Annotated in this window: 56 protein-coding genes, 1 pseudogene and 1 riboswitch (2 of these 58 only partly in view); of the genes and pseudogenes, 42 read left to right on the top strand and 15 right to left on the bottom strand. The window is 42.3% G+C overall.

Annotated elements, in window-relative coordinates:
- From IGI72_RS09695 to dat, 18 genes and pseudogenes are all read left to right on the top strand, one after another.
- Positions 1 to 289, top strand: the end of a protein-coding gene (locus IGI72_RS09695; protein ID WP_005226233.1) for an ABC transporter permease. It extends 662 nt beyond the left edge of the window; only the last 289 of its 951 coding nucleotides appear in the window; the start codon falls outside the window, past its left edge; its stop codon occupies positions 287 to 289.
- Positions 286 to 1,230, top strand: coding sequence for an iron chelate uptake ABC transporter family permease subunit (locus IGI72_RS09690; RefSeq protein ID WP_005236195.1), 945 nt, complete (start codon positions 286 to 288; stop codon positions 1,228 to 1,230). Before IGI72_RS09695 ends, IGI72_RS09690 begins: the two co-directional genes overlap by 4 nt.
- The gene (locus tag IGI72_RS09685; protein WP_060793102.1) at positions 1,227 to 1,985 is read left to right on the top strand and encodes an iron ABC transporter ATP-binding protein; all 759 of its coding nucleotides are present in this window, start codon (positions 1,227 to 1,229) and stop codon (positions 1,983 to 1,985) included. Before IGI72_RS09690 ends, IGI72_RS09685 begins: the two co-directional genes overlap by 4 nt.
- Positions 1,986 to 2,009: 24 nt before the next feature.
- Positions 2,010 to 2,981 carry a siderophore ABC transporter substrate-binding protein gene (locus IGI72_RS09680; protein WP_438753970.1) on the top strand — a complete coding sequence of 324 codons (972 nt, stop codon included), beginning with the start codon at positions 2,010 to 2,012 and terminating at the stop codon, positions 2,979 to 2,981.
- Positions 2,982 to 3,170: 189 nt separating this feature from the next.
- Positions 3,171 to 3,503, top strand: a complete 333-nt coding sequence (locus tag IGI72_RS09675; protein WP_005226229.1) for a PadR family transcriptional regulator — start codon at positions 3,171 to 3,173, stop codon at positions 3,501 to 3,503.
- Positions 3,500 to 4,459 (top strand): permease prefix domain 1-containing protein, encoded by a 960-nt coding sequence (locus tag IGI72_RS09670; protein WP_074536724.1) that lies wholly within the window; start codon positions 3,500 to 3,502, stop codon positions 4,457 to 4,459. Before IGI72_RS09675 ends, IGI72_RS09670 begins: the two co-directional genes overlap by 4 nt.
- A 152-nt stretch (positions 4,460 to 4,611) precedes the next feature.
- Positions 4,612 to 4,815 (top strand): hypothetical protein, encoded by a 204-nt coding sequence (locus IGI72_RS09665; RefSeq protein ID WP_010748444.1) that lies wholly within the window; start codon positions 4,612 to 4,614, stop codon positions 4,813 to 4,815.
- A 306-nt stretch (positions 4,816 to 5,121) separates the two neighbouring features.
- Positions 5,122 to 5,685 carry an alkyl hydroperoxide reductase subunit C gene (gene ahpC, locus IGI72_RS09660; RefSeq protein WP_005226227.1) on the top strand — a complete coding sequence of 188 codons (564 nt, stop codon included), beginning with the start codon at positions 5,122 to 5,124 and terminating at the stop codon, positions 5,683 to 5,685.
- Positions 5,686 to 5,694: 9 nt separating this feature from the next.
- On the top strand, positions 5,695 to 7,224 hold the full coding sequence (gene ahpF, locus IGI72_RS09655) for an alkyl hydroperoxide reductase subunit F (protein WP_154694501.1): 1,530 nt from the start codon (positions 5,695 to 5,697) through the stop codon (positions 7,222 to 7,224).
- Positions 7,225 to 7,573: 349 nt separating this feature from the next.
- Entirely contained in the window at positions 7,574 to 9,469 is a 1,896-nt protein-coding gene (locus tag IGI72_RS09650; RefSeq protein WP_438753968.1) for an endonuclease MutS2, read from the top strand.
- 287 nt (positions 9,470 to 9,756) lie between these two features.
- A riboswitch (M-box (ykoK) riboswitch) is annotated at positions 9,757 to 9,932 on the top strand.
- A 126-nt stretch (positions 9,933 to 10,058) separates the two neighbouring features.
- Entirely contained in the window at positions 10,059 to 11,213 is a 1,155-nt protein-coding gene (locus IGI72_RS09645; protein ID WP_034868647.1) for an FtsW/RodA/SpoVE family cell cycle protein, read from the top strand.
- The gene (locus tag IGI72_RS09640; RefSeq protein ID WP_005226223.1) at positions 11,191 to 12,384 is read left to right on the top strand and encodes an FtsW/RodA/SpoVE family cell cycle protein; all 1,194 of its coding nucleotides are present in this window, start codon (positions 11,191 to 11,193) and stop codon (positions 12,382 to 12,384) included. The genes IGI72_RS09645 and IGI72_RS09640 overlap by 23 nt, the downstream gene beginning before the upstream one ends.
- Positions 12,381 to 13,034, top strand: coding sequence for a phosphatase PAP2 family protein (locus IGI72_RS09635; protein ID WP_438753966.1), 654 nt, complete (start codon positions 12,381 to 12,383; stop codon positions 13,032 to 13,034). Before IGI72_RS09640 ends, IGI72_RS09635 begins: the two co-directional genes overlap by 4 nt.
- A gap of 1 nt (position 13,035) precedes the next feature.
- Positions 13,036 to 13,959, top strand: coding sequence for an LCP family glycopolymer transferase (locus IGI72_RS09630; protein ID WP_010748438.1), 924 nt, complete (start codon positions 13,036 to 13,038; stop codon positions 13,957 to 13,959).
- A 211-nt stretch (positions 13,960 to 14,170) separates the two neighbouring features.
- Entirely contained in the window at positions 14,171 to 14,587 is a 417-nt protein-coding gene (locus IGI72_RS09625; protein ID WP_438753964.1) for a GNAT family N-acetyltransferase, read from the top strand.
- Between the two features lie 76 nt (positions 14,588 to 14,663).
- Positions 14,664 to 15,092, top strand: coding sequence for a hypothetical protein (locus tag IGI72_RS09620; RefSeq protein WP_438753962.1), 429 nt, complete (start codon positions 14,664 to 14,666; stop codon positions 15,090 to 15,092).
- A 162-nt stretch (positions 15,093 to 15,254) separates the two neighbouring features.
- Positions 15,255 to 16,355, top strand: a complete 1,101-nt coding sequence (locus IGI72_RS09615) for an AI-2E family transporter (RefSeq protein WP_010748435.1) — start codon at positions 15,255 to 15,257, stop codon at positions 16,353 to 16,355.
- 121 nt (positions 16,356 to 16,476) lie between these two features.
- Positions 16,477 to 17,334 (top strand): annotated as a pseudogene (gene dat / locus IGI72_RS09610) (D-amino-acid transaminase).
- A 96-nt stretch (positions 17,335 to 17,430) separates the two neighbouring features.
- On the opposite strand, the gene IGI72_RS09605 reads toward dat, so the two are convergent.
- Both IGI72_RS09605 and IGI72_RS09600 read right to left on the bottom strand, forming a co-directional pair.
- A complete protein-coding gene (locus IGI72_RS09605) occupies positions 17,431 to 17,604 on the bottom strand; it encodes a hypothetical protein (RefSeq protein ID WP_005226215.1) in 174 nt (57 codons plus the stop codon).
- Positions 17,604 to 18,269, bottom strand: a complete 666-nt coding sequence (locus IGI72_RS09600; RefSeq protein ID WP_438753960.1) for an NAD(P)H-dependent oxidoreductase — start codon at positions 18,267 to 18,269, stop codon at positions 17,604 to 17,606. The genes IGI72_RS09605 and IGI72_RS09600 overlap by 1 nt, the downstream gene beginning before the upstream one ends.
- Before the next feature lie 165 nt (positions 18,270 to 18,434).
- On the opposite strand from IGI72_RS09600, the gene IGI72_RS09595 reads away from it, so the two are divergent.
- The 4 genes from IGI72_RS09595 (at position 18,435) to IGI72_RS09580 (ending at position 22,431) form a co-directional block, all read left to right on the top strand.
- Positions 18,435 to 18,617, top strand: a complete 183-nt coding sequence (locus IGI72_RS09595; protein WP_060791980.1) for a hypothetical protein — start codon at positions 18,435 to 18,437, stop codon at positions 18,615 to 18,617.
- 171 nt (positions 18,618 to 18,788) lie between these two features.
- On the top strand, positions 18,789 to 19,574 hold the full coding sequence (locus IGI72_RS09590; RefSeq protein WP_087627553.1) for a MurR/RpiR family transcriptional regulator: 786 nt from the start codon (positions 18,789 to 18,791) through the stop codon (positions 19,572 to 19,574).
- Positions 19,575 to 19,677: 103 nt separating this feature from the next.
- On the top strand, positions 19,678 to 21,240 hold the full coding sequence (malX, locus tag IGI72_RS09585; RefSeq protein ID WP_438753958.1) for a maltose/glucose-specific PTS transporter subunit IIBC: 1,563 nt from the start codon (positions 19,678 to 19,680) through the stop codon (positions 21,238 to 21,240).
- A 30-nt stretch (positions 21,241 to 21,270) separates the two neighbouring features.
- On the top strand, positions 21,271 to 22,431 hold the full coding sequence (locus IGI72_RS09580; RefSeq protein ID WP_167827417.1) for a MalY/PatB family protein: 1,161 nt from the start codon (positions 21,271 to 21,273) through the stop codon (positions 22,429 to 22,431).
- Between the two features lie 60 nt (positions 22,432 to 22,491).
- Here IGI72_RS09580 and IGI72_RS09575 read toward each other — a convergent pair whose 3' ends face one another.
- Both IGI72_RS09575 and IGI72_RS09570 read right to left on the bottom strand, forming a co-directional pair.
- A complete protein-coding gene (locus tag IGI72_RS09575; protein ID WP_010748430.1) occupies positions 22,492 to 22,662 on the bottom strand; it encodes a hypothetical protein in 171 nt (56 codons plus the stop codon).
- Positions 22,663 to 22,847: 185 nt separating this feature from the next.
- Complete coding sequence (locus IGI72_RS09570) at positions 22,848 to 24,248, bottom strand: C69 family dipeptidase (RefSeq protein WP_438753956.1); 1,401 nt, start codon at positions 24,246 to 24,248, stop codon at positions 22,848 to 22,850.
- Between the two features lie 165 nt (positions 24,249 to 24,413).
- On the opposite strand from IGI72_RS09570, the gene IGI72_RS09565 reads away from it, so the two are divergent.
- The 3 genes from IGI72_RS09565 (at position 24,414) to IGI72_RS09555 (ending at position 25,903) form a co-directional block, all read left to right on the top strand.
- Positions 24,414 to 24,833, top strand: a complete 420-nt coding sequence (locus IGI72_RS09565; protein ID WP_005226209.1) for a DUF4430 domain-containing protein — start codon at positions 24,414 to 24,416, stop codon at positions 24,831 to 24,833.
- Positions 24,817 to 25,362: an ECF transporter S component gene (locus tag IGI72_RS09560; RefSeq protein ID WP_284591756.1), complete on the top strand. Its 546-nt coding sequence runs from the start codon at positions 24,817 to 24,819 to the stop codon at positions 25,360 to 25,362. The genes IGI72_RS09565 and IGI72_RS09560 overlap by 17 nt, the downstream gene beginning before the upstream one ends.
- A 169-nt stretch (positions 25,363 to 25,531) precedes the next feature.
- Positions 25,532 to 25,903 carry a hypothetical protein gene (locus IGI72_RS09555; RefSeq protein ID WP_005226207.1) on the top strand — a complete coding sequence of 124 codons (372 nt, stop codon included), beginning with the start codon at positions 25,532 to 25,534 and terminating at the stop codon, positions 25,901 to 25,903.
- Between the two features lie 89 nt (positions 25,904 to 25,992).
- Here IGI72_RS09555 and IGI72_RS09550 read toward each other — a convergent pair whose 3' ends face one another.
- Positions 25,993 to 26,265: a hypothetical protein gene (locus tag IGI72_RS09550; RefSeq protein ID WP_005226206.1), complete on the bottom strand. Its 273-nt coding sequence runs from the start codon at positions 26,263 to 26,265 to the stop codon at positions 25,993 to 25,995.
- Positions 26,266 to 26,400: 135 nt separating this feature from the next.
- Between IGI72_RS09550 and IGI72_RS09545 the strand changes: the two genes are divergently transcribed.
- Entirely contained in the window at positions 26,401 to 26,598 is a 198-nt protein-coding gene (locus IGI72_RS09545) for a hypothetical protein (protein ID WP_015509783.1), read from the top strand.
- A 36-nt stretch (positions 26,599 to 26,634) separates the two neighbouring features.
- Here IGI72_RS09545 and IGI72_RS09540 read toward each other — a convergent pair whose 3' ends face one another.
- The 3 genes from IGI72_RS09540 to rsxC are packed head-to-tail and all read right to left on the bottom strand — an operon-like array spanning position 26,635 to position 29,632.
- Positions 26,635 to 27,207, bottom strand: coding sequence for a hypothetical protein (locus tag IGI72_RS09540; protein ID WP_016609257.1), 573 nt, complete (start codon positions 27,205 to 27,207; stop codon positions 26,635 to 26,637).
- A 24-nt stretch (positions 27,208 to 27,231) separates the two neighbouring features.
- Positions 27,232 to 28,302 (bottom strand): RnfABCDGE type electron transport complex subunit D, encoded by a 1,071-nt coding sequence (locus IGI72_RS09535; protein WP_015509781.1) that lies wholly within the window; start codon positions 28,300 to 28,302, stop codon positions 27,232 to 27,234.
- Complete coding sequence (rsxC, locus tag IGI72_RS09530; protein WP_005226202.1) at positions 28,295 to 29,632, bottom strand: electron transport complex subunit RsxC; 1,338 nt, start codon at positions 29,630 to 29,632, stop codon at positions 28,295 to 28,297. The genes IGI72_RS09535 and rsxC overlap by 8 nt, the downstream gene beginning before the upstream one ends.
- A gap of 185 nt (positions 29,633 to 29,817) precedes the next feature.
- On the opposite strand from rsxC, the gene IGI72_RS09525 reads away from it, so the two are divergent.
- Entirely contained in the window at positions 29,818 to 31,752 is a 1,935-nt protein-coding gene (locus IGI72_RS09525) for a heavy metal translocating P-type ATPase (RefSeq protein ID WP_438753953.1), read from the top strand.
- 32 nt (positions 31,753 to 31,784) lie between these two features.
- Here IGI72_RS09525 and IGI72_RS09520 read toward each other — a convergent pair whose 3' ends face one another.
- Together IGI72_RS09520 and IGI72_RS09515 are read right to left on the bottom strand one after the other, a co-directional pair.
- On the bottom strand, positions 31,785 to 32,228 hold the full coding sequence (locus IGI72_RS09520; RefSeq protein ID WP_005226200.1) for a hypothetical protein: 444 nt from the start codon (positions 32,226 to 32,228) through the stop codon (positions 31,785 to 31,787).
- Between the two features lie 120 nt (positions 32,229 to 32,348).
- Positions 32,349 to 32,876: an HdeD family acid-resistance protein gene (locus tag IGI72_RS09515; protein ID WP_005226199.1), complete on the bottom strand. Its 528-nt coding sequence runs from the start codon at positions 32,874 to 32,876 to the stop codon at positions 32,349 to 32,351.
- 137 nt (positions 32,877 to 33,013) lie between these two features.
- Between IGI72_RS09515 and IGI72_RS09510 the strand changes: the two genes are divergently transcribed.
- Positions 33,014 to 33,508 (top strand): hypothetical protein, encoded by a 495-nt coding sequence (locus tag IGI72_RS09510; RefSeq protein ID WP_005226198.1) that lies wholly within the window; start codon positions 33,014 to 33,016, stop codon positions 33,506 to 33,508.
- A 63-nt stretch (positions 33,509 to 33,571) separates the two neighbouring features.
- On the opposite strand, the gene IGI72_RS09505 is transcribed toward IGI72_RS09510, so the two are convergent.
- Both IGI72_RS09505 and IGI72_RS09500 read right to left on the bottom strand, forming a co-directional pair.
- Entirely contained in the window at positions 33,572 to 34,168 is a 597-nt protein-coding gene (locus IGI72_RS09505; protein WP_438753951.1) for a nitroreductase family protein, read from the bottom strand.
- 112 nt (positions 34,169 to 34,280) lie between these two features.
- Positions 34,281 to 35,732 (bottom strand): NAD-dependent succinate-semialdehyde dehydrogenase, encoded by a 1,452-nt coding sequence (locus IGI72_RS09500; protein WP_438753949.1) that lies wholly within the window; start codon positions 35,730 to 35,732, stop codon positions 34,281 to 34,283.
- A gap of 214 nt (positions 35,733 to 35,946) precedes the next feature.
- Here IGI72_RS09500 and lepB point away from each other — a divergent pair, with 214 nt between their 5' ends.
- The 6 genes from lepB (at position 35,947) to pheT (ending at position 48,110) form a co-directional block, all read left to right on the top strand.
- Complete coding sequence (gene lepB, locus IGI72_RS09495; RefSeq protein ID WP_005226195.1) at positions 35,947 to 36,495, top strand: signal peptidase I; 549 nt, start codon at positions 35,947 to 35,949, stop codon at positions 36,493 to 36,495.
- A 120-nt stretch (positions 36,496 to 36,615) separates the two neighbouring features.
- Positions 36,616 to 40,233, top strand: coding sequence for a PD-(D/E)XK nuclease family protein (locus IGI72_RS09490; RefSeq protein ID WP_438753947.1), 3,618 nt, complete (start codon positions 36,616 to 36,618; stop codon positions 40,231 to 40,233).
- Positions 40,226 to 43,903, top strand: a complete 3,678-nt coding sequence (gene addA / locus IGI72_RS09485) for a helicase-exonuclease AddAB subunit AddA (RefSeq protein WP_438753945.1) — start codon at positions 40,226 to 40,228, stop codon at positions 43,901 to 43,903. The genes IGI72_RS09490 and addA overlap by 8 nt, the downstream gene beginning before the upstream one ends.
- A gap of 67 nt (positions 43,904 to 43,970) precedes the next feature.
- A complete protein-coding gene (locus tag IGI72_RS09480) occupies positions 43,971 to 44,291 on the top strand; it encodes a winged helix-turn-helix transcriptional regulator (protein WP_005226192.1) in 321 nt (106 codons plus the stop codon).
- 351 nt (positions 44,292 to 44,642) lie between these two features.
- On the top strand, positions 44,643 to 45,689 hold the full coding sequence (gene pheS, locus IGI72_RS09475) for a phenylalanine--tRNA ligase subunit alpha (RefSeq protein WP_005226191.1): 1,047 nt from the start codon (positions 44,643 to 44,645) through the stop codon (positions 45,687 to 45,689).
- Entirely contained in the window at positions 45,690 to 48,110 is a 2,421-nt protein-coding gene (pheT, locus tag IGI72_RS09470) for a phenylalanine--tRNA ligase subunit beta (protein ID WP_438753943.1), read from the top strand.
- 402 nt (positions 48,111 to 48,512) lie between these two features.
- Here the strand turns inward: pheT and trpS are convergent, their stop codons facing one another.
- On the bottom strand, positions 48,513 to 49,520 hold the full coding sequence (trpS, locus tag IGI72_RS09465; protein WP_123834505.1) for a tryptophan--tRNA ligase: 1,008 nt from the start codon (positions 49,518 to 49,520) through the stop codon (positions 48,513 to 48,515).
- 268 nt (positions 49,521 to 49,788) lie between these two features.
- Here trpS and IGI72_RS09460 point away from each other — a divergent pair, with 268 nt between their 5' ends.
- The 8 genes from IGI72_RS09460 (at position 49,789) to cbpB (ending at position 56,210) form a co-directional block, all read left to right on the top strand.
- Positions 49,789 to 50,526, top strand: coding sequence for an amino acid ABC transporter ATP-binding protein (locus tag IGI72_RS09460; RefSeq protein ID WP_005226188.1), 738 nt, complete (start codon positions 49,789 to 49,791; stop codon positions 50,524 to 50,526).
- A gap of 18 nt (positions 50,527 to 50,544) precedes the next feature.
- Entirely contained in the window at positions 50,545 to 51,354 is an 810-nt protein-coding gene (locus IGI72_RS09455) for a transporter substrate-binding domain-containing protein (protein ID WP_005226187.1), read from the top strand.
- Between the two features lie 11 nt (positions 51,355 to 51,365).
- Positions 51,366 to 52,013, top strand: a complete 648-nt coding sequence (locus tag IGI72_RS09450; RefSeq protein ID WP_005226186.1) for an amino acid ABC transporter permease — start codon at positions 51,366 to 51,368, stop codon at positions 52,011 to 52,013.
- A 17-nt stretch (positions 52,014 to 52,030) separates the two neighbouring features.
- Positions 52,031 to 52,687: an amino acid ABC transporter permease gene (locus IGI72_RS09445; RefSeq protein ID WP_005226185.1), complete on the top strand. Its 657-nt coding sequence runs from the start codon at positions 52,031 to 52,033 to the stop codon at positions 52,685 to 52,687.
- Positions 52,688 to 52,919: 232 nt separating this feature from the next.
- Complete coding sequence (gene racE, locus IGI72_RS09440; RefSeq protein WP_010748417.1) at positions 52,920 to 53,735, top strand: glutamate racemase; 816 nt, start codon at positions 52,920 to 52,922, stop codon at positions 53,733 to 53,735.
- Positions 53,736 to 55,088, top strand: coding sequence for a ribonuclease PH (gene rph / locus IGI72_RS09435; protein ID WP_005226183.1), 1,353 nt, complete (start codon positions 53,736 to 53,738; stop codon positions 55,086 to 55,088).
- Entirely contained in the window at positions 55,085 to 55,597 is a 513-nt protein-coding gene (locus IGI72_RS09430) for a metallophosphoesterase (RefSeq protein WP_005226182.1), read from the top strand. The genes rph and IGI72_RS09430 overlap by 4 nt, the downstream gene beginning before the upstream one ends.
- A 109-nt stretch (positions 55,598 to 55,706) precedes the next feature.
- Complete coding sequence (gene cbpB, locus IGI72_RS09425; protein WP_005226181.1) at positions 55,707 to 56,210, top strand: cyclic-di-AMP-binding protein CbpB; 504 nt, start codon at positions 55,707 to 55,709, stop codon at positions 56,208 to 56,210.
- A 35-nt stretch (positions 56,211 to 56,245) separates the two neighbouring features.
- Here the strand turns inward: cbpB and IGI72_RS09420 are convergent, their stop codons facing one another.
- Together IGI72_RS09420 and fabI are read right to left on the bottom strand one after the other, a co-directional pair.
- A complete protein-coding gene (locus IGI72_RS09420; RefSeq protein ID WP_438753940.1) occupies positions 56,246 to 57,163 on the bottom strand; it encodes a mechanosensitive ion channel family protein in 918 nt (305 codons plus the stop codon).
- 147 nt (positions 57,164 to 57,310) lie between these two features.
- Positions 57,311 to 57,671 carry the final stretch of an enoyl-ACP reductase FabI gene (gene fabI, locus IGI72_RS09415; RefSeq protein WP_005226179.1) on the bottom strand. It continues 395 nt past the right edge of the window, so the window shows 361 of its 756 coding nt (coding positions 396-756); the start codon falls outside the window, past its right edge — the gene reads right to left on this strand; its stop codon occupies positions 57,311 to 57,313.

The following is a 57,671-nucleotide window of genomic DNA, read 5'->3' as shown; positions in this document are numbered from 1 at the left end:
CTTTGCTGTGTTCGCTCTGGTGGCGTTTGCCAGTAGTGTCGTTTTATTGACCGTTGGACAAATCCCTTTTCTAGGGATCGTTATCCCAAATATGATCGGCATGGTCTTTGGGGATCATTTGAAGAATAATCTACTGCTGATCAGCTTTGCTGGAAGTGCATTTTTACTTTTATGTGATGTATTGGCACGCATCGTGATTGCTCCGTATGAGATGCCCGTAAGTGTGGTTGCCGGTGTACTAGGTGGTTGCTGCTTCTTGATTTTGCTGCTGGGGAGGAAGTTTCAATGAAGAAAAAACTCTTTCTTTTGTTCTTTCTGATCCTTTGTGCCGCTACTGCCTATCTGACCTATAACACCTATGGTAATTGGTCATTTGCTTTTGCATTGCGGGGCCGTCGGATCTTCGCCTTTGCTCTGGTGGCGATCGCAATTTCCTTTAGTACGATCACCTTACAGACTGTTACGAGCAATCGCTATTTAACACCAGGAATCTTAGGCTTGGATCAACTATATGTCCTGGTTCAGACCCTGTGTTTCTTTTTTATCGGCGGGATCCAGATGCTAAGCCAAGAAACAGCAGCGATGTTCTTATTCTCTGTCAGTCTGACTGCCATTCTAGGAAGTTTATTGATCGGTTTTTTCTATCAAAAAGCCGTCAACGGATTGTTTTTGTTGTTGATGGCTGGAATGGTATGCGGCACGATGTTCAGTAGTCTGAGCACGTTTTTGCAAGTCTTGATGGACCCGAATGAATATGATTTACTGCAAGGACGCTTATTCGCTAGCTTTGGCAATATCAATACGCAACATCTCTTGATTGCTGCTGTGATCATTTTGATCGGTAGTAGCTGCCTGATTCTGTTGATTCCAGAATTGAATCTATTACATTTAGGAAGCGGGCAAGCCAAAAGTCTAGGCGTTCCTGTTCAATGGCTTCATAGAGGTATTTTATTTTTGATTGCGCTTCTGACAGGTACCGCTACGGCACTCGTAGGTCCAGCTGTTTTTCTCGGCTTTGTAGTGGCAACGATCACCTATCAGCTTTTTCCCACCTATCGCCATGGGTGGTTGTTTGCTGGTGGCAGCCTGATTGGTTTTCTCCTGTTAGTAGGGGGGCAGTTCTTAGTGGAACAAGTGTTTCAATGGCAAACGACCATTGGTACAGTGATTCAATTATTAGGTGGCGTCTTCTTTATAAGCAAATTGCTGCTGGAAAGGAAAAAATCATGATCGAAACAAAAAACGTATCCAAAAATTATGCGAAAACACAGGTGTTGACCGAGTGTTCTTTAGCATTACCTGAGCAGAAAATGATTGCCTTTATCGGGCCTAATGGTGCGGGAAAAAGCACCTTACTCTCCTTGGTCAGTCGGATGCTGGATCAGAGAACTGGTGATATTTATTTGGATGGAACTGAGATTCGCCAATGGAAATCCAAAGAGCTAGCCAAAAAAATGGCTTTTTTGCAGCAAAGCAATCGCTATGCAGTCAATCTGACTGTAAGAGAACTGGTGGCATTTGGTCGCTATCCGTATAACCGCGGGCGACAATCGGCAGCGGATGATAGGATCATTGATGATTCTTTGGCTAAGCTATCCCTTACCGAATACGCCAATCAATCGATTCATGAGCTTTCTGGTGGTCAGCTACAACGAGTTTACTTGGCGATGATCTTGGCTCAAGATACAGATTATTTGCTGTTGGACGAACCGTTAAACAATCTAGATTTGAAGCACGCCAACCAGCTGATGAAGCTATTGACCACCTTGGTGGAAGACTATCAGAAAACCGTTGTGATCGTTTTGCACGACATTAATTTTGCCGCTCGCTACGCCGATCACATCGTTGCCATGAAAGACGGTCAGATTTTTAAAGCGGCCGACACTGAGGCTGTGATCCAGGAGCAAGTGTTGGCATCATTATATGAGATTCCAATCAAACTGGTACAAGTGGATGGTCGGCAATTTTGCTATACCTTCCAATAAAATGTATTTCTAAGGAGGAAAAAAATGAAAAAAATTGTAGTAAGCTTTATGAGTATTTTCGTATTAGCGGGGTTGACCGCATGCGGATCAAATAATACTGGTACAATCGAATCGACAGGGACACAGCAAAGCCAAACTGCTCAGAGTGAACAGACACCGACAGAGGTTGAAATCACTGATAGCAATGGAACTGTTACTGTTCCTTATGCACCAGAAAAAGTGGTGGTTTTTGACAATAGTGCCTTAGACACGATGGATGCGCTTGGCCTTGGGGATCGAATCGTTGCTGCTGCGACCAGCAATTTACCAGATTATTTATCAGCGTATGCAGATGTTGAATCAGCAGGGGGAATCAAAGAGCCTGATTTAGAAAAAATCAATCAACTGCAGCCAGACCTAATCATTATTTCTGGGCGACAACGTGATTTCCAAGAGGAATTGTCTGCAATCGCGCCAACCGTTTTCTTAAGCGTTGACAATAGTGATACTTGGGCATCGATCGAAGCCAACATTACGACCATTGGTCAAATTTTTGGTAAGGAAGAGGAAGCGCAAGAACAACTAGCATCGTTACAAGGTCAGATCGATACCTTGAAGGAGCAAGCGCAAAATGCTGACGAGAAAGCCTTGGTTGTTATGGTAAATGAAGGCAATCTTTCTGGTTTTGGGCCAGGTTCTCGTTACAGTATCTTGTATGATACGTTTGGTTTCCCTGCAGTAGATGAGGAATTAGAGGCGTCGACACATGGACAAAGTATTTCTTATGAGTACTTGCTTGAGAAAAATCCTGATATCATTTTCGTGATCGACCGGACAAAAGCGATCGGCGGCAATGAAAGTGAAAGTGAATTTGTTGCAAATGAAATCGTCCAAGAAACAAATGCTGGGCAAAACGATCAAGTCATTGAATTGGATGCTGCGGTTTGGTATTTAGCAGGTTCAGGCTTGGAGTCGATCCAACTAATGATGGACGATGTCAAACCAGCCGTTGAATAAATAGGTGAGAAAAGCAATCAAGTAATTAGGACACGCGTATCAGTTTACTGAGAATGCGTGTCCCTTTTTATTTTCCTATTTTCTAAGACCTACGACTGATTTTTGATAACTTTCCCTGCTTTACTTTACCTGTCGTAGTAATTGTTTTATAATTAGTACGACAGATGAAGTAATTTAGGAGGCGATTGCGTGATCTCGAGTGACGGAATTCGCGGCTATAACGACGCAATCATTTTATCCATTCTTTCCAATGAAGATTCTTATGGATATGAAATATCCAAGCGTATTCGCGAAGGAACAGATGCTTTATATGTGATCAAAGAAACGACGTTGTATTCCGCTTTTACTCGGTTAGAAAAACAAGGATTGATCCGCTCATATCCTGGAGAAGTGACGCATGGCAAAAAGCGGACGTATTACCAGATAACTGCAGACGGAAGAGCAAGCCTTACGGAGAAACTATTGGAGTGGCAGCAGACAAAGATCGTCGTTGACCAGTTCTTACAAGGAGGAGACAAATGAAAACCATTCATGACTATCTAGACAGCTTATTTTTATCAGTACCCATCACACCGGAAACCAAAAAGGCGAAAGAAGACCTCTTAGCGATTATGGAAGACCACTACTTAGAACTGATTCACCAAGGGAAAAGCGAGCATGAAGCCATCGGTGCAGTAATCAGTGAGTTTGGTTCCGTAGATGAGCTGTTGCAAGAGTTAAATGTTTCAAAAGAAGAAGCGCCGATTGATGATTGGTCCGATGCCATCACAGAAGACGATGCGTTTGATTATTGGGGAACTGTGCGACACTTTGCTTTCTCGTTATCTATAGGAATCGGTTTTTGTATCGCATCCCTAGCAGCCTTGATGCTCTTTGTTAGTATATATGCTGAGACCTTTGGAATAATGGTGATGTTTCTTTTTATCGCCATCGGGGTCGGTTTTATTATCTCTAGCAGTTTGCACTTTTCCGGTGCTCGTAAACAGTTGGATGATCGTCCAATAAAAAGGGATGCCAAACGAGAAGCCGCTCAGCAACTCGCAAATTATGAAAAAAGTTTTCGTATTGGTCTTGTTTTAGGAATTGGTGCCTGTATTTTATCAATTGCGCCTGTACTTTTAAGTGAAGTGTTTTATTATTCTGTTGAATTTGGGATTTCCTTGTTTTTCTTGACGGTTGCAGCAGGTGTGTTCTTTATTATTTATGTAAGTATTATCCGTACAGGCTTTGCGAAGCTGGCAACTGAGACGTATTTTATTCGCGACGAAGACCATCCGGGGGATCGAGCAACACGTCATAAATATGGCGAATCCGCTGGTAGAGTTACCTTTTTTCGAACAGTCTACTGGCCAGTGATTTTGGTCGTTTACATGCTTTGGTCCTTCATGTTTCATGCATGGGCTTACTCTTGGGTCATTTTTGTTATTGGTGGTGTCTTAGAGGACTACTTTATCGGACATACGAAAGCTAAAAAATAAGAGACACTTCAATCGAGAGTGCTTTCTTTACTTTTAAAAAAAGGAAGATTATAATACGCCTTGTAACTGAACCAATCAGAAAAAAACAGCGAGAAATATGGTTCTCTCAATGCTTTTAAAAAGTTCAGAATACAAGAAAAGAGGCAATGAATATGTTAGAAATTCATTATCTGAAAAATGGCAGCAAAGAAATAGCAACAGTCGAATCTCCGGAGCGCTTTCTCGCAAGTCAATACTTGGAAGTTCCACCTTTTCAAGACCATTACCCAGTCGAAGAAGTTTTTTTAGACGGTAAGCGGATTACATTGAGGGATCGAACGATCAGTGGATTGTTCAACTATTTAAATACTAAATAAAAAATTGCCTTTTTCTATGGCTCACTTTACTTGGTGAGGAATCATAGGAAGAGGCAATCTTTTTTATTTAATTGAGAATGAGAGGTGTAATTGAGAATCTAACAAGTAGGGAATTAAAATGGAAACGATTAGTCAAACTTACAACTATACTCTATTTGTATTGGATAGGAAATAAATATGCTCATTTCTGAGGAGGATAACATTTTTTTTGACTATTTCTGAATAAACTATTGCTTTTTATAGTTAGATATACTAATAATTAATAGAGATTATTCTCAAATAATTATTCTAATTGGAGGAAATGATATGTCATTAATTGGAAAAGAGATTGGTTCATTCGAAGCGAAAGCTTACCACAATGGAAAATTTATCGATGTTTCATCAGAAGATTTTAAAGGAAAATGGAACGTTGTTTGTTTTTACCCTGCAGATTTCTCATTTGTTTGTCCGACAGAGCTTGAAGATTTGCAAGATCAATATGCATCATTAAAAGAATTAGGCGCAGAAGTTTATTCTGTATCAACAGATACTCATTACACTCATAAAGCATGGCATGATCATTCTGATGCCATCAATAAAATCGAATATATCATGATTGCAGATCCTTCTCATGTGATCTCAGAGATCTTTGATGTACTAGATGAAGCTTCTGGGTTGTCTCAACGTGGAACATTCATCATCGATCCAGATGGCGTAGTCCAAACAGTTGAGATCAATGCGGACGGTATCGGTCGTGATGCTAGTGGCTTGATCGATAAAATCCGTGCTGCACAATATGTCCGTACTCATCCAGGTGAAGTATGTCCTGCAAAATGGAAAGAAGGCGAAGAAACTTTAACGCCAAGCTTAGACCTTGTAGGCAAGATTTAGGAGGCTCTCATGGCATTAGATAAGGCAATCAAAGACCAACTGACGCAGTATCTCGCGATGCTAGAATCAGAGGTTGTTTTTGCGGCAACTTTAGGTGAGGATGATTCTTCCACAAAAGTACGTGAATTCTTAGAAGAAATCGCAGAAATGTCGCCAAAAATCACTATCCAAGCTGTAGCAAGTGAACGGACACCAAGCTTTTCGATCAATCGTCCCGGTGAAGAAAGCGGCATCGCTTTTGCTGGTTTACCGTTAGGACATGAGTTCACTTCGTTTATTTTAGCGTTGCTTCAAGTAAGCGGTCGTCCGCCGAAAATTGACGAAGCACTTCAAAAGCGCATCAAAGCGATCGATAAGCCATTACATTTTGAAACCTATGTCAGTTTGACTTGCCATAACTGTCCTGATGTTGTTCAAGCGTTAAATATCATGGCAGTGCTAAATCCTTCCATCAGTCACACCATGATCGAAGGTGGGATGTTCAAAGAAGAAATTGACAAGAAAAAAATTATGGCTGTGCCAACCGTCTTTTTAGACGGTGAAGAATTTGCAAGCGGCCGTCAAACGATCGAACAGTTGTTGGAAAAAGCAGCTGGTCCGACGAGTAAAGATGACTTTGCTGAAAAAGAGCTTTTCGATGTGTTAGTTGTCGGTGGCGGACCTGCAGGCGGAAGCGCAGCGATTTATGCAGCGCGTAAAGGCATCAATACTGGGATGGTCGTCGAAACAATGGGTGGACAAGTAATGGAAACCCTGGGGATCGAAAACATGATCGGTACTCCTTATACCGAAGGACCAAAATTAATGCGTCAGGTAGAAGAGCACATCAACGAATACAATGTAGACGTGATGAAAGGGCAGCGTGCGAAAGATATTCGTCGCAATGATGTCATCGAAGTTGAATTAGAAAATGGTGCAGTATTAAAAACCAAAACGGCCATTTTAGCAACTGGCGCTCGCTGGCGTAACATCAATGTTCCAGGAGAAAAAGAATTCAAAAATAAAGGTGTTGCCTATTGTCCACATTGTGACGGCCCGTTATTTGCTGGGAAAGAGGTTGCTGTCATTGGCGGCGGAAACTCTGGGATCGAAGCAGCGATCGATTTAGCTGGCATGGCAAAACACGTCTATGTTCTTGAATTTTTACCGGAACTAAAAGCGGACCTTGTGCTACAAAACCGTTTGAACACGTTAGAAAATGTGACTGTTATTACGAATGCGGCAACGAAGGAAATTGCTGGATCCGATCATGTCGAACAATTGACCTACGTTGATCGTGAAACGAGTGGTGAATTCACATTAGCTGTTGAGGGTGTCTTCATCTTGATTGGCTTGATGCCGAATACCGAATGGTTAAAAGATCGCATCGTTTTAAACGAACGCAATGAGATCGTCGTAGACAAACACGGCGCAACCAATATTGAAGGGGTCTTTGCAGCAGGGGATTGTACCGATAGTGTATACAAACAGATCATCACTTCAATGGGTTCAGGTGCGACTGCGGCATTAGGTGCCTTTGATCACCTGATTCGCTCGTAAGCGCCTTGCATCATTTAAAATCAAAAAACGTCTCAGGGGCTTCTAGGAGCTGCTGAGCGTTTTTTCTTTTTGTAAGGGCAGTTTGGGTCCAGTTGACAGAAGGACAGCTTCTATAATACAATGAAAAAAAACTCGTTCAAAAAAGAAAGAGGTATATTGATGAGTGTCGTAGGTATCTAATCAGCCAATTAAAACAAATAAGCAAAAACAGACTGTTTATTTGTTGTGCCTGTAGATACCGATAAAAATCGTTATTGATGAATCAGGTGATGGGAGACTATCGCTTTTTTTGTACACTTTTTTGGACGGGGATCTGATCGGAATCCTCAGGCACAAGAAAGGATAACTCATGAAGATACCTCAAGCAACTGAATTTGAACAAATTAAAGAACAAGTAAGTAAAAAAATAATCAGCGATTACGGCAAAGCGCGCTTTGCGAATGAAAAACCAGCAGCGACGATCCACTCTGCCCAAAAACGAGTGACAGAGACCACTGAAGCGATGGCACTATTAGCTGCTGGTCGTCAAGTGCCTTTTATGGGGCTGCAGCATGTCTTACACCATACGGAGAAAATTGAAAAAGGGTTTGTTTTAGAACCACAGGAGCTTATCGAATATGGAGACTTTTTACGGTCTTTTCGAATCATCCGTCAATTGTTCGAAAAGAATCAATCGATTGCCCCAAGATTACATCAATATGCACAAGGGTTAGAAGACTTTTCTGAAATCGCCGAAATGATTTTCCAAAAGATTCGCAATGGTCAGGTTGATAGTAATGCCAGCCGAGAATTGCGGAAAATTCGCGGTACGATCGAAAAATATGAAGCTGATCTGAAAAAAGTTTTTGCAAAGTTTTTTAAGGAAAGTCGCTATTTACAAGAAAATCGTGTCATCAAAAAGAACGACCGATATACGTTACCTGTGCGTGCTGAATTTCAACAGCAATTTAACGGAACGATCATCGAACGTTCCAATAAACGAGCGACTGTCTTTATTGAACCGGAGGCAGCTGCCCGTTTAAATGATCGATTGATCTTGGCGCAAGCAGAAGAAACAGCCGCTCAATACCAAGTGTTGTCAGAGTTGACAGGGGCGATCGCCGAACAAATGAACGCCGTGTTTGCCTGTCTTGACATTTTAGTTGTGCTGGATATTATTTTTGCTCGGGGAAAATATTGTCGAGAAATCAATGGGCAGGCGATAACTATGACTGAGGAAGAAGTTTTGCTTTTTGATCAAGTCCGTCATCCTTTGCTGGGGAGTGATGCGGTTCCTCTTTCTTTAAAACTTGGCGAAGAAAACCGCTGCATGGTCATCACGGGTCCCAATGCTGGAGGCAAGACCGTCGTCTTAAAAACCGTTGGACTTGTTTGCGCCATGGCTCATTATGGCTTATTTCCAGCACACAATGGCAAAAGCACTGTTCCGTTTTTAAAAAGTCTTTGGATGGATATTGGCGATCAACAAAGTCTGGAAAATTCTTTAAGTACCTTCTCTGGACACATGTCGAACATTGCTCAGATTATGAAGAATGCTACCCGACACAGTATTGTTTTATTGGATGAAATCGGCAGCGGCACTGAGCCCAATGAAGGGGCTGCTTTGGCGATCGCCATCATGGAATCCATCTATCGCTCAGGAGCTTTAATGATCGCAACAACGCATTATGGTGAAATCAAGCAGTTTGCCGTCGATCATCAAGATTTCGAAACAGCGGCAATGGCTTTTGATGCCAAAACCTTGACACCAAAATATCGTTTGCTGACGAATGCAGTCGGTGATAGTAATGCGTTTTGGATTGCCGAAAAGATGGCGATCCCCGCTGACGTAGTCCAAACAGCAAAGGAATATTTAAAGCATAAAACCTATTCTTTTGAGAAGCAGCTTTTTGAAAAGGGGAAGAAACAACCCCCTCAACAAGAAGCCAAGATAGATCTTATTTTTCAAAAAGGAGACTTGGTCTTTTCAACAGAACATAACCAGCGCGGACTTTTTTATGAGTATTTGGAACAAGGACAAGCGAAAATTTCAATTGAGAAACACTTTTTTGTTGTTGCCGCACGTCGCTTGCAACTCCTCACAAAGCGAGAGGTGCTCTATCCCGCAGGTTATGATCTTGATCAGCTATTCGTTGAGTTTGCGCAGCGCAAGTTTACTCGAGATATTGAACGAGGATCTAAAAAAGCGCAGAAGCAGTTACGAAAAGCAGCGCAAGAACGGCAAACCAATCGACCCGTGGATTGATAGATTAAGAAAACTTTCAATCGATAGACCAAAATCAAGCAAGCAGTCCTTTTTCAGCACCTAGAAAAAGGACTGCTTTTTTTAAATGTTCGTTTTTTTAATAACGTCCTTTATCGATGCCGTCCCTTTGTTTGGATGATTATTTTGGTTGTTTTTTCTTTATAGAGCAGAAAATATTCGAAATATCTAAATTCTTTAAGAAAAGTTAAAGAAAAATAAAAATAACAGAGAATTGGTTGTATCTTTATTCGAGGAAGGGTACCATTCATATTGGATTGAAAAATAACATATAACCTTGTTAGGTGAGGCTCCTATACAAACACAAGCTATTGCGCAGAAACGTCGAAAGACGCCAATGTGTAAAACAGGAATTGTCGGATTAAGGCTTTTCATAAAATAGCTAAGAGAGCAAATGACTTTCTTTACGTTGTATAGTGCTAAAACTCGGACGATGAGATTGCTGCTAAAGTCTGACGTCCTAAGAGAAGTGAGACTTTTTTGCTTTTCTTTCTGATGGATGACGAAGCTCATAGAGCAAAATAACTGGTACCGTCTGAACACCTACTCCAAGGCAAGAGGAGTGGAAGCAATGATAGAAAAAAAGAAGATCGATTGGCTGCTGATCATAGCTTATTTGCTATTGAGCCTTATCGGTCTTTTAATGATTTATAGTGCAAGTTCATACCGTTTATTAACGAGAGATCAACCACCAGCGTCGCTATTTATCCGTCAGTTGGTCTTTTTGTTACTTAGCTGGGTTCTTTTATTCATTATTCAGCGGACGCGAAGAGAGATTTTGCTTAGCAAATACTTAGCGATCGGTCTGCTAGCATTTGGGATCTTTACCTTGCTCTTAGCTCGTTTGCCCTTTTTCGGTGTCTCTGTTAATGGGGCACAACGCTGGGTCTCGATCGCAGGGATTCAATTTCAACCATCAGAGATTGTGAATGTAGGGATGGTCTTGTACCTTGCTCATTACTTTCAAACTGCAAAAACCACCTTGCAGGAAATGAAACGTCCGCTTTTCGTTTTGTTTTTGTGCTGTGTGTTGATCCTGTTTCAACCGAAAATAGCCGGTGTGATGATTTTGCTTTTTTTAGCATTTGTCATGATAACTACGGTACAAGTCCCCGTGAAGCTGACGGCTCTTTTATTTGGTGGCTTAGTGATCAGTCTATTCTTGGCTGCCCTGTTGATCATGTTTTTAGGCGACAATGATTTATTGCCTCATATTTTTATGCACGTATATAACCGAATTCGCCTAGTAGGTGATCCATTCTCCGACCCTTACAATCAGGGGTTCCAAATGATCCATTCTTACTATGCTTTATTTAATGGAGGGCTTACTGGTCTCGGTTTAGGAAACAGTATTACGAAAAAAGGCTTTTTACCAGTTGCGGAAACCGATTTTATTTTTTCCGTTTTAGTAGAAGAGCTTGGCTTGCTTTTCGGGATTTTTGTTATTGGCTTATTATTCGTAATCATCTTACGTTTATTTATTCGTTCCGCAGCTATTGAAAACCCTCAGATTGGGTTGATATTGCTAGGAACAAGTACATTACTTTTGTTGCAAACAAGTATCAATATAGCCAGTATTTTAGGGTTGATGCCGATGACAGGGGTACCGTTACCATTTATCAGCTATGGTGGCTCCAGTTACTTTATTCTTTCATTTGCCTTTAGTATGTGCCTGAAATTAGAGCGAGAGGAGGGCAAACGAAATGAAGTTCCTCAAACGACATGATGCAAACTATGCCTTGCTGCTACCCGTTTTTCTGCTTTTTTTGCTAAGCATTTGGGTCCAGCATCAAGCTTCTGTAATGGATGGCAATGATCCTTCTGGAATCGTTTTTCGACAGATCGTTTTTTGTGTTCTATCCGCCATCGCGCTCTTCGTTACGAGTTTGATCCCAACCAATTTGCTCTTACGCTTTTCGGGTCTTTTGTATGTATTGGCGCTAGGTTTGATGGCTTCTCTTCATTGGTTCTACGATCAAACGATGTTTGAGCAGACGCATACCAAACGCTGGATCAGAATCGGCGACTTTACCATTCAGCCCTCAGAGTTTATGAAAGTGGCCTTTATGCTTTTTATGGTCTATCTCACCTTAGTGTATGAAAAACGAAAAGCCGAACGGACCATTAAATCTGATTTGATCTACGTCACTAAGATCTTGCTTTATAGTATACCGACATTTCTATTGATGTTTATGCAACGGGACTTTGGTACGAGTTTAGTGTTTATTGTGATGTTAGGGGCTTTATTTATTATCTCGGGTGTTCATTGGAAAATTTTGACCGTAGTGATCGGTTTGATCGCAGCCCTCGGCGCTATTTTATTGCTGCTCGTGTTTACGGAATGGGGCAATCGTGTCTTGTTTCGACTTCATTTCTCGCAGTATCAATTAGACCGAGTGCGAGCTTGGGCAGATCCCCTAGCGTACCAAGACTCTATCGCGTTCCAACAAGTTCGCAGTATGTGGGCGATTGGCTCAGGAGGCTTATTGGGAGCGCCTGACACCCATACGACAGTGTACGTGCCGGTTCGTGAATCAGATATGATTTTTACAGTTATTGGTGAAACCTATGGCTTTTTAGGAAGTACTTTAGTGATCTTCTTGTATTTTTATCTCATCTATCAAATCATCTTCGCAGCGTTAAAAACGAATAACAAGGCGTCGGTCTATATCGCCATCACGTACGTTTTTGGCTTAGTCTTTCAGATCTTTGAAAATATCGGCGCGGCGATTGGGTTGCTGCCATTAACGGGAATTCCTCTGCCATTCTTAAGCCAAGGAGGAACCTCGTTGATTGCGATCAGTATTGCGATGGGAATTATTTTTGGGTTAGAAAAATTTCCGACTAAAGCGAAGAAACGATCGTACGCATTAAAAGAAAGTAGGGGATTAACATGAGCAAGACAGCAAAACAAGGGGTGATAGGTGGACTGCTTTGTAGCTGTTTCGCATGGTTGTTTTTCCTTGTAGCATTAGAGCCGCAGTGGTTCCAAACGCTGGATACCCTGTTTTCCCACGTGCCTCAATGGCGGACGGCTACAGTAGAAGCGATTTTTGTTCCGCTTGCTAGCACGGCAACGATCGTCCCGATAGCAGCTATTCATTTTCTATTGGCAGCAATTTTGTTTTTTCGGAAGAAACGGATCGAGAGTTTTTGGTTGATGGGAAATATGATCATAATCAGTGGTGTTGGCCAACTGATCAAGAAATTCGTTGATCGCCCAAGACCGGAGTTTGCTGACAGTATGGAACGGGCGTCCGCCAGTTTTCCAAGTGGGCATACGCTATTAGCGACCACGCTAATTATTTCTCTCCTCTTTTTCTTCGCACAAACAGCGCCTGGCCAAAGAGGCAAACGTCTTATTAGCCAAAAACTAGCTATGTTGTTGGGATTGGTTTATTTACTGCTTATTATGATGAGCCGCTTGCTATTTGGGGTTCACTATCCTAGTGACTTGTTAGCGAGTATCTTGTTGGCAAGTGGAATCAGTTTTATCACATCTGCTTTTGTATTTTCGTTCAAAAAAAGTGTGCGTAGGGGGAAGTAAAATGAGTACAGCGAAAAAACTGATAATTGTCTTCTTAGTACTGTTGATGGGCATCGTATCCGCCGGAACCGCCTATGCTATTAGGGTGTATTTTCAAGTAGAGGATGTCGTGGAGTCTATCCATCGACCGATCGAAGGGCGAGAAGAGGCGGAGGTTATCGAAAACGCCGAGCCCTTAAGTCTTCTCTTGTTAGGGATCGCCAATGACTCTCGTCGCAAAACGGATTACCGGGCAAACACGATCATGGTAGCGACGTTGAATCCTGCTACACGCAAAACGACCCTCACAAGTATTCCTCGAGATGCTTATGTGGAGATCGTTGGGCAAGGCTATCAGGATAAGATCAATCATGCCCATTCATTCGGTGGCGCAAAAATGATGATCGAAACTGTCGAACAATACTTGGATATACCGATTCATCATTATTTCTCCTTAAACATGGATGGGATGGCAGATCTTGTCGATGCGATTGGTGGAATCACGGTTGAAAATGAGTTTGCTTTTACGGCAGAAAAAATCGATTATCCAGAGGGAACGCTCGAATTAGATGGCTGGGAGGCACTTCAATATACTCGTATGCGCAAAGATGACCCCGAAGGTGACTATGGACGCCAACGTCGTCAGCGAGAAGTGACAGAGATTTTGGCGAATGAATTAGTTTCTCTATCAAGCGTGATGCGGATTCAGGATCTGTTAACGATTATTGGGGAAAATGGTGAAACAGATTTAACGTTTTCTCAGATGAGTCAACTATTCACCCAATATCAATCGGCACTCGTTACTGTCGAATCTTACCAAATGGCGGGTACTGGGTTCACTGGCGATGGCTTTAGAGGTGAATACGGTATCTCTTATCAAGAAGTGTCGCCTGAAGAACAACAAGCGACGAGTCAGCGTTTAAAAAGCGAATTAATGCTTGATTAAGTAATCCTTAGGTTTAATTAGTAACAACACCACTTCCTCTTTGTTCCTCTAGTAAATCGTGATTAGAGTTGACAGCTGCTTTTCCTCAGGATACTCTTTAGTCAAGCAAAGCAATTCGGCTTGAAGGGTAGCAAGAGCCTGTTCGGAAAAGGACTGTTAACTCTTTATTTGTTGCTGCATCGTTTGGTTAAAAGTAACGAGGAGGAAAAGAATGACTATCATCTTTAAAGATCAATTACCAGAGGATTCAAATCAGATTCTCGCTTTATATGAATGTGTTGGCTGGGTCGCCTATACGAAAGAGCCAGAGCGACTATTAAACGGCCTAGCTCAGTCACAGGTGATCACTGCCTATGTTGAAGAGCAGCTAGTCGGACTTATTCGATGTATAACCGATGGACAAACCATTCTTTATATTCAGGATCTATTAGTAGCGCCAGCGTTCCAACGTCAAAAAATTGGCCAGCGGTTGCTCAAAAAAATGCTGACGAGATATCCATCGATTCGACAAAAGGTTTTGATCACGGACAACACAGAGAAAACGCGCCGATTTTATGAGTCTTGCGGCTTTTCCTCTGTAGAAACACAGCAAATTGCAGCATTTATTTATTTACCTAAAAACGAGTAAATAGCCAGAAACCCGATCGCTAGTTGAAAATGGTCAATTTATTAACGGTTTTATGTTTGATGAAGGAGTGGGAGAAATGAAGCTGCGATTTGTGTTATTTGTGTTAAGTTTAGTGATTGGTGTTGGCGCATGTGGAGGAAGCATGCTGGCGTTTATGAGTATTGAGCCATTAAGGAAAGGACAGTCATTTGCTGGGTTGGAATCGTCCATGCTCCAAGGAACGCCATTTACAACATTTTTGATTCCCGGAGTGTTTTTGCTAATTGTGTTAGGACTGGGCAATTTATTGGCAGCTATCCGATTGTGGCGCAACCAAGGGTATCATGGCGAATTGCTTTTAGGCATCTGTTTAGTTATCTGGATCATTGTTCAAGTGATTTTATTAAGGGGCGGGAATGTTTTGCATCTGATTTTCTTAGTGTTAGGTTTACTCCAGCTCGGTGTGGCAGCTTACTGTATCAAACACTTGCAACTCTCGGTTCCTTTTTCTGCTCATCAAAATTGATTTTGCAGAAGGGTTTTATTGGTAAAATAATTAAATTACTCAAAAGTTTCCTATGAAAAACGTGGAATTTTGAAAAAATATTCGCAAAAGGATCATTCGCTTAAAAAATTATGATAAACTGAAAGAAGTGAACGTATTTTCTAGAATCAGGAGGATCAATTATTGGAGTTTCTTAAAAAATCAAAAATTTTTGCAGGTCTGGTGATCGTCTGCCTTTTAGGGATCGCCGTCTGGATCTATTCAAATATACTGTTTGTTTTTCGACCATTAGAAGCAATCTTTTCTAGTGTCTTTTTACCAGTACTGATATCCATTTTTATTTTTTATATCTTTTTGCCTTTCTTTAATTGGGTAAAAAGAAGGACGAAAAAGAAAAGCATTGCGCTGTATGCGACACTGTTGTTGATCGTTTTTGCAGCCTATTTGATCATTCAGGTGATTGGACCCGCATTAGCCTATGAGATGGGACGCTTTATCAATCAAATACCCGTTATCATCAATTTGGTGATCGATAACATCGATCATTCCTATTTGGAGGAACTTTTCGGTCCTTTCATTGATTCGATCGATATTTCGCAAGCGAGCAATTTCGCTTTGCAGTTTATTACCGGGGCAACGAATAGTCTGACGAGTTTGATCTCCATCGTTTCTCACTCAGCGATCGTTTTGTTTACGATCCCACTGCTCTTAGTCTATATGTTTAAAGACGGTGAGAAAGTGCCAGACTTTTTAGCAAACAAAACACCGAAAAAGTACCAAGGTTTGATGCGTCAGTTATGCAGTGATTTCCACCAAGCAGCGTCTGCTTATATTGGCGGGAAATTGCTTGTATGTTCGTACGTTGCCGTTTCCAGTTATTTGATTTTTTCTTTGCTAGGTTTGCAGAATGCGTTGCTTTTAGGCCTGATTTGCGGTGTCTTGGATATCATCCCATACTTCGGACCATTTATCGGAGCGGCACCCGCATTTCTATTTGCTTTAAGTTTAGATATCCGGACTGCCATTTTATTGGTAGTGGGCATCACGATCATTCAATTGGGTGAATCGTATCTAGTTTCACCTCTAGTAATGAATAAAGTGTTGCATATCCATCCGATTATTGCGGTGTTCTTATTATTGATCGCAGGCAACTTGCTGGGATTTGTTGGTATGATCGTTGCACTTCCAGTGTATTCGATCATAATGGCGATGTCTGGCACGCTACTCCGTTTTTTCCAGGAACGCAAACTAGAACGTTCTGTGATCGATAAGGAGTCATTGTAACAATAAAACTTGCTGTTGAAGAAATCTTCATCAGCAAGTTTTTTGTTTTAGATGACACATAGCACGGTACAAAGACTCATGCTATACTGATTGAAACGAAAACGACGATAGGAGTGAGGAAATGAAGGTTTTGTGGAATGATCAGATCGTTGATCGAGAGGTAGTGAGAATTGATATCGAAGACCGTGGCTATCAGTATGGTGATGGGATCTATGAAGTTATCCGAATATATAATGGCCACTGTTTTATGTTAGCGGAGCATATGGCTCGATTGGAAAGCAGTGCACAAAAAATTAAGCTAACGTTACCCTATTCGATTCCCTAATTGACTGAAAATCTAAAGTTACTCATTAAGACTGAAGGAATCACAGAAGGAGAAATCTATCTTCAGATCACCCGAGGAATCGCTTCTCCGAGAAATCACGCGTTTCCACCAGCTGGATCGGTCAAAGGGGTGGTGACGGCAAATGTGATCCCCTTTGAACGACCAGATGAAATGCAGCAAGCTGGGCTTTCGGCAACCGTTCTTCCTGATGAACGCTGGTTGCATTGTGATATCAAATCATTGAGTTTGTTAGGGAATCTTTTGGCGCTGGATCAAGCGATCGAAGCTGGCTTCGATGATGCGATACTGCAACGAGATGGCTTTTTTACAGAAGCATCTGCATCCAATCTCTGGTTTGTCATTGATGGGATCGTCTATACTCATCCGGATGGGCGTTTGGTGTTACCGGGAATCACGAAATTGAAGGTCCTTCAGTTGTGTCGCCAATTAGAAATTCCCTATCGAGAAGAACCCGTCCCGATTGAGGCACTACGCAACACGCAAGAGTGTTTCTTGACCAACTCAGCTTGGGAAATCGTTCCGATCGTTGCCATTGATGGGAAACCCGTTGGCACTGGCGTATTGGGTTCAATCACGAAACAATTGCAAACAGCGTATATCGCTGCCACAAAGAATAAAAGCGATTCATTGTGATTATGCAATAGAAACCACCTGAAAAAGCTTTGGCAACACCCAGTATTTTTAAGGCTGGGTGGGACCAAAGCTTTTTCTTGCGTTGAAAATTATTCCTTACCATTCACTGGGGTTCCACAACTTCCCGTCAAGTTCTCCTTGTTTCAATTCGATGCGGGTTTCTTGCTGCTGCAACAACTGTCCCAGCTCTTGCAAAAATGCTTTTTCATGGTAATCAGTGGTTTCTTGAATGGATTGTTCTATCAGCGGGGTTAGCCAATCATGACCCATCAAAGCACCTCCAATTCAGCTAAAGCATCTTCTAATTCGGTCAATGTTTCATGGTTTTCCTGCAATAGGGATAGCAAAGGAGCAAGCTGCGGTTTTTCAGAAACCAAATGTGCCAGTTTCTCAGCAAACCATTGTTGCTTTTGATCAAACGTAAAGGGAGCGGGCATCGATAATAATTGCTGATAGGCAATGACAAAGGCACGCTTTTCTTTTTCCGTTTTATACATCAGTTGGTCAAGGACAACGATGGGTAACACGGTCATTTGGTGTTTTTTTGCCATCAGTACGAGTGGATGCAAAATTTCGTTAAAGGTCGTATTTTCTCGACCACCTAACTGAAATTCTTTGGCAGCAACACCAGTAGAAACGGCGAAACTGATTTCTTTCCCCATCAAAGCAGGCGCGCAATTTTCCCAAACCGTATCGATCCAAGCTTTCATTTTTGCTGGAACACTGTACCAATATAAGGGGAATTGTAAAACCAAACGGTCACAGTTTTGCAGCAGCGCCTGTTCATCGGCAAGGGAAAAGTCAGAAAAATCATCAAGAAAGTGTATGGTGACATTAGAAAGTTTGGCACTTTCACTGAAAAAACGTTGGGAAAGAGAGTTGTGGAAATCTGGGTGGCTAGCCACCACTAAGGTTTTTATCATGAGATTGATCATCCTTTCCTACTACATTTACCATATTTTACCAGAAAGGGAAACTAGTCTGCTTTGCTTTTCGTAGTGTTGGTCCTCTTTTAGTTTGATTTAAGGTACCTCGTCTATATTCATTGTTAAGGAAGTGTCAGTAACAACTTACACGTGAAGGAAATGGGGGAATAGAGGATGGAACCAAACGATCCCTTGATCAAAGGTCTAGCAAATGTAGTAATGTTCGCCGCCAATACAATGGAATATGTCGAAAATAAACTTGTCAGTTGCCGACAACGAATATCTGGAAAGCAACCCTCAAAAGAAAGTGACTATGGCAATGGGCAAGAGTTTACAGAATTGACTGCGCAAAAATGATAGATAGAGAGAAAATAGAAGAAGTGGCTCACCTTTTACCTGGTGAGTCACTTTTTTGCTGTCAAGTTCTTCATCATCAGTTGGTACTTTTCTTGATGGAAGGTATAATGAGTAAATGAAGCATAGTGGAGAGGAGAAGAATAAAGAAACAGTAGAGAGGAGAAGCAGGTGATGAACCATTTATACAAACGAATCCAATACAAAATCCCTGAGCTAAACCGAGTAGAACGAACCGTCCTTAACTATTGTTTGAGAGCGCCTGAGAAAGTTTCGGAAATGACGGCCGATGAGTTAGCTTCTCAAACCTATACTAGTCAAGCAACGATCAGTCGAATGGCGAAAAAGCTTGGCTTTACGGGTTTTCAAGAATTCAAATTTTCATTGAAAAGTTATCAAAGCCTTGAAAGAAACGAGTCTGCTACCCAAGCCTCTCTTGGCTTATCCCCACTGATCAAGCAAATGATTGACCAGCTGACGACATCCTTATCAATGATTGAAGAAGCTGACTTTCAGCGTGCCGTGGAAATGCTGCAGCAAGCACAACGAATCGAATTTTTCGCTTTAGGGCAAAGTGCGCCGGTCGCATTATCTGCAAGTCGAAAATTGCGCTTTTTAGGTAAAACAGTGGGTGCATCAACGGATTGGGATGAATTGACAACCATCGCGAACCAACTATCAAAAAATGATTTAGCTCTTTTTATTAGTCATAGTGGAGAAACGATCGGGATGCTAAATTATGCTACTCGTTTGAAACAAAGAGGCGTGCCGATTTTAGCCTGTATTGGTCAACCAAAAAGCACGTTAGAAAAGCTTGCCACCTTCTCTTTTCCTGTTGAAATGACAGCGATTTATCATCATGAAGTCGATTTGAGCCCGCGGATCTCCTTAGCGGCGTTACTGGATATTTTAATTATTCAATACGCCAATCAAATCGAAGCAGGACTTGATCCTGAATGACCATTCCATTTTGTGAATGGTCATTCTTCTTTGGGGAACTGTATTGTAAGCCTTCTTGATATCGTTTACATTTTAAGAGATAAAAGTGTTAGGAGGAAATGATATGCAAAAAGGAAAGAAAGCAAGCTGGATGGAAATTTTTCAAGGACTTGGGAAAACATTTATGTTGCCAGTCGCTTTACTCGCATTCATGGGTTTATTTTTAGGGATTGGTAGTTCATTTTCATCTTCTTCAACGATCGACGTTTTCCCATTTTTAGGTGCCCCTTGGCTCCAAGTGGTTTTTCGTTTCATGTCAACGATCGGTGGGTTTGCCTTTAGTTACTTACCCGTCATGTTTGCGATGGCGATTCCTTTAGGTCTAGCAAGAAAAGAGAAGGGAGTTGCGGCATTCTCAGGCTTTGTGGGCTATGTCGTGATGCATTTATCCATCAATTTTTATTTACAAGAAACGAATCAATTAGCTGCTGCAGATCAACTACGAGAAGCAGGGCAAGAGATCGTTTTTGGCATTCAAACATTATCAATGGGTGTTCTAGGAGGTATTATCGCAGGATTGATCGTTTATAAATTGCATATGCGCTTCTACCATTTTCAATTGCCAGATAGTTTTGCATTCTTTTCAGGAGCACGTTTTGTTCCAATCATCACCTCGCTTACTTTAGCTATGGTCGGGGTGATCATTCCGATGATTTGGCCGTTGTTTGCTATGATCATCACAGGAATCGGACATTTGATCCAACAAGCTGGTCCTTTCGGTCCGTTCTTATTTGGTTCAGGTGAGCGCTTGTTACTGCCATTTGGATTACACCATATTTTGGTTTCCATGATTCGCTTTACCGAAGCCGGGGGAAGTCAGCTGATCGATGGTCAGCAAGTCTTTGGGGCGTTGAATATTTTTTATGCGGAATTACAAAACGGCTTGAGCATCTCACCAAGTGCAACTGCGTTCTTGTCTCAAGGGAAGATGCCAACCTTCATGTTTGGCTTACCGGCAGTAGCATTAGCTATGTACCACACGGCAAAACCTGAGAATCGTTCAAAAATAAAAGGTTTATTGATTTCAGGCGTCATTGCAACTTTTGTGACAGGAATTACTGAACCAATCGAATTTTTATTCTTATTCATCAGCCCTTTATTATGGATTTTTCATGTCATCATGACAGGTGCTGGATTTATGGTAATGAGTCTATTAGGTGTCACGATTGGAAATACCGATGGGGGCGTGCTTGATTTTCTTATCTTTGGCGTGATGCAAGGCGCATATACAAAATGGTGGCTCGTTCTGATTGTAGGAGCTTGCTGGTTTGCCCTTTATTACTTTGTTTTTAAAACAGTAATCCTTCGCAAGAACTTGAAGACACCTGGTAGAGAAGAGAATAGTGATCAAACGAATGAGTTGGAAGAGGAAATGACCTATTCTGGAAAGAGTGGCTACGATGCCCATGGTATTTTGGCAGCTTTAGGGGGAGCAAGCAATATTGATTCTTTAGACAATTGCATTACACGGCTACGCCTCGTTCTAAACGATGGTACATTGGTTGATGATGAACGGCTGAAAAAACTAGGTGCGCTTGGGGTCGTTCACTTAGATGATACTAACGTGCAAGTAATCATTGGAACGAAAGTAACAACAGTCAGAAATCAACTTGATGCGATTCTTTAGCAAAATTGTCAAGTAGTAGGAGTGAAGAAAATGTTTTTTGATGAACCAATCAATCGTAAAGGAACCCAGTGTACTCAGTGGGATTATGTTGAAGACCGTTTTGGTGAAAAAAACTTGTTGCCATTTACGATTTCCGATACGGATTTCAAGGTGCCAGCTGCAGTTGAAGCGGCACTTATCAAGCGGATGCAGCACCCGGTTTTTGGGTATACACGTTGGAATCATAATGAATTCAAGCAAGCGGTCTGCAAATGGTATTCTGAACGTTTTAACAGCATGATCAAAAGCGATTGGCTGGTCTACAGTCCTTCCGTTATGTATAGCGTTAAACAGCTCGTCACCCTACTCAGTGAACCAGGAGATGGGATCATTGTTCAGACGCCAGCGTATGATGCGTTTTATAAAATGATCAAAGAGAACAAAAGAAAAATCGTACCTAATACACTCATCTATGATGCTAAGTCGTATCGCATTGATTTCGAAGAGCTAACAAGATTGATGGCACAGCCTGAAAATAAAGTTCTTCTCCTCTGTAGTCCTCATAACCCAACTGGGAGAGTCTGGCAAAAGGATGAGTTGCAACGAATCATCGAATTGGCGAAAACCCATGATGTATTTATCATCTCTGATGAGATCCATATGGACATTGTAAGAAAAGGACAAAGGCATCAACCGATCATTGATTTGTTGCAAGAAAATGTAGCCCTTGTTACTTCGGGAAGTAAAACATTTAATTTCCCAGGGTTGATTTATTCTTATGGAATCATTCCTGATCCCAAGTTGCGTGAGCGCTTCTTAACTCAGTTAAAAGAAGCCGATGGGTTGAGCTCCACCAGTATTTTTGGCATGACCGCAACGATTGCTGCCTACGATAATGAAAGTAAGTGGGTGGATCAGCTCAATGACTATCTTGATGGTAATATTGCTTATGTGATCGCTTATTTACAGGAACATCACCCAGAACTCGTGGTCACGAAAAGCGAAGCCACGTATCTTATGTGGATTGATTGTACAGCACTGGGTTTAACGATGGCGGAATTGCAGCAACGAATGATTCGAAAGGGGAAAGTCGCGATTATGTCAGGAGAGATCTATGGGAAAGAGGGGAGAAATTTTTTGCGCCTAAACATTGGCTGTTCGCGAGAAAAACTCATTGATGGCTTGAAGCGATTCACATTGAGTTTAACATAAAAAAAGAACCCACTGAGCGATCAGAAAGATCCTGTATTCTTTCTGATCGCCAGTGGTTTTTTAGTCTTTCGTCGTGCGGGGAGTCATTGCAGTAGTAACGGGGATTGGTTCAACGACATGGAAATAACCTTCTTTGTCTTGAATGATCAGCATATCTTGCTGACTCTTGCTCTTGATGATCTCACCTTTAACAATTTCGTTGGTGACAGTCCGATAAATGCTTGTAGTCATGTTCATTCCTCCCAACGGTTTTTACCAATTGATCTTCAATAGGGGGACTAGTACAAATCAAGTGCTTGATTTGTACCAGCAAGGAAAAAGAAAACGAATTGGTATCTTTAGTATAGGAGAGCAATGTTTAGATTGCTGCAATTCCATGTAAAGTTTTTGTTAATCCTTTTATTTTCAGCGATTGACTAATCGGCTAAAGAAAAACGCAAGGCCATTTTATTACTGCCAGACTCCACCATTTTTCCTAGTAACGTTGTTGCATTTTTTAAATACAGTTCGGCCATCTCAGCGTTGGCTTCTTCAAGCAGACGAGTAGGCTGCTTGTCAACGGAAGCTTTACGATCAGTTTCTTGTTGGATGCGGCGACAAGCCGCCATCGTTTCCATTTCAAAACGGTTGGCAAGATCACTATAGCGATCGTAGTCGCTGTCCCCAATCAACGCCAAGGTGCGTCCTAACCAATAGCTATTTGATGGATCGTAGGTCTTTGTCGTATCGCAATAGCCAAGTGGAGTCTTAGTGATAGCTGCATAAAAGGGCACAACGCCATTGAAGGTATTGGGGCCAAAGGCAAGCCAATGAATGCCAGCGATTGCTGCGGGCACGTGGTTGCGGATCTGTAAAATATGGACTTGCTGGTTGCGATTGAGAGCAATCGATCGGAATTGTGTTTTTTGTGTCTCGCTCCCTGTACCGTAAGGGTCAAAAGGCGTATTTTGGAAGTGGGAGCTCAATGCCCATTTTACATCTTCCACGGATAGCTTTTGTTTTGGGTAGCATACAAACGGGAGCTCTTGATCGATCGGTTCAGCGGCTGTTCCGCTAAAGTGTTTTTGAATGTACCATGCCCGCGGGTTATTGTAACGGGTATCTTTTTCTGAGGAGCTGCCAAAAATATGGCGTAGATTAATGCCTTCAAAATCAGGATTTAATTGATAGTCTTCAATCAACTGTTCGAGATCCTGCGAACACAACGTCATTTCTGAGGCGAAATCGAAGTGATCAATGTTTAAGCGATTTGGTGCCACGACATAGGCATCATCTGGTATGCGAACAGCTGCCCAGTGATGTCCACCGATGGTTTCCATATACCAGATTTCCTTGGCATCAGAAAAAGCGATCCCGTTGGCTTCATAGGTCCCATAGGTTTCTAAGAGTTCCCCTAAGCGTAAAACACCTTCTTTAGCGGAATGGATGTAAGGCAGTACGATGCTGACGAAATCAGCTTCCCCGATACCATCTTCCACATATGGATCAATAGCCAAAACGCGCGAATTGGTTGTGATCGTTTCTGTTGCAGTCATGGCGATATTTTCTTCATTGATTCCTGAAGCTGCCCAAACTCCTTGCGATTCATCTGCTTCAGGGGTTGAAGTATAGCGTAATGATTTTGCTGGCAAACTGATTCGACAGTCGCTTAAAACGGCGTAAAATTCATTTCCTTGCCGTTCTGGAGTGATGACGACGAATTTTTGCGGTTCCGAACCGCTTCCAGAATCTTCATTGCGGGCAATCATGGTCGAGCCGTCGATCGATGCTTTTTTTCCTACTAGTAAAGTGGTACAGGACGCTTTTTTTCTATCCATCTTTCCAACACTCCTTCATTTCTTCTTACGAATGATTGAAGCTAGTATACCCATAGTCTCATGGTTTTACAATGCTTTCTATAGAGAGGAACAAAAAAATTTCGCCTTTTTTATTAATTTTTAGTAGAATAAGGTGTTGTAAAAAAAATCAAAGGAGCCATTATTATGAAGAAAACAGTTGTTTTTAGTTATATTTTTTTACTAAGTCTGGTTTTTGCCGGCTGTGCCAAACCATCGATGGATGCGGGAAACTCCTCCAGTGAATCTTCGTCAGTCCAACAAAACGCCGAAGAGCGCACTGCCCAAATCAGCTTCAATAATAAAAGTGAAGAGCAAGACCAGGAGATCGAAACCAAAACGGTCACTTTTAAAGAAGGGGTTTCTTTGATGACTATCATGAAAGAGAACTTTGACTTGGAAGAAAATCAAGGGATGATCACCAGCATTGACGGTTTAGCGCAAGATGAAAAAGCTGGCTATTATTGGACATATACGATCAATGATGAAATGATTACAACTGGGGCAGATGATACCTTTTTAGGAAACAACGATAAAGTGGTTTTCACCTATGAAAAATTCGAATAAACCACTTGCATTTGCTGGAAAAGAAATTGCTTATTTAGGGCTGCTTGTGGCAGCGGCCGTCGTCGGCAGGTCACTTTTTCAACCCTTACCCAATGTTCAACCAATGACGGTGATCTTTTTATTAGTAACCATCCATTTAGGTCTTAGTCGTGGATTGATCGTTTGTCTGCTCTCGATGCTGATTACCAATTTTTACATGGGAATGGGAATATGGACGATTGCTCAATTAGTTAGCTATGCAATCATTATTTTGGGGATGTATCTGTTGTCAAAAAGCAAGCTGTTTATGAAACGGTTGCTTTTACAAGTCAGCTACAGTGTTTTTGCAGGGTTTGCTTATGGCTTTGTGATATCTTGGATCAGTGTCAAAATTTATGGGTTTCCTAGCTTTTGGGCTTATTATTTTCAAGGATTGAGCTTTGATGCCCTCCACGCAATAGGCAATGGCATTTTTTATCTGTTACTAGCACCGATCTTTCTGCGGCTTTTCCAACACTACTATCCAAAGAACAACAGCGAAGGGCACTAAGCGCTTCGCTTTTTTTGTTGAGTTAGCTAGTGTCGGGCAAAACGTCCATGACTAGAGGAAAAAGTCTTTGACGATCAAATGAGGTGAAAGGGGTTATGTGAGGAAACAAGCAGGCATATTGTTGTGCAAAAGCGGTTTCTGCAGGTATCCTTAAGGTATCTAAGGAAGGATGTGGCTTTTGATGAAATGGATCGTGAAAAAAGATGATTTAGAAAGCTACCGTGCGAAGTTCCATGGAAAACTGGCTGGTTATGCCGAGGAAGCCAAAATGATTGCCCTGCCAACACCAAAGTATTTTATCGTGGTGGTTGACGAAGAAAAAATCCACTTGATTCAGTTAGATCTGCAATTTCATGAAAAAGGGATGCAGACAATTATGATCCACGAGATCACAAAATTACAACTAGGCGGTGTGGTAAATAAAAAAGTCCAGATTCAGACACCTTCGACCACTGTCAAACTAATGATCAAACCGTTGGCGATCGGTATCAAAGAGGAGCAAAAAGCCTTGATCGATCGGTTTACTAGAATGTCGCGATAAACATCGGAGGAACACGCGGGAAAAATCAGCTGGATTTTTTCAAAAAAAAAGCAAGGGCAGTTGCCTGCACTTGCTTTTCGTGAGTCCTGTTATTCTGGCGTACCGACGATTTTAATAAACTCATCGATATTCTTGATTTTCATATGCTTGATCACTAACTGTTCCCGCTTGTTCCATTTTCCTTCGACTTCTAATTGGTATTTATTTAAAGGAAGGCGTAAGACATAACTGGCTAAGTAGCGATCCTTAATAATGCAATTCACGATTTTATGGTCTTCTAAAAGTTGGATACCTGTTAGCATCATTGGCGTTTCTTGAAAAACACGGCTATTGACTAACAATCCAGTGTGGGTTTCGTTCATGGGATCTTCCTTTCTGATAAACCTGGGATAAATCATCTTTCTGTCTGTTATGTTACCTGATTTGCATCAGAAAGGCAATTCCTATAATAAATCCTCGTTATTATGTGCCACGTAAAAAGAAAGGAGGCAAAAGGAATGGTTGGGTATAACCGTTTCTCAAAAGAGTTTCAAAAGGCTTCGAAAGAACTCCGTGAAGGGAAGAAGTCCAAAAATGCCAATAAAGGGCTGCGAACACGACAAAAAATCGCTGCTGAAAAAGAACAAAAAGCACAAAATGCTTTTTCGACTGGTTTTTTGATCGGTTCCTTCAGAGAAATATTCCGCAAGAAATAAGCAAGTTCCGCTGCCAAAGCGGGACTTGCTTTTTGTTTAGAATAAATAATTGAAGAAGACACCGTTGAGAAAGGAAAAGCTCAGATAAAATAGAAAAAGTGTCACGATGTCCAGGGGTAGGCCTTTCAGAATTGGCGGAATTGCGGCAATTTGATTTCGTGTATGAACCCCTGACAAAGCACAGGAAAAGAGAAAATACATGCCTACAGCAACAAATAAATTGGCTGAATAATCGGTATAGGGAAATTGGGTCACAGTGGCGATCGTCAGCAAGATGACACTGACTAGGGTCGCCTTTTTTAGATCATTCGTCAAGAAACGTTTTTTTGCTGGAACGATCAGTAAGCATAAACTGGCAGTAATCAAGGCGATGATGGCAGCACTTACCAAATTGGTGACCACTTGATTGCCATAGACAAAGCGATTTTGAAGCAAAAGATAAAAACTTAAACCGCTCAACAAGTATGCGACTGCAATGATCCCTGACAGGAAAACCACCCGTGTCGTCACGTTCGGTTTTTTTTCTTTGACGGTCGGCGCCAAATTTTGACAGGCGTAATTTGTGAGTAGAATGACTAGGAAGACCACTAGTCGATTGGCGATCATCATATGAGAACGCTCCTTTCTTGCGTTTTAGCTCATGATTTTAAGGTTGAACGGGGTCTTTTTTCCTTCCCCTAAAATGCGAAGGCGTAAGAAGCGATCGATGAGTGGAGTAAAACAATTCATGATCAAGATGGCATAGCTCATGCCTTCGTTTGTGAAACCAAAGAAACGGAAGAGGACAACGAGAAGCCCCACGCCTAAGGCAAAAAGATTTTCTCCTGCTTTTGTTCCTGGAGTCGAAGAATAATCAGTCGCCATATAGATCGCACCCAACATGGCACCACCGCTGATGATATGCCCAATCACCGTTTGCCAACTGCCAGTAAAAAGTCCTTCTGGACCAAGGATAAAAGCAAAGAGCCCGATCGTTGCAAAAATAATCAGTGGGATACGAGGGGAGATGATTTTCTTGTAAACGAGAAAAATTCCACCCAGAAGTAAAAGCAAGGCACTGGTTTCACCGATTCGTCCCCCAGTAAATCCTAAAAAAGCATCCAACAGATCAGAACCGCTTAAGGTGTCCCCGGCCTTCATGACAGCTAATGGCGTAGCACCGGAAACGACATCGTTCGCCGTAGCTTGCGAAACCACATCAGGAGCGATGCTGCCAAAAGGTGGATCTGGCCAACTGATCAAAAACATCTGGTTATAAAACAAGCCAATCAACAAGGCGCGACCGCCAAGGGCTGGATTTAAAAAGTTATAGCCGATACCGCCAAAAAATTCTTTGACGATGATCACGGCAAACGCCACCCCGATCACTGGGAAATACCAAGGTGCGGTCGGTGGAAGATTCATCGTTAAAAGCAATGCCGTCACAACGATGCTTAGATCGAAACGAAATGGCCGTTTGATGAGGTAGGACCAAATTCCGTCGGCGGCAAACGCCGTGGCTAGCGCAATGAAAAACAACCCATATACCTTGAGCCCGAAAAGGTAGCCAGAGAATAAAACTGCTGGTAGTAAGGCTAGTACTACACAGCCCATGATTTTGACTGTTTCGTCATTGCTGCGAATATGGGGGCTTGGTGGTGTTTCTTGGTTTTTTCGTTGCTGAAAGAGGCGCTCGCTATCGGAATCCTTGTAGTAATCAGGCACTTTCCTTCGCCTCCTTCTGCAGCTGTGCAACCTTGCCTTTTGCGGCAGTGATGTTGGCAGCTAAGGAACGTTTGGCTGGACAGACAAAGGTGCAAGCACCACAATTGATACACGCTTCTGCCAGCAATTCTTCACATTTTTGATAATCGCCTGCTCGATAGAATTGATCGATCTCCATCGGCATCAGGCGCATCGGACAAGCTTCGACACATTTATTGCAGCGAATGCAGGGGTTTTCGGCATATAGCCAATCGGTTTCTTCATTAAAAACAACGATCCCGTTGCTGCCTTTGGTGACCGGAACCTTTAATGTTTTGACGGATTTCCCCATCATGGGGCCGCCAAGGATCAGCTTGCTGGGCGCACCTTGAAAGCCGCCAGCAAAATCGATCAACTCTCCTGCGAGTGTTCCTAAAGGATTTTTGACGATGCGTGGATGTTGAACATCACCAGTCACGGTTGTATAGCGTTCAATCAGCGGTTTGTCATAACAGACCGCTTCAGCGATGGCAAAGCTGGTGGCAACATTGATCAATACGATCCCAATATCGGCAGTCAAGCCGCCTAAAGGTACCTCCTGATCGGTCAATAACTCTACTAACTGCTTTTCACCACCGGTTGGATAAACAGTTGGGACAGTAACGACTTCTATCGTGTCATCCTCTGCACTTGCGGCTTGCATCGCTGAAATGGCTAGCGGTTTATCATCCTCGATGCCAATGATGATTTTTGGATCAGCTAACAATTTTTGGGCAATTTTTGCCCCTTGGATGATTTTTTTGGCTTCTTTTTGCATTAAGAAGGCATCACTGCGCAAAAAGGGCTCACATTCAGATCCGTTTAAGATCAAGGTATGGATTTTTTTATTTTCATCAATACTGAATTTGACATGGGTGGGAAACGTTGCACCGCCTTTGCCGGCGATACCGCCTTGACGGATTTTTTTGAGGATCGTTTCGTTAGCAGCAGATTGCCAGTTGAATGGGGTAGACAAAAAATCATTATCGAAGGCATAATCGTTTTCAATGATGATGGTTTTTCCTTCTTCATTGTTTTGATTTGGCCAATCGACAATATCGACGATTTTGCCCGAAACAGATGCATGGACTTTCGCAGATACAAAGGCATCTGCTTCAGCGATCACTTGCCCTTGCTTGACGTACTCACCAACGGAAACCGTCGGTTCGACAGGGGCACCAATATGTTGTGCCAAAGGGATAAAGACCATCGTGGGTGAAAAGGTAAGGATTTCATCTTGTTCGATCATTAATTTTTCTTTTAACATTTGTAACGGGGGACTTAGTGAAATTCCACCAGTAAATGTTCTCATAGCCAACACTCCTTTTTTCTCCTAACTTTATTCTAGCATGCCATCCGCATTCTCAAAACCATAAACGCTTACATTTCACAAGAAAAACTTATTTCGGTTGACATATGATTGTTTGTTCATATATAATCAGGGTATAAACATGATTGATCGTTCATATGTTCGATGGAATAGAGGAGGTTTTGATGATGGCTGAACATACTTGTCAACACGAGCACACAAAAACGAAGGGACATACGCATACCCATGATCATGGGACGTTTCCTCGTAAAGTTTACTTCGCGGGGGTAATCTTCTTTATAGTGGCGCTGTTTATTTCGAATCAATGGGTAAAAGACGGGGTTTATTTTGCTGCAGTTTTATTAGCGGGCTACCACATTTCGTGGGAAGGGATCGAGGATACCGTAAAAAGCACAAGAATCAATCGGCGCTTTACGCCAAATGTACATCTATTGATGTTATTAGCAGCGATAGGGTCAATGATCATAGGCAATTTTAATGAGGCAGCCTTACTGATTTTGATTTTTGCTGGTGCTCACTTTTTAGAAGAATACGCGGAAGGGCAAAGCCGACGAGAAATCACCAATCTTCTCAAATTGAATCCAACGGAAGCACGTTTGATGGGCCCAGATGGGAAAGCCAAAAAAATTGTTGCTTCAGAGATAAAAAAAGGGGATATTTTACAAGTTTTGCCTGGTGATCAGTTAGCAACAGATGGGGTGATTCTTTCTGGCACGAGTGCCATCAACGAAGCTTCCATCAATGGCGAGAGTATACCGCGAGAAAAAACAGCGGGAGACGAAGTTTATGGCAGTACCATCAATGGCAATGGAACATTTTTGATGGAAGTCACAAAAGACAGCTCGGAAACGGTCTTTGCCAAAATTCTTTCAGTCGTTGAAGCGGCACAGTCGAATCAGTCACCAACAGAAACACGAATCAAAAAAATCGAACCAATCTATGTAACCATTGTTTTCATTGCAGTCCCTTTGTTCATCTTAACAGCACCGTTTCTACTTGGTTGGGATTGGTATACCAGTTTTTATCGCGGGATCGTGATGATGATTGCAGCGTCTCCTTGTGCGTTAGCGGCAAGTGCGGTACCTGCTAGTTTATCTGCGATTTCAAATCTAGCGAAAAAAGGGATTCTTTTTAAAGGCAGCAACTACTTAACGAATTTTGCTCAGATCAAAGCGGTGGCATTTGACAAAACGGGCACGTTGACCGTCGGAAAACCAACGGTCACGGATGTCATTTTCGTAGAAGCCATCGATCAAGCAGAGGCCGCTTCCATCATCGTTTCGCTGGAAAAACAAGCCAATCATCCATTGGCAGATGCGATCGTTACTTATTTTGAGAAGAACAATAAAGGGCAGCAAAACGAACAGCTGACGGTTACGAATGAGATTGGTTCCGGTTTAGTAGCCGTCTCAGGAACAAAAACCTATCGATTAGGAAAAAGAACCGAAAACTCCCAGTTAACAGGTTCGTTGGAGCAACAGTACCGTCACCTGGAAGCGCAAGGAAAAACGATGGTCATTTTTTCCATCAATGAAGAGGTTGTCGCAATCATCGCTTTGATGGATGAGCCGAACGAACAGGCCGCTTCTGTGATTCGTTATTTAAAAAATGAAGGGATCCATACCGTTATGATCACCGGAGATAGTGCATCTGCTGGGGAAGCCATCGGAAAGCGGCTAAACGTTGATCAAGTGGCGGCTAATGTGTTACCTGAGAACAAAGCGGAAGCGGTTCGAGCACTCCAAGAAGCCTACGGACAAACCGCCATGGTGGGGGATGGCATCAATGATGCGCCCGCACTTGTTCAGGCAGACATCGGTTTTGCGATGGGGGAAGGGTCAGATGTTGCTATCGAAGTGGGGGACGCCGTGATCATGAAAAATGATCTTTCACGCTTCGCGTATGCCTATCGCTTAGCGAAGAAAATGGATCGAATCATTTGGCAAAATATTTTCTTCTCCATGTTTATCGTCGCATTATTAGTCGGGTTGAATCTATTTGGAAAAATGAATATTGGACTGGGGGTATTTGCCCATGAAGGAAGTACGTTGATTGTATTGTTTAACGGGTTGCGCCTTTTGCGCAAACTGCCAGATGCATAAAAAAAAGCGGCTATCGAAGGATAGCTGCTTTTTTAATGACTGAATTGTGTCGAAGTTGGAAAATCAAAGGCATCGATTTTTTGCAATCGATTTTCGATCCTTCTTAAAATCCCTTCAGAGGAATCCAACGGTTTGATTGCATGATAAGCAGTCAGTAACAGGTCTTTTTCTTTAGCGGGACGGTTTTCGATGCGGTAGATATTTGCTAGTCGTTCCACGTATTCATAATGACTATAGTCTGTTTTGTTGATCAAGAAATGCAAGAGATCTTTTGCTTTTGCGTAGTCTTCTTGAAGATAGAAACTGATTGCTTCACGATACAATTTGATATCAAGTTCTTCGATCTGGTCAGGGGTTGCTTTAAGCGCACGCCACTCATTGATCGAGATTTTTCGTACGACTTTGCCAGTTGCATCGGTCAAAAAAATTACCGGTACATCGTTTGGATGTTTTGCTTCTTGCTTGATTTTCTTCATGTCGCACCTCCCGCGTGTCAATGGACTGACTGTTTGATATCTCCTATTTTAAAAGGAATAGCGGGAAAAGTCTACATGTAGATGTTAGATTCGTAGGAAATTTTAAAACATTCTCATTTATTAGGCTCTTTTTCGTTGAAAATGGTTGACCGCATCGGAGGCACCCATGAAAATCAAGATCCCGCCAAAAATTTGGAAGAATAACAACCAAGTGGCGAAGGGATTCAATACTAGGATGATCCCTGCAGCAATAATCAATAGACTGATGATCAAGCTAGTGATATAAGGTAAGCCAATGCGTTTTTGGTTAAAGCTTGCCATCAATCGGGTGCAACCGCTGATGGTGATCATGATTCCTAAGAAAAATGGCACGATGGCAAGTAATCCTTTGGCAAAAACTAAAATCGCAGCTGCCGCAATCAACAGTAAGATACCAGAGACGGATTGCACATTGCGATAGCCCTTTTGTTTTTCTTTGTAGCTCGTATACAAGCTAATGATCCCTAAACATGCAATATACCCGGCAACAAGATAAACGATCGTGTTGAAGACAGATCGTGGTGCAATCAAGATGATGAAGCCAAAGACGATATATACGACGGCACGAAGTAAATCATAGCGTTGTAATTTATCAAAAAATGCATTCATGATAATTCCTCCTTTTTTTCCTATTGTACCGAATTCTTGTTAAAATAGATATCAAAAAACCTACGAAATAGGCTAAGCCTTTTGTATCAGATGGTTTTTTGGTAGAATAAGGAAAAGAAAACAGAACGGAGAGTATTATGAGTGGGTTAACGCTAGTGATGTGTGCCTTTACGATCGTTTTATACCTTTATTTATTCGTGGTAAGGAAAGACATTCAATTTCTTGCTGTGGAGCGCAAACTAAGCAAGGTCGCCATTACGATTTTTTCAGTAATGATTATCCTATCTATGGTGATGATGGAAGAGGCACTTGATAATCGGGTGCGAGGGATCGTTTCGGGTTTGGTCTTTTTGAGCTTTGTTTTAGATAGCCGCGGCTTAGCACTTGATCGAATCATTGTCCATCCAATGAGTATCAAAGGGGTACTATACCAAGAGATCGATCGAGTCGTTTTATTTCAAGAAAAGGAAGGGCAGCCCATCAAGATGAACTATTTTCGAAGAGGGATGAGAGGCCCATTAATGAAATTCAAGCAGCCATTAGCAGAATTGGTTGTTTTCTTGTCAGAACACTTGAATGAAGGGACACCGATCGATATTTTAGTCGATCATGATCAAGGAACAAAGGACTAAAAGACCCTCGATTACTGCCAGTTTAAGGCGTAATCAAGGGTCTTTTTTTAGGTCGAAAATTGATTAATGGAACACGCGGAAGCGCTCATCGTCACTTAGAAATTCTTTTTCGTTCGGTTCGCTTTCTTTTGAACCAAAGACTAGTTGCGCCCGCAGTTGCCAATTTCCAGGAATTGACCATTCAGCTGCAACAGCGTCATCGATGACAGGGTTGTAATGCTGTAAGTTGGCACCTAATCCAGCTTCTTCTAAAGCGGTCCAAGCGTTCGCTTGAGCGATCCCATTCGATTGTTCTGCCCAAACGGGAAAGTTCTCTGCATATAGAGCAAATTGCTCTTGCAAATTTTTCACGGTATCCGTGTGAATAAAGAATAGAACGGTTCCGTAACCCGCTTTAAAACCAGCAAGTTTTTGTTTTGTCGCTTCAAACGCTTCGGGTGGTGTCAATGGTTCTAACGCAGCCTCTGTTAATGTCCACAATTTTTCGTGGGATTCGCCAAATAAAATCACGGCTCTTGGTGATTGTGCGTTAAACGAAGTTGGACTATTTTTCACTGCTTCTTTCACAATGTCTTCGATTTCAGTGTCGGAAAGAGCCACATTTTTACCTAGCCCATAGATTGAGCGGCGCTGTTTGATTGTATCAAGAAATTTTGTCATCGTATTCCCACCTTTTCTATTGTCATAGAGTGAAGTATACATTCTTACTTAATGTTAGTAAAAGAAAATGCTTGGGACGTCAAAAAGTCAGGCAAACGCACCTGACTTTTTCTTATTGGGCATCGATAGCAATGAATTTAACGGTCACGTATTCTTCAGGGCCATATTTGCCGTTTTCACGACCAAAACCGGAATGCTTGACGCCGCCGAAGGGAGCCGCCGGATTTGAGATCGCAATGTCATTGACCCCAACCATCCCATATTGGAGGTTTTGGGCTACATTCGAGATCGTTTGCAAATTCGTTGAAAAGAAGTAGGAAGCTAGTCCAAATTCCGTATCATTTGCCGCAGCGATGACTGCTTGTCGATCCGTAAATGAGATCAATGGAATCACAGGTCCAAAGGTTTCTTCATAGTAGATAGCCATCTCAGAAGTAATCCCATCGATGACCGTTGGTGCGAAGAAGTTGCCTTTTTCGTATTCACCTTCAGTAAGCTTCTTACCACCGAGTAAAACTTTAGCTCCTTTATTTACCGCATCTTCCAACTGCTCGATGACTTTTTCAACGCCTGCTTGGTTGATCAAAGGACCAACAGTAGGGTTTTCCAGACCATTGCCGACCGTTACGGTTTCCATTTTCGCTAGTAATGTTTTGGTAAAGGCGTCTTTGACGGACTCTTCGACATAAATTCGATTGGGGGATGTACAGACCTGACCGTTGTTGCGGAATTTTGCTGCAATTAATTTTTCAGCAGCTAAATCTAAATCAGCATCAGCAAAAACAAGAAACGGGGCATGACCACCTAACTCCAATGAAACTTTTTTCAGAGTTGGTGCTGCTTGTTCATATAATTTCATCCCAACTTTCGTGGAGCCGGTAAAGGTGATTTTTTTGACTTGTTCATTTTCGGTCAATTCTTTCCCAATCTCAGAAGAATCACCTAAGACGATATTGACGACCCCGTCTGGAAGTCCTGCTTGTTGAAAAAGCTCGCCTAAAGCTAATGCGGATAGTGGGGTTTCTTTTGATGGTTTCATAACAAGGGTACAGCCAACGGCCATAGCAGGTGCAATTTTTCTTGCAATCATGTTAGAAGGAAAGTTCCAAGGTGTGATCGCGCCAACAACCCCGATCGCTTCTTTGCGTACCAGCCAATGATTGTGTTCAGGGGCTGGAATCACTTCGCCATAGACCCGTTGCGCTTCAGCTGCATTCCAACGGAAATTGTCAACGTTGGATTGGATTTCTGCCTCCGCTTCTTTTAATGGTTTTCCTTGTTCCATACTCATGATTTTTGCTAAACGATCGCTTTCTTCCTCCATCAAATCAGCAATGACGTTCATCAAATCGGCACGTTCTCGAGGGGAGCGTTTTGACCATTCGGGAAAAGCAATCGCTGCGGCATCGATTGCTTGCTTGGTTTCCTCGATCCCTCCTTGACTGACTTTTACGAGTTCTTCATTAGTGGCAGGATTGGTAACCGAAACCGACTCTTTTGTTCCTTCAAGCCATTTTCCGTTAATCAATAACTTTGTTGGTACTTGTGGTAACTGTTGGTTCATCTTGGCACTTCCTTTCAATAATGGGTTCTTATTTAACCCTAGCACGGATCAGAAAGGATGACAATTCATATGCAAGACTCTTGATTCTCCAAATTTTTGTAAAGAACCAAAGGGGAAATGTCCTGCTCCTATCATTTTATGGTAGAATAGAAAAATAAGAATGTTTGTTCGATTCTTGGGAAATATAGTAAAATGTTCAAGGAGTGAGGGACGCGTGCAACAAGTAAAAGAGCTTTTAAAAACAGTAGGATTTGTCGTGATCTTCACTTTATTCCTCTTGTTATTAAGACAGTATGTCTTTACTCCTGTGATCGTAAAAGGAGATTCGATGGACCCCACATTACATGATGGTGAGCGGGTGATTGCTTTGAAAAATACCGAGATCGAACGTTTCGATATCATAACGTTTGAAGCACCGGATGAAGCAGGCAAAAACTATATCAAACGCGTGATCGGTTTACCTGGCGATCAGGTTTCCTATCAAAACGATACCCTTTATATCAATGGACAAGCATATGATGAACCCTACTTGGATGAATTCAAAGCAGCTGTCACAGATGGCTTTCCATTGACCAGTGATTTTGATATGGGGTTATTTGGTGTTGAAGTCATTCCTGAAGGTCAAATTTTAGTGTTAGGGGATAACCGCCGAATTTCCAAAGATAGTCGTCAATTAGGTCTGATCGATGAAGCAACGATTTTGGGTGATGTAAAATTTGTATTCTGGCCAATTGCCGATTTTGGTATGCTAGGCAAAGAGTGAAATTCTGCGACCGTTTTTTTGTTTTTAAGGAGATTCTTTTAAAACAAAGACGCATTTGAAGAAGCGTGTCGCTGATTTTTAGTGTTTTTTTAAAAGACGATGGAGAGAAGGAGTCCTTTCATGAGTTTACGATTTATCCTTGGCGATGGCCGTTGTCGTCATGATCAAGCAGTGATAGAAAATGCAAAAAGTTGGTTAGAAAAAGACCATCAAGAAGTATTTTTTCTGGTACCTAACTACAACAAATTTGAACGAGAGCGCGAGATCCTTCAATTACTGAAAGAGGATCGCGTAGAAGATTTTGCTTCTATTCGCGCGCAAGTGTATAGTTTTCACCGTTTGGCTTGGTTTTATCTGCAGCAAACCGGCTTGCTTTCTCAAAATGCCATCACTGAAAATGGTGCCTCCATGATCATGCGTAAGCTGCTTTTGGAACTAGAAGAAGAACTCGTCTTATACCGTGGTGAGATCAACAAAGCGGGTTTTATCCAGCAATTGTTGGCGTTCTATCAAGAAATGCATACAAGTCGATTGGGGATCGAAGATTTATTGGCAGGTGGTGCTGCACCAAGCGCAACCCAAGACGAGGAGAAAAAATACAGTGAATTAGCGAAAATATTTCAACGATTTGAACAAGAACTTCTGGAGCGTGCATTACAAGTCGAACAACCGATCACCTTGATGACACGCTTTCTTGAAGGTTCCTTGCTGGATGATTCTCCAGTGGAGCAAGCAATGCCTAACGCGGTGTCAATGAACAAAGCACCAGATCTTTCCCATGCCTTATTTATTATCAGTGGGTTTTCCGCTTTTTCAACACAGGAACAGCAGCTGATTCAAGTGTTGATGAAAAAAAGTCATGTCATTATTGATCTTTTTCTGGATCGTGGGTATCCACAAGAGCTACCTTCACCGTTAAATTTGTTTTATGAAGCAGGGCGAACCTATTATCAATTGATCAGTTTTGCCCGAGAAAATCAAGTGCCGATTTATTTGGATCAGAAACTTTCGGTCAACCAAGAGGTAGACAAGGAAGCGAAGGGATCGATGCAACAGGCGTATAATGAAATTGAAACATTTTGGCGGCATACTCAGTCACAAGTCAACTATCAGCAACAGTCCTCTGTGAAGGACTTTCTGGCAATTTGGAAAGTTGGGAATCCAGAAGAAGAGATCCGTCAGATTGCAGCGTCGATCCGTGGGATGATGAGCGATAAGAAACGGTACCCAGCATTACGATACCGAGAGATCCAATTATTGATCGCCGAACCAGAAATCTATCATCAATATATCCCTAAAATTTTTACTGAGTTTGAGATTCCTTTTTATATCGATGAAGAGCAGATGATGGCGCAACATCCATTGGTTGAGTTTTTGAATGCTTTTTTTGCTTGTCAATCCTATGGCTTTCGCTTAAATGATATTTTACGGTTGCTTAGAACGGAACTTTACTTACCGGCAGCCTATCGCTCCGAAGCAGATTGGCTCGTTGGGCGTGACCAGTTTCGTAAGTTGGTGGATATTACCGAGAACAAAGCGTTGGCTCATGATTTCCAAGGAGCGAGTTGGACGAGAAACGAAGATTGGGAACTGATCGAGTATTTACAATCGGAAGAAGAGCAGACGGATAAAGTGGATTTGACAGCGTATACCAACCAGTTGCGCAGGGCCTTTAAACAAGATGTTGCTGATACTCTAGACTGGCTGACGGCTGCTAGAACGAACCGCGATGCGGTCGAACTGCTGTATCGCTTTTTACTGAATGCCGGTGTTGAAGAACAACTGCGGCATTGGCGAGATCAAGCGATCCAGCAAGGGAAGTTGGATCAAGCCCGTAATCATGAACAAGCATGGCAAGCCTTGATGGATTTGCTGGATGAATATGCTGCGATCTATGGGGAAGAGTCCTTTGATTTTGCGCTCTTTGAGGATGTCTTATTGACTGGCTTAGAAAATGTCACATTCGGGAAGATCCCAACAGCGATCGACCAAGTCAACATCAATCGCCTTGATCTGGCACGTCCAAAGCAAGCAAAGATCACATTTGCACCGGGATTGAATGAAACGGCGTTGCCAAGAAAAATAGAGAACAAAACGTTGTTGACGAATGAAGAACGTCAGCATTTCAATCAGTTGTTCAATGGTGAAAAATACCTTAGAGATACAGTGGTGGAAGGCAGTGTCAAGGAGCCATTTGCCTTTTATTCTGTCTTGCTTTCAGCAACGGAACACTTATCACTGTCCTATGCCGTTAATTTTGATACCCAGCAAAACATCAAAATGTCGCCTTATTTAGATCGCGTGGTCAAACGTTTGGATGTCCCACTGCAAGAGCGAGGGATATTGACGCTAGTCAGCGATCCAAGAAACTATGTCGGCAGTTACCGTGGCCTGATCTATCAAATCAATAACCTCAGTCAGCAAGCGCAAAAAAACAAAGAGAATTTGCCTAGGGTTTGGGAGCAGCTGAAACAAGCACTGCTGCGTTCGGAATGGACAGATTTAGCTGCCCAAGTATTTGAAAGCCAAACTCATCAAAATATTCCGATTCCTTTGTCTCAAGCACAAGCTGCGGCACTATATGGACCATCGATCTACAGTTCCATTTCTCAGATGGAGACGTTCTATCAGTGTGAATACAAGTATTTCGTCAGCTACGGATTACGGTTAAAAGAACGGGAAGTTTATGGCTTAAATCCAGCAATGACCGGTGAGTTTTTCCATGATGCGTTGGACCGCTTTGTCAAAGTCCTGATTGCTGAAAATATTTCCTTGACCCAGTTAACTGCTGACCAACGCGTGCAATTTGTGGAAGTCGTTTTGCAGGAAATTTTTGGCGAAAGCCGTTATCGCTTACTGACGAGCTCTGCTCGGATGAATTTTATTCGGTATCAATTAGGCAAGACGATTCAGCGAGTAGCGTGGGCATTAGCGAAACAAGGACAAAAAATGCATTTTAGTCCTGAAAAGACGGAGGTGCTATTCGGTCAGATCGCTGGCTCAAATGGAATCAATGGGATCGAATTGCCATTAAGTTCTGGCGGGAAACTGCATGTGCGGGGGAAGATCGATCGTGTCGATACGGCGAAAACGGAAGAAGAACAATGGCTTTCTGTTGTTGACTATAAATCTAGCAGCCGAGATTTTGACCTTTCTGAAGCTTACTACGGACTTGCGATGCAGTTGATCACCTATCTCGATGTCGCATTGACGGATGCTGTCCAACTGGTTGGTTCGCCAAATGTGCGACCAGCGGGGGCTTATTATCTGCATGTGCATAATCCGCTTTTGGACGGACAAGAAGCCAGTGAAGAAGAACGTTTAAAACGTTTCAAGTATGACGGGTTGTTTATTGACGAACCGGCTGTTTTCCCGTTGCTAGATGAGGATGTTGAAGCCAGCAAAAATTCACCGATATTCCCTGTTCGAAAAGACAAAAACGGCAATTATCAAAAAACAACGCAGGCGAAAAACAAGTTTTATACAGAAGAAGAGCTTGAACTGTTAAGAAAACACAATCGTAAAAACATGCAGCAAAGCGGTGAGAAGCTGTTGAGCGGTGAAATCGCCTTAAACCCGTCTTATAAAATAAAAGACAAAAAACGGGCGTGTGAATTTTGTCCGTTTCGCAGCATCTGTGACTTTGATGTATTGTTGAAAGAAAATGAGTACCACCGTTTAGAAAACTTATCTAAAGATGAGATTATCCATCGCTTAAGGGAGGAAGAAGATGAGTAAGATCCCTTTAAAACCGCAAAATGAAACCTTTACGGATACCCAATGGCAAGCCATTTTTGATAAAGGGGATAATATCCTCGTTTCCGCTTCAGCGGGTTCAGGCAAAACCACCGTTTTGGTTCGGCGAGTGATCGAAAAGCTAAAAGCAGGAACGACGATCGATTCTTTACTGATCGTAACCTTTACCGAAGCAGCTGCTCGAGAAATGAAAGAACGGATTCAAGTGGCATTGCAACAGGCCATCAATCAAGAAAGTGACGAGCAAAAGCGCCAGCACTTCGTTCGTCAGCTGCAGCTGTTGCCGACAGCTAACATTTCTACCTTGCATGCGTTTTGTTTAACTGTGATTCGGCGTTTTTATTATTTGATCGATTTAGATCCTAATTTCCGCATGATGACCGATGAAACCGAAATTTTATTGATGAAAGAAGAAATATGGACACAGCTGAGAGATCAACAATATGAAGCCAATGATGAAGCCTTCTTTCGTTTGACGGAAAATTTTTCAAGTGATCGTTCTGATGAAGGCGTCGGGGATCTGATCCTGTCTCTTTATGACTTTGCCCGAGCCAATCCAGATCCAGTCAACTGGCTAGCTCATCTAAGTGATCACTATATCGGCAAAGAAACCTTTGCTGAAAATATCCTGTACCAATCGCAAATCAAACCGACTTTGCAAGAAAATTTGAAGACAGCGGCGCATTTGCTGCAGGCGGCGCAAGACTATGCCCGTTCTGATGAAGCGATGGAAAAAGCGGCACAGTTGATCGATACCGAATTGGGCATGGTGGAAACCTTAAAGGCTCTGCTGGATGCAGACGATGTCGATGGCTTCTATGAGCAGATCCAAACATTGCGTTTTGGTCGTTACCCAGCTTTTCGCAAACCAGAACAAAAGGAATTGTCCCAAGAAATCAAGCCCTTACGCGATGATGCGAAAAAATTGGTCGAGCAATTGAAAGCCACCTTCCCGTATCCACCAGCTGAAATGATGGAGCTGCTTCATCGATCAGCACCTGTCGTTGAAAAAATGGCAGCGATGACCGAAGCATTTATGAAAGCATTTCAAGAAAGAAAGCTTTCAAAAGGCCGTTTAGACTTTAATGATTTGGAACATTTCACCTTGCAGATTTTACAAGGAGATGGCAGTGGAAGTGAGGCGTCGACCTATTATCGTGATCGCTTTGAAGAAGTTTTAGTCGATGAATACCAAGACGTCAATCGGCTGCAAGAGGCAATTTTATATTGGGTCAGACAAGTCGATCATAACCCTGGCAATATGTTTATGGTGGGGGATGTGAAGCAGTCGATCTATTCGTTTCGACTAGCAGATCCGACGCTATTTATCGAAAAATACTTGGCATTTGAAACAGAGAATGGTGGGCGAAGAATCGTCTTAGCAGAAAATTTCCGTTCTCGTTCCGATGTATTGGATTTTACGAATCTAGTTTTTCAACAACTGATGGATGAAAGGGTTGGACAAATCCCTTACGATGAGGCGGCAGCCTTGATTACCGGTTTTCCTGATTTTCCAGAAAGCGAGGCCTTTGCCACAGAGCTCTTGTTATATGAAAAAGAGCATGAATCCGAAGAACAATTGATCGATGACAAAACAGAAGGTGAAATGCAGATCACTGCCTTGAAGATTCGAGAGTTGATTGAATCAAAATTCATGATCTATGACAAAAAAGCCAAAACAAATCGACCAATCACTTACAATGACATCGTCTTATTGACCCCCACACGTAAAAACAATCTTGTCATTTTGGATGTCTTTAAGCAGTTTGGGATTCCGATGGCGGTCAATGATGCTCAAAACTATTTTCAGGCAACGGAGATCCAAACCGTCGTTTCTTTGCTGCAGATCATTGATAACCCGTACCAAGATATCCCACTTGTGGCCGTTTTGCGTTCGCCAATCGTCGGCCTAACAGAAGATCAATTGGCTGAGATCCGTTTAGCGAATCGTTCCAGCGACTACTACGATGCAGTATTGGATTACCATGGGCAACAAGAAGCGTCACCCTTGTGGCAAACGGTGGATGGATTTTTAACAAAACTGGAACAATGGCGAGAGGAAGCACGACGATTACCAATCCCAACCTTGCTTTGGCAAATCTATGAAGATACTGCCTATTTGGATTATGTCGTGGGACTGCCTGCAGGTCAGCAGCGCTATGCCAATTTAGCGGCATTGGTCCACAGAGCGGAGAAATACGAAAAGAGCAGTTTCCGTGGGTTGTACCAATTCATTCGCTTCATCGAAAAGATGCAAGAAAAAAACAAGGACTTGGCAGAGCCATTAGCTACACCAGTAGAAGATGCAGTTCGTGTGATGACCGTCCATGCAAGTAAAGGTTTGGAATTTCCTGTAGTCTTCTTATTGGATACAACAAAATTCTTTAATTACCAAGATTTTCAAAAACGCTATATCTTTGAAGAACAGCTGGGGGCTGGGATCCAATATGTGGAACCCGCAGAAAACCTTAAATTTGAAACACTGCCGTTTCAAGCCATCAAGCAAGTTCGTTTGAAAAAAGCCTTGTCAGAAGAGATGCGAAAATTATACGTAGCATTGACACGAGCAGAGCAGAAGCTTTTCTTAGTAGGCTCCTATAAAAATCAAGCGGATGCCTTTAAGACGTGGCAATCTGGCTTGACACAATCCGAGATGGTTCTTGATCCAGCGTTGCGCCTTGTTGCTCGGGGGAGCTTGATGGATTGGGTCGGACGGACCTTGATGCGCCATCCAGATATGGAAGCAGTATTCTCCGAAGCGTCAGAGCGCAAGCGAACGATCGATCATCCTGCTCATTTTCGTCTGTCATGGTGGAATCAAGAAACGATCACGCAAGAAGTCCAAGAGACGCTTGCGCCAGTCGAGGAGCCTAAACGATTGATTGCGCCAGATAGCAATATCGATGATCTTTTGAAACGCCTAGCCTATCGCTATCCTTATCAAAAAGCGACCCAAACGACTAGTTATCAATCTGTTTCAGAATTGAAAAGACTCTATAACGATCCTGATGATCAACAGACCACTTTGTTGGAATGGCGGTCGGTTTCCGAGAAGACGAATCCTCAGCAATATCGCTACGTACAAGATGAATTGGCGAAACCCAAATTTCTGCAAGAAACGAAGCCTCTCGCCAGCAGTATCGGAACCGCAACACATACGGTTTTGCAAATGATCCCCTTAGGAATGAAGCCAACACAAGATACTTTGGCGCTCCTGATTGCTGAACTCGTGAAAAAGCAATTTTTTTCTGAAGAAATCGCCAAAAAAATTGACCGATCGAGTATTTTATGGTTTTATCAAACTGAACTAGGTGAACTGCTGAACCAATTCTCTGATGTGGTGAAGCGGGAGCAGCCGTTTTCGATGCTAAAAGAGGCCGATACGATCTTTGAAGGGTTTGACGAACCAGATGCGCCGCTTTTGATCCATGGTATTATTGACGGCTATATTGAATTGGCGGATGAAATCATTTTGTATGACTTTAAAACGGATGATGTGTTCGGCAGTCAGGCTCAGATTGAACAGAAAATGCGCGAACGATATTATGGTCAATTAAAACTCTATTGCCAAGCATTGGAGAAAGCATTGAACAAACCAGTGAAACAGACCTATTTAGTGCTGTTAAAACCTAAGATGATCGTGGCATTCTAGCTGATCGATCCTAGTTTCTTACATTTCGTAAGTCATATGCTATAATAGGTAAAAGAGGTGATGGAGAATGATAAAAGTAGAATCGGATTATGCCCTTTGTCCTAAATTTGAAAAAGCTTTTTCTATTTTAGGCAAAAAGTGGAACGGCTTGATCATTGATGTCCTTCTTGAAGACGGCAAACAAAGATTTGTTGAGTTAGCAAACAAGATTCCTCAAGTGAGTGATCGGGTGTTAGTCGAACGCTTGAAAGAATTAGAGCGGGAAGAAATTGTCTGCAAAGAAAACAATCTTTACTGCTTGACGCCAAGAGGTATTGCTCTTGAAAAGAGTATGATGAGTGTGAAGCGTTGGGCAGAAACCTGGGTACGTGAGGAAGAATGCAGTTGATTTCTCAACGGAAATTAGGTAAACTAAGCTTAAATGAATAGTAAAAAAAGCGTTGATAGAAACTAGTAATTTGGCTGGATCAGAAAAAGGGAGACTTGTCACAGACTGAAAGCAAGTCCTGTATTCGAAAAATGAATTTCACTTCTGGAGCTTGCTGAGAACAATCAGTCGGCAGTGTTGCTGTCGTTAGCCGAAGTGAGTGCGCGGAACTTTCCGCGAATGAGGATGGTAACACGAGACGTCGTTCCTTTTTTAGGGATGACGTCTTTTTTTGTCTTTTTATCAAAAGATCGTCACTTTTTCCAGTCAAATCGTTTTTTACACTATTCACTGTATAGAAGGAGGAAACACATGTCTTTACAAGAAAAATTAGAAGCATTGAAGGAAACGACATTGCTTAAAATCAAAGAAAGTCCAACCATGAATGACTTGAATCAGATTCGAGTGGAAGTGCTTGGAAAAAAAGGTCCCATTACTGAAGTTTTACGGGGGATGAAAGATCTTTCTGCGGAAGAACGGCCGAAGGTTGGGAGCTATGCCAACGAGATTCGTGATATCTTGACAGAAGCGATCGAAGAAGCAAAATCGTCTATCGAAGCAGCAAACTTGGAAAAAGCCCTTGCTGAAGAATCCATCGACGTGACTTTGCCTGGTAAAAAGATGGACCGAGGAACACGCCATGTGCTAACGCAAATCATGGAAGAAATCGAAGATATCTTTGTTGGTATGGGCTACCAAGTAGTTGAAGGCTACGAAGTGGAAAAAGATCATTACAACTTCGAACGGATGAATCTGCCAAAAGATCATCCAGCCAGAGACATGCAGGATACTTTTTATATTTCAGAGGAAGTGCTGATTCGGACCCATACGTCACCAGTGCAAGCGCGAACAATGGAGACTCATGATTTTTCTAAAGGGCCGCTGCGGATGATCTCACCAGGGAAAGTTTTCCGTCGTGACACAGATGATGCGACCCATAGCCACCAATTCCATCAAATTGAAGGATTGGTGATCGATAAAAATATTACGATGGGTGACTTAAAAGGAACCTTAGAAGTCATGATGCAAAAAATGTTTGGTGAAGATCGCCAAATTCGCTTGCGACCAAGCTATTTCCCTTTCACAGAACCATCGGTCGAAGTTGATGTCAGCTGCTTCAAGTGCGGTGGTGCGGGTTGTAACGTTTGTAAACAAACTGGCTGGATCGAGATCCTCGGTGCTGGAATGGTGCACCCTAACGTCTTAGAAATGTCAGGGATCGATCCAACCCAATATTCAGGATTTGCTTTTGGTTTAGGTCCTGATCGAGTGGCAATGCTGCGCTACGGCGTAAACGACATTCGCCAATTCTATCAAAATGATGTGCGTTTCATTCGCCAGTTCAAGGGGGAACAATAAATGTTAGTATCGTACAAATGGTTAAATGAATACCTTGATCTGTCTGAGATCACACCAAAAGAGCTGGCGGACAAAATGTCAGTGACTGGGATCGAAGTCGAAGGTATTGACGTGCCTGAAGAGGGTTTAAAAAAAATCGTTGTCGGAGAAGTGACCGACTGCCGACCACATCCAGATTCTGATCATCTATCGATTTGCCAAGTAAATATTGGTGAGGAAGAAGACACGCAAATCGTTTGTGGGGCACCAAATGTCAAAAGCGGCATCAAAGTTATCGTGGCATTACCAGGCTCTCGAATCGCGGGCAATGTAAAAATCAAAAAGGGCAAGATGCGGGGAGAAGTTTCGAACGGCATGATTTGTTCATTGCAAGAATTGGGATACGCCGATAGCGTGATTCCCAAAGAATACGCAGAAGGAATCTATTATTTACCAGCAGAAGCAGAAGTAGGAACACCGGTTTTTCCTTATCTCGATATGGATGATCATATTATCGAATTATCGATCACACCGAACCGTGCGGATGCGTTGAGCATGCGGGGGGTTGCTTATGAAGTCGGTGCCATCTATCGGCAAACACCGAAGTTTCCTGAAATTGCGCTTAATGAAAGTGAAGTAGCTGCTGCCGATAAAATTCAGGTGAAGGTCACGGAAGCAACCGATGCACCCGCCTACCAAATTCGAATCATTGATGGTGTAACGATCGCCCCAAGTCCACAATGGCTGCAAAATCGCTTGATGAATGAAGGCATTCGTCCAATCAACAATGTTGTGGACGTGACAAATTATATCTTGTTATTATTTGGCCAACCATTGCATGCTTTTGATTATCAAAAGCTAGACAGCAAGGAAATACTGGTACGTCGCGGCAAAGAAAATGAAAGCCTGGTTACCTTAGATGGAGAAACACGTCAGCTTTCATCAGAAGACATCGTTATCACCAACGGAACGACACCCGTTGCGCTCGCAGGCGTCATGGGAGGGCTTGATTCTGAAATCACGGAAACAACGACCACAGTCGCTTTAGAAGCGGCGCTGTTCGATCCATTAGCGATTCGTTTAACCTCAAAGAAATTCAATTTAAGAAGTGAGTCCTCTGCTCGTTTTGAAAAAGGGATCAACCAAGCAACGGTTGCAAAAGCTTGTGATGCAGCAGCAGCACTGATTGCAGAACTTGCTGGCGGAACGGTCTTAAAAGGGGCAGTAATAGGTTCCCAAGTAGCAGTAGAACCTGTGGAGGTTACAATCACTTTAGCTCGAATCAATAGCTATTTAGGCACAGAAATCACTGATGAAGAAGTGCAAGAAATCTTTAATGCATTAGGCTTTGGTCATCGTCAAGAAGCAGACAGCTATATTGTTTCTGTCCCACCTCGTCGTTGGGATATTACGATCGAAGCAGATATCATTGAAGAAGTGGCGCGTATTTACGGTTATGATCGTTTGCCATCGACTTTACCGCAAGGAGAAACGGTTGCCGGTCATCTAACCAAAGCGCAACGTCTGACTAGAGAAGTTCGGACTCTTTTAGAAGGCAACGGGGTCAGTGAAGCCATTAGCTATGCTTTGACCACTGAAGAGAAGGCACAACAATTTACGGATAAATCGAGCCAAGTGACTCGATTGGATTGGCCAATGACCGAAGAGCGTGCCGTCTTGCGCTTGAATCTGATTTCAGGCTTGTTAGACGACGTTGCGTACAATTTGGCACGTAAAAACAATCGTGTTGCTTTGTATGAAATTGGTCGCGTCTTCTATCAAACAGGCGACAGTAAGCACGAGCTGCCAACAGAAGTCAATCATTTAGGGCTAGCTTTGACAGGAAATATCCATGAGAAAGACTGGCAAACCCAAGCTCAAAAAGTTGATTTCTTCCATTTGAAAGGCATTTTAGAAAATCTATTTGATTCGTTGGCATTAACCGACCGTATTCGTTATCAAAAAACGGCAGCTATCAAAGAGATGCATCCTGGCCGTACGGCAATGATCCTGCTAGATGACCAAGAAATCGGCTTCTTGGGACAAGTTCACCCATCGATCGCCAAAGATTATGAAGTGAGTGAAACCTATGTTGCTGAATTGAACTTAGATCAACTGTTAGCAGCGAAAACAGAACAATTGGTCTATCAACCAGTTTCTAAGTTCCCATCAGTAACGCGGGATATGGCACTCTTGCTTGATGAAACGATCGATAACCAGTCCGTGATGGAGATCATTCGCGAAAGTGCAGGTCGCTTCTTAAGTGCGATTCGTTTATTCGATGTTTATCAAGGGAAAAACATCGAAGCAGGCAAAAAATCATTAGGGTACAGCCTGACCTTTAGCAATCCAGAAGCTACCCTGACGGATGAAGAGATCAATCAAGCAATAGCGAAAATTACTCGTAACTTAGAAGAAAAAGTTCAAGCAGAAATCCGCTAATCAAATAAGTAGAAAAACGTTCTCCACCATACAAAGAAGTTGGGTGGGGAACGTTTTCTACTATTATAATAGATGCTCAGATGACACAAAAATGTGAGGAGTTGAGTGAAAGCCGTAAAAGATTTCTCTATAGAAGGCAATCCAGTTTTTTTGGTACAACCTTTTTTAAACACTGGCAAGGCTGAAAAAATGCATTTTCTAATCCATATTTTATGAAGATATTTTTTAGGACAGCTCTCTTGGTTTTTGTGCAAGAAACAGCATCAAATCAAATTACACAAAGTGTCAGTCTGGGGAGGAAGGGTTCTCGTGAAATCTAACACAGAGTTGACACATAGGTTTTGTATGAAAGAATTCATTCCGATTTGTAAACAAAAAAACAAGCCGTAAAGGCTTGTTTTTTTAGGAGAAGTAATTGATGCCCATTGCATTTTTGACTTCAGCTAACGTTTGGGCGGCAACTTGTTCTGCTTTTTCACTACCAATTTTTAATAAGTTCATCACTTCACCGGGATCTTTTGCAAAAGCTTCACGGCGTTCACGAATCGGTGCAAATTCGGCTTCTAGAACATCGATCAAATAGCGTTTGATTTTGACATCGCCTAATCCACCACGGGTGTAATGTTCTTTTAATTCAGCAATTTTTTCTTTTTCAGTGCCAAATACATCAAGATACGTAAAGACCATATTGCCTTCAACTTGTCCAGGATCGTTGACATGAATGTGATTTGGGTCCGTATACATGCTCATCACTTTCTTTTGTAATACATCGGCTGGATCAGCTAAGTAAATACCATTGTTCAGTGATTTGCTCATTTTCCCGTTCCCATCGATCCCCGCTAAACGTCCCATGCCTTTTGGCGGTAAAACCGCTTTTGGTTCAACTAATACTTCACTATACGTAGAATTAAAACTATGCACGATTTCTTGCGTTTGTTCCAGCATTGGTTTTTGATCTTCTCCAACGGGGACTAAATTTGCTTTAAAAGCGGTGATATCCGCTGCTTGAGAGACAGGATAGATGAAGAACCCTGAAGGGACGCCTTCGCCAAATTTTTTTTGTTCAATTTCGGCTTTAACGGTTGGATTTCGTCGTACTCGAGCAACACTGACTAGATTGAGATAATACATCGTCAATTCAGAGAGCTGAGGGATTTGCGATTGAATAAACATCGTTGTTTTTGCTGGATCCAATCCAACGGCTAAATAATCCAAAGCAACTTCTAGAATATTCGCTGAGACCTTCTCAGGTGTTTTCGCGTTATCTGTTAGTGCCTGCATGTCAGCGACCATAATATAAAGCTGATTTTCAGGGTCAGCTTGCATTTCGACCCGTTTTTTTAAAGACCCCACATAATGGCCAAGATGCAATTTGCCAGTTGGGCGGTCCCCAGTTAAAATCGTATTCACTTTTTTTCCACCTTTTCCTTTGTTATATGGTTTATCTTACCTTTTTTTAGCAAAAGAAACAACCGGTTCTCCTTGTGATCTGATGGGGTGAGAAAAATTTTCATGGACAAAAACCTCACATCAAAGTAAAATAGCACTTGTCTTTTCAGAAATAAGGGGGGGAACATTGGAAAAGCACCTTTACAAATGAAAAAAGATTGAGCTATAATATGAATCAAATCTTTCCAATTACTCATTTAATTTTAAAAAAAGCTAGGAGTGTGAATCAATGGCAATGATCGAATTTAAGAACGTAGAGAAATATTACGGAAAGTTCCATGCATTAAAAAACATCAACCTTGAATTTGAAAAAGGTGAGGTCGTTGTTGTTATTGGACCTTCAGGATCTGGTAAAAGTACAATGCTCCGTACGATTAATGGTCTAGAAACCATTTCAGGTGGTCAATTATTGGTCAATGGCAAGAACTTGTTTGACAAAGATGTCAAAATGACAGAAATTAGAAAAAACATCGGCATGGTGTTTCAACATTTCAATTTGTATCCAAATAAAACCGTGTTAGAAAACATTACGTTGGCACCGATCAAAGTATTAAAACAAAATGAGCAAGAAGCCATCAATTTGGCGGAAAAGCTTCTTGATCGGGTAGGGATGTTAGATAAAAAAGATTCCTATCCTTCCATGTTATCTGGCGGACAACAGCAGCGGGTCGCTATTGCCAGAGGGCTTGCGATGAAACCAGAAATGCTGCTTTTTGATGAGCCAACGTCAGCATTGGATCCAGAAATGATTGGTGATGTCTTGGATGTCATGAAAAAAATTGCCAGTGAAGGCATGTCCATGATCGTTGTTACCCATGAAATGAGCTTTGCCCGTGAAGTAGCAGATCGAATCGTCTTTATGGCGGAAGGACAAGTCCTAGAGGATCGGCGCGATGTCGATGGATTCTTTGATGCACCAAGAGACGAACGTGCAAAACAATTCTTGAGCAAAGTCAGCAATCATTAAGCAATAGGAGGAACCCTTATGAGAAAGAAAATATTTTCCTTTCTAGTCTTAGCCTTTGCCCTTGTGACTTTCTCAGGTTGTAAAGGACAAAGTGCCGCAGAGATCGATATTTTAGAAAACAGCAAAGAGACGAATCAGATCGTTTGGGGCGTAAAAAACGATACCCGTCTTTTTGGATTAATGGATATCGCGACCAGAGAAGTACGAGGATTCGATATTGATATCGCTCGTGCAATCACTGAGAAAATTTTAGGTCGTGATGGCAATGCCATCTTTGTTGAAGTTACCTCAAAAACCCGGATTCCTCTTTTGAAAAACGGCAACATCGATGCAATCATCGCCACGATGACTATCACGGAAGAACGTAAAAAACAGGTCGATTTTTCCGATGTCTACTTTGATGCAGGCCAATCTTTATTAGTCGCAAAAGATAGTCCAATCCAAGGGATCGAAGATTTGACCGCAGATACCACTGTATTGGTCGTGAAAGGCTCTACTTCAGCTGTCAACATTCGTGAAGCAGCACCAGAAGCGCAAATTTTGGAACTTGAGAATTATGCGGAAGCCTTTACCGCTTTACAATCTGGTCAAGGGGATGCTATGACCACGGATAATGCGATCTTATTAGGGATGGCGAGTGAAAATCCCAATTACCATTTAGTTGGCGAAACTTTTACAGAAGAACCTTATGGGATTGCCATCAATAAAGGACAAAAGCCGTTTCTCGATGCAGTGAATCAAGCGTTGCGGGAAATGCGTGAAGATGGAACCTATGATGAGATTTACAACAAGTGGTTCCCTGAAGACGAATCAGGAAAAGTAGAGTAGGAGGAAACTGAATGGTTGAATTATTTCAAACGTATACCGGTCAGTTTATTGAAGGCTTTAAATACACAGTCATGGCGAGTTTGATCGCACTGTTTTTTAGTCTTTTGATCGGAACCTTAATGGCAATTTTTCAGTTGTCAGACAATCGCCTCATCAAAGGGATTGCCAAAGCGTATGTTGAGTTTTTTAGAAATATTCCCTTATTGATCATCGTGATGTTCTTTTATGTCGTTGTGCCAATGTATTGGGTTTCTTTTGACGGCTTTCAAGCAGGAACGATCGGCTTAACGATCTATACATCGGCATTTATCGCTGAGACGATCCGTTCAGGGATTCAAACGGTCCCTAAAGGCCAGATGGAAGCTTCCTTGTCTTCTGGTTTTACTTACAGCCAAGCGATGCGCTACATTATTTTGCCTCAAGCATTTAAAATCGTCGTACCGCCGTTAGGCAATCAATTTATCAATCTTGTCAAAAATTCATCAATTTTGGCGATGGTCGCAGGATTAGATATTATGTATCAAGGCGATTTGATCGCAAGTGAGACCTTCAATACATTTGATACGTATATCATTGTTGGTCTTTTCTATTTGATCATTACCCTACCATTGTCTTATTTGATGGTTTACTTGGAACGGCGTTGGGCTGTCCGCTCATAGAAAGGAGCTAACGAACTATGGACTTTTTTGAAGCTTTTTCAGCGATTAACATTCGCTTCTTGATCGATGGCTTGCGGGTAACAGTTGAAGTGTCGATCCTATCGATTTTATTTAGCTTTATTATCGGAGGGATCGCCGGTATTTTGCGCTTCAGCTCGATCCCAGTCTTTTCTAAAGTATTAGGTGTCGTGATCGATGTTATTCGTAACTTGCCTTTGCTCTTGATCATCTTTTTCACTTACTTTGCATTGCCGCAGATCGGTATCCGCTTTAATATTTTTTGGTCAGCGGTTGTGGCGTTGACGATTTTTGAATCAGCGATGCTCTCTGAAATCTTTCGTGCTGGTTTGAATTCTGTGCCAAAAGGGCAGATGGAAGCTGGTTTGTCTACAGGGTTGAGCTATGTCGAAGTATTGCGGAGCATCGTCGTGCCGCAGGCATTTAAAGCGATGCTGCCAGCGATCGTCAGTCAGTTGATCTCTTTGATCAAAGATACGTCATTAGCCGTGATTATTTCTTTACCAGAGCTGACTCATCATGCTCGAATCATTTATGGCCAAAATACAAACTATGTTTTGCCTATGTTTTTGGCAATGACTGTTTTATACTTTTTGGTTTGTTATGCCTTGTCATTGCTTTCTGGCTTTTTGGAAAAACGTCAGTATGATTACTAAAACGAATAATCGACAAAAACATCCCCACGATCGGTCTTTCACCCATGCAAGTGCAACTTGTGGGGTGTAAGCCAATCGTGGGGGCTTTTTTCATTTTTGACCGTTTCGTGGTTTTTTTGGAAAGCTTTTTTTACAAGCGAAAGGAATACTTGAAAAATAGTCAAAAAAAGTCCAAAATGAATAAGAGAGAAAAATGCACCAAACTCTTTCTTTCATGTAAAGGATGGAAACTATGACAAACAACAGACCAATTGGTTTTATCGATTCTGGTGTTGGTGGGTTGACGGTCGTCAAAGAAGCAATCAAGCAATTACCCAACGAATCGATTCTTTATCTGGGAGATACAGCCAGATGCCCGTATGGTCCGAGACCTGCTGAGCAAGTCATCGAGTATACGTGGCAAATGACCCGTTTTTTATTAGAAAAAAATATTAAAATGTTGGTGATCGCTTGTAATACAGCGACAGCGGTCGCCCTTGAAGAAATCAAAGAACAACTAACGATCCCAGTGATCGGCGTGATCCTGCCTGGCAGTCGAGCAGCAGTCAAAGCAAGCAAAAACCAACGAATCGGTGTCATCGGGACAAACGGAACGATCAAAAGTGACTCTTACAAGCGCGCGCTTCATGGCAAAGCGCCCCATGCGTCCGTCGTCAGTTTGGCTTGCCCGAAGTTTGTGCCGATCGTAGAAAGCAAACAATACCATAGCTCGGTCGCCAAGAAAATCGTGGCAGAAACGTTGCGTCCATTGAAAAACAAACGGCTAGATACAGTGATTTTGGGTTGTACCCATTATCCTTTATTGCGTCCTTTGATCCAAAATGAATTGGGGGCTCATATCCAGCTGATTGATTCAGGGGCAGAAACGGTGGGGGAAGTCAGTACCTTGTTGGACTATTTTTCCATTGCTGCAACGAGTCAGGACGATCCGCATCCGCAACATGCATTTTTTACTACTGGTTCACCGAAAATGTTTGATGAGATTGCCAATGATTGGCTTGATTTAGACACGATCTCATCGATTCACACTGATTTAGGAGGCTTTTAAATGCGACATGATGGCAGAAAAGAAACAATGTTAAGACCAGTTAAAATTCAAACCAACGTCTACAAACACCCCGAAGGATCGGTTGTGATCTCTTTTGGTGACACAACCGTGATCTGTTCGGCAACGATTGAAGATCGGGTCCCTCCGTTTTTACGAGATACGGGAAAAGGCTGGGTCACAGCCGAATACAGTATGCTCCCACGAGCGACCAACACTCGTAATCGTCGAGAAAGTGCCAAAGGCAAGCTTTCTGGTCGGACGATGGAGATCCAACGGCTGATCGCTCGTTCCTTGCGCGCAGTAGTCGATTTAGAAAAATTAGGGGAGCGCAGTATCGTGGTCGATTGTGATGTCGTTCAAGCAGATGGCGGTACCCGAACAGCTAGTATTACCGGCGCATTTGTCGCGTTGCGTTTAGCTATCGATACCTTGTTGCGTGACAAAGCGTTGACGGAAGATCCAATCAAGGAGCATTTAGCAGCAATTAGTGTCGGGATCTTACCAGATGGCACCTGTGTGACCGATCTCGATTATCAAGAAGATTCTTCAGCTGCTGTTGACATGAATTTGGTGATGACGGAATCTGGTCGATTTGTCGAATTGCAAGGAACTGGGGAAGAAGCGACCTTTGATGGTCAGCAGTTGAATGAGATGCTGATCTACGGAAAAACAGCTATCGAAGAATTGATCGCCTATCAAAAAGAGGCACTGTTTTTACCAGATGAACCCCCTTATGAGATTCCCGAAAAAACGATCGTCATTGCTACAGGCAATCCAGGAAAAGCCAAGGAATTTAAAGCCGTATTTGGCGCAGCAGGTTACGATGTCCGTACCTTAAAAGACTATCCTTCCTTGCCAGATGTTGAAGAAACCGGCACCACCTTTGAAGAAAATGCCCGCCTTAAAGCCGAAACCATCGCCAGAATTTTGGGAAGACCGGTGTTAGCTGATGACTCAGGACTGAAAGTCGATGCACTAGGGGGACGACCAGGGGTGTACTCTGCTCGATTTGCTGGTGAGCAAAAAAGTGACGCTGCCAATAATGCAAAATTGCTCTATGAATTGACGGATGTCGAAGATGACAAACGCAGTGCCCAATTTCACTGTACGTTAGTTTTCGCAGCGCCAGGAAAAGAGAGTTTGGTGGTTGAAGCTCAATGGCCGGGGAGAATCGGCCGCATCCCTCGCGGAGAAAATGGGTTCGGCTACGATCCATTGTTTATTCCTGATGGTTCAGAGCAAAGCGCAGCCCAAATGAGTCAAGAAGAAAAGAACCGAGTGAGCCACCGTGGTCTAGCAATCAAAAAACTGCAGGAACAGTGGCAGGAGTGGTTAGAAGGAGAAAATGTATGAAATACTTAGTTGTCAGTGACAATCATTCAGATCGTGAGATTCTTGTTGATCTTAAAAATGAATTCGAAAATCAAGTCGATTTGTTCCTTCATTGTGGGGATTCAGAACTTCCTGAAACGGATCCTTTATGGGAAACATTCCAAGTCGTTTGTGGCAATTGCGATTACGGTGGTGGTTTTCCGAATGAGCGTATCGTTAAAACGCCGCTGGATACCATCTATATGACCCATGGCCATTTGGCGGATGTTCGTTTTGGCGTAACCAAATTAGGCTTAAAAGCGCAACAAGCAGATGCCTCGATCGCTTTGTTTGGTCATACGCATCAAATTGCTTGTGAGAAAGTCGGGAATCGACTTTTCTTGAATCCCGGCAGTATTTCCCAACCGCGAGGGCAAATTCAAATCAAAAGTTTTGCGATTATTGAAAGTACGCCAGAACAATGGGCAATCCAATACTATGATCGTTCCTTTCATAAAGTCCCAGAGCTAGCTTTCGTTTTTACACGTTAAGTAAGCGGAATCAAAAAGTAAAAATTTCATTATAATTTTGCAGGTTTCTACTTTCTATTCTCATTTTCAAGTAAAATAGAAGAGTAGCTGTGAAATGGAGGCAATTAGATTGATAGGACAGACCGTAGAAAAAATATTACTCGAGAATCAAGAAAATTTCTTGGTGCCGGCAGAGAATGTGGCATCGGTATTTTATAACCACCCTTTGAGTCACGCATTGCTTGTTTTATCAAAAGTGGGCTATTCAAAGATCCCAGTACTAGATAGTGAGGACCATTTAGTCGGCTTAATCAGCCTCTCAAACATCGTAGAACGAATGATGGATCTCACTGGCTTCAGTATGGAAAATATTGAAGGGCTGACTGTGGCAGATGTCATGGAAGTCAATGTGAATTGCATCAAAGAAAACGATGAGTTGGAAAGTATGCTGCATCTGTTAGTGGATCAAGCATTCTTGCCGATCGTTGATGATGACAATGTCTTTGTTGGGATTATCACCCGCAAAGAGATTTTAAAATCCGTCAATCATTTGGCGCATGAAATCGAAAGACGCTATTTGCTGATTTCGAAAGAAGATGCCCCAAAGATGACAGATGAACTGCATGTGGTATAGAAAAAAGGTTATCCCAGTTTCGGGATAACCTTTTTTTAAATACCGACGATCGGCGCATTGGGGATCGTATAGCCTTTGGCAGTTAAAGCATCGATCGATGCGGCCAAAAATTCCTCTTTGATTTTCCATTGCGTACCGTTGGTCACATACATGGTCGTGCGAATTGCAAAGTTGTTGTTCCCTAGATCCACCAGACCGAAGACCGTAGGGGCCGTTTGAATCTCTTCTTCGTGCTGCTGAGCAATCTGTTCATTGACTTCTTCAATGATGGCACGTATTTCATCTAAGCCTTCAGATGGTAAGATACGTACGTCTACCACGACTTGCATATTGGCTCTGGATGTATTACTGATGGTCGTGATGTTACGATTTGGGATATAATGAACGGTTCCGTCAACGGATTTTAATTGAACAGTCCGAATACCGACGGCCGTCACCGTACCTTCAAGCGTCAGGTTGGTCAAGCGGACGTAATCACCAACGTTGATTTGTTGTTCGGTAATTATAAAGAAGCCAGTAATCAAGTCATTCATAAAGCCTTGGGCGCCGAGACCGAGGGCGACACCGACGACTCCGGCACCGGCTAGTAGCGAGCCTACAGGTACGCCGATGGTTGAAAGGAGAGCATAGACAAAAAAGAAGCCTAATGTGTAATGAACCGTATTGCGGATCAGGGTATGGATCGTGTTGATTCGACTCACATTGAAGGTGGCTTTTTTTTCATAGGACCGATAGATCCGGTCAATGATCATGTTGCTTATTTTTAATAAAATTCCGAATAAGATACACAAAAAAAGCAGCATCAGTGCTTTTTGGATCAGTAGGCCAATGATCGATTCCCAGTCGATCGATGCCCACCATTTTTGTAATGCATTGAGCTGAGCAGCTGCTGGTTCGGTAATGCTGGAACCACTTGAATCGGTCGTGCTAGTTGCAAGTAGCAGTTGTTTCATAAAATCCCTCCAAGTCTTACTGCATCTATTTTAACGAAGATAAAATAGAAATGCAAAGGAGGTTTTCTGAAATACCTGTTTTTTTCAGAAAAAGCCTGCTTAGCCAACGGGTAGGCAAATAGCAGACTTTTCTATGACAATTATTGTTTAAGATAAATGAACGCCTTTATCAACGAAAATCACTTCGCCGATAATCCCGCTTGATAATGGACTGATCAAGAAGGCACAAGTATTGCCCACTTCTTCAATCGTCACACCAATATGATCAGGTGTTCGATCTTCTGACAATTGGATCAGTTTTTGATAGTCTTTTACACCAGTTACTGCCAGCGTCTTGATGGCACCGGCTGAAATCGCATTGACACGGATTTTTTGCGGTGAAAGTTCAGCAGCTAAATAGCGGACGCTTGATTCTAAAGCGGCTTTTGCAATCCCCATCATATTGTAGTTCGGTACTGCCCGTTCGGCACCTAAATAGGAAAGGGTAACGATTCCAGCATTTTCAGCT

Origin of the sequence: Enterococcus sp. DIV1059_2, assembly GCF_051713685.1 — a bacterium.
Classification (GTDB): Bacteria; Bacillota; Bacilli; order Lactobacillales; family Enterococcaceae; genus Enterococcus_D; species Enterococcus_D casseliflavus.
This window is presented reverse-complemented; position numbering and strand designations above follow the sequence as displayed.

What these genes read in the sequence shown, in the direction of transcription:
- IGI72_RS09690 (WP_005236195.1), top strand. Translation starts at nt 286, where the DNA reads ATGAAGAAAAAACTCTTTCTTTTGTTCTTTCTGATCCTTTGTGCCGCT.
- IGI72_RS09685 (WP_060793102.1), top strand. Translation starts at nt 1,227, where the DNA reads ATGATCGAAACAAAAAACGTATCCAAAAATTATGCGAAAACACAGGTG.
- IGI72_RS09680 (WP_438753970.1), top strand. Translation starts at nt 2,010, where the DNA reads ATGAAAAAAATTGTAGTAAGCTTTATGAGTATTTTCGTATTAGCGGGG.
- IGI72_RS09670 (WP_074536724.1), top strand. Translation starts at nt 3,500, where the DNA reads ATGAAAACCATTCATGACTATCTAGACAGCTTATTTTTATCAGTACCC.
- IGI72_RS09665 (WP_010748444.1), top strand. Translation starts at nt 4,612, where the DNA reads ATGTTAGAAATTCATTATCTGAAAAATGGCAGCAAAGAAATAGCAACA.
- ahpC (WP_005226227.1), top strand. Translation starts at nt 5,122, where the DNA reads ATGTCATTAATTGGAAAAGAGATTGGTTCATTCGAAGCGAAAGCTTAC.
- ahpF (WP_154694501.1), top strand. Translation starts at nt 5,695, where the DNA reads ATGGCATTAGATAAGGCAATCAAAGACCAACTGACGCAGTATCTCGCG.
- IGI72_RS09650 (WP_438753968.1), top strand. Translation starts at nt 7,574, where the DNA reads ATGAAGATACCTCAAGCAACTGAATTTGAACAAATTAAAGAACAAGTA.
- IGI72_RS09645 (WP_034868647.1), top strand. Translation starts at nt 10,059, where the DNA reads ATGATAGAAAAAAAGAAGATCGATTGGCTGCTGATCATAGCTTATTTG.
- IGI72_RS09640 (WP_005226223.1), top strand. Translation starts at nt 11,191, where the DNA reads ATGAAGTTCCTCAAACGACATGATGCAAACTATGCCTTGCTGCTACCC.
- IGI72_RS09635 (WP_438753966.1), top strand. Translation starts at nt 12,381, where the DNA reads ATGAGCAAGACAGCAAAACAAGGGGTGATAGGTGGACTGCTTTGTAGC.
- IGI72_RS09630 (WP_010748438.1), top strand. Translation starts at nt 13,036, where the DNA reads ATGAGTACAGCGAAAAAACTGATAATTGTCTTCTTAGTACTGTTGATG.
- IGI72_RS09625 (WP_438753964.1), top strand. Translation starts at nt 14,171, where the DNA reads ATGACTATCATCTTTAAAGATCAATTACCAGAGGATTCAAATCAGATT.
- IGI72_RS09620 (WP_438753962.1), top strand. Translation starts at nt 14,664, where the DNA reads ATGAAGCTGCGATTTGTGTTATTTGTGTTAAGTTTAGTGATTGGTGTT.
- IGI72_RS09605 (WP_005226215.1), bottom strand. Translation starts at nt 17,604, where the DNA reads ATGGGTCATGATTGGCTAACCCCGCTGATAGAACAATCCATTCAAGAA.
- IGI72_RS09600 (WP_438753960.1), bottom strand. Translation starts at nt 18,269, where the DNA reads ATGATCAATCTCATGATAAAAACCTTAGTGGTGGCTAGCCACCCAGAT.
- IGI72_RS09595 (WP_060791980.1), top strand. Translation starts at nt 18,435, where the DNA reads ATGGAACCAAACGATCCCTTGATCAAAGGTCTAGCAAATGTAGTAATG.
- IGI72_RS09590 (WP_087627553.1), top strand. Translation starts at nt 18,789, where the DNA reads ATGAACCATTTATACAAACGAATCCAATACAAAATCCCTGAGCTAAAC.
- malX (WP_438753958.1), top strand. Translation starts at nt 19,678, where the DNA reads ATGCAAAAAGGAAAGAAAGCAAGCTGGATGGAAATTTTTCAAGGACTT.
- IGI72_RS09580 (WP_167827417.1), top strand. Translation starts at nt 21,271, where the DNA reads ATGTTTTTTGATGAACCAATCAATCGTAAAGGAACCCAGTGTACTCAG.
- IGI72_RS09575 (WP_010748430.1), bottom strand. Translation starts at nt 22,662, where the DNA reads ATGACTACAAGCATTTATCGGACTGTCACCAACGAAATTGTTAAAGGT.
- IGI72_RS09570 (WP_438753956.1), bottom strand. Translation starts at nt 24,248, where the DNA reads ATGGATAGAAAAAAAGCGTCCTGTACCACTTTACTAGTAGGAAAAAAA.
- IGI72_RS09565 (WP_005226209.1), top strand. Translation starts at nt 24,414, where the DNA reads ATGAAGAAAACAGTTGTTTTTAGTTATATTTTTTTACTAAGTCTGGTT.
- IGI72_RS09560 (WP_284591756.1), top strand. Translation starts at nt 24,817, where the DNA reads ATGAAAAATTCGAATAAACCACTTGCATTTGCTGGAAAAGAAATTGCT.
- IGI72_RS09555 (WP_005226207.1), top strand. Translation starts at nt 25,532, where the DNA reads ATGTGGCTTTTGATGAAATGGATCGTGAAAAAAGATGATTTAGAAAGC.
- IGI72_RS09550 (WP_005226206.1), bottom strand. Translation starts at nt 26,265, where the DNA reads ATGAACGAAACCCACACTGGATTGTTAGTCAATAGCCGTGTTTTTCAA.
- IGI72_RS09545 (WP_015509783.1), top strand. Translation starts at nt 26,401, where the DNA reads ATGGTTGGGTATAACCGTTTCTCAAAAGAGTTTCAAAAGGCTTCGAAA.
- IGI72_RS09540 (WP_016609257.1), bottom strand. Translation starts at nt 27,207, where the DNA reads ATGATGATCGCCAATCGACTAGTGGTCTTCCTAGTCATTCTACTCACA.
- rsxC (WP_005226202.1), bottom strand. Translation starts at nt 29,632, where the DNA reads ATGAGAACATTTACTGGTGGAATTTCACTAAGTCCCCCGTTACAAATG.
- IGI72_RS09525 (WP_438753953.1), top strand. Translation starts at nt 29,818, where the DNA reads ATGGCTGAACATACTTGTCAACACGAGCACACAAAAACGAAGGGACAT.
- IGI72_RS09520 (WP_005226200.1), bottom strand. Translation starts at nt 32,228, where the DNA reads ATGAAGAAAATCAAGCAAGAAGCAAAACATCCAAACGATGTACCGGTA.
- IGI72_RS09515 (WP_005226199.1), bottom strand. Translation starts at nt 32,876, where the DNA reads ATGAATGCATTTTTTGATAAATTACAACGCTATGATTTACTTCGTGCC.
- IGI72_RS09510 (WP_005226198.1), top strand. Translation starts at nt 33,014, where the DNA reads ATGAGTGGGTTAACGCTAGTGATGTGTGCCTTTACGATCGTTTTATAC.
- IGI72_RS09505 (WP_438753951.1), bottom strand. Translation starts at nt 34,168, where the DNA reads ATGACAAAATTTCTTGATACAATCAAACAGCGCCGCTCAATCTATGGG.
- IGI72_RS09500 (WP_438753949.1), bottom strand. Translation starts at nt 35,732, where the DNA reads ATGAACCAACAGTTACCACAAGTACCAACAAAGTTATTGATTAACGGA.
- IGI72_RS09490 (WP_438753947.1), top strand. Translation starts at nt 36,616, where the DNA reads ATGAGTTTACGATTTATCCTTGGCGATGGCCGTTGTCGTCATGATCAA.
- addA (WP_438753945.1), top strand. Translation starts at nt 40,226, where the DNA reads ATGAGTAAGATCCCTTTAAAACCGCAAAATGAAACCTTTACGGATACC.
- IGI72_RS09480 (WP_005226192.1), top strand. Translation starts at nt 43,971, where the DNA reads ATGATAAAAGTAGAATCGGATTATGCCCTTTGTCCTAAATTTGAAAAA.
- pheS (WP_005226191.1), top strand. Translation starts at nt 44,643, where the DNA reads ATGTCTTTACAAGAAAAATTAGAAGCATTGAAGGAAACGACATTGCTT.
- pheT (WP_438753943.1), top strand. Translation starts at nt 45,690, where the DNA reads ATGTTAGTATCGTACAAATGGTTAAATGAATACCTTGATCTGTCTGAG.
- IGI72_RS09460 (WP_005226188.1), top strand. Translation starts at nt 49,789, where the DNA reads ATGGCAATGATCGAATTTAAGAACGTAGAGAAATATTACGGAAAGTTC.
- IGI72_RS09455 (WP_005226187.1), top strand. Translation starts at nt 50,545, where the DNA reads ATGAGAAAGAAAATATTTTCCTTTCTAGTCTTAGCCTTTGCCCTTGTG.
- IGI72_RS09450 (WP_005226186.1), top strand. Translation starts at nt 51,366, where the DNA reads ATGGTTGAATTATTTCAAACGTATACCGGTCAGTTTATTGAAGGCTTT.
- IGI72_RS09445 (WP_005226185.1), top strand. Translation starts at nt 52,031, where the DNA reads ATGGACTTTTTTGAAGCTTTTTCAGCGATTAACATTCGCTTCTTGATC.
- racE (WP_010748417.1), top strand. Translation starts at nt 52,920, where the DNA reads ATGACAAACAACAGACCAATTGGTTTTATCGATTCTGGTGTTGGTGGG.
- rph (WP_005226183.1), top strand. Translation starts at nt 53,736, where the DNA reads ATGCGACATGATGGCAGAAAAGAAACAATGTTAAGACCAGTTAAAATT.
- IGI72_RS09430 (WP_005226182.1), top strand. Translation starts at nt 55,085, where the DNA reads ATGAAATACTTAGTTGTCAGTGACAATCATTCAGATCGTGAGATTCTT.
- IGI72_RS09420 (WP_438753940.1), bottom strand. Translation starts at nt 57,163, where the DNA reads ATGAAACAACTGCTACTTGCAACTAGCACGACCGATTCAAGTGGTTCC.